The following is a 53,144-nucleotide window of genomic DNA, read 5'->3' on the forward strand; positions in this document are numbered from 1 at the left end:
CTAGTCCCTTCTTGAGTGCCTTAACATTATATCAGCCTTCCGCCTTTCAGTCAATGTGTTTTTCAATATTTTTCGCTATATATTAAAAATTTTCATTGTTTTAGAAAACATAATTTATATATTTTTTTATTTTATAAAACAAAGAAATCCTAATTTTAATTAGGATTTCTTCTTTATATATCTTCTTTATATATATTATTAGTTTTATAGGATTGAATTTCCAGTTATATTTTTTCCTACCCATGACCTTAAAACATCGATACTAGGGAACATAACTTGACTTGCATATGCATCTCTCATTAGTCTTTCAATATTTCCTTTTTTATTATATGCTTGCCCTCCTCCAATTCTCATTGCTATATTAGCATTTTCGATTGAGTTTTCAGAAGCAATAATTCTTGCAGACATTATTTTTCTAAAGCCGTCTTCTTCTAGTTTTCCAAAAGAATTTACTGCAGATTCTAAAACACCTTTAGCAGAAATTACATTAGTATATAGTTTTGATAAGTGAATTTGAATTGCTTCGATGTCAGCAAGTGAATTTTCTCTATATTTCCTATTTTTAGCATGATTTAATGCTGATTCATAAAGAGAATAACAAACTCCTGAATATACTCCTGCAAGACCAGTCATAAAGTAAATTACATCTAAATTAACTTCATACGGTTGAGGATTAGTTTTTCTACAAATCTTTATTCCGTATTTATTATCTAATTTAATATTTTCCATAATCATAGGACATGAATTATTACCTTTCATTCCTATTCCTTTCCAGTCACTTTCTTTAAAAGATAGTCCTTCTGTTGTTCTTGGAACAAGCCAGTTTTTCATTTCTCCCTTGCTATTTTTTGGAACTGAAATTAAATAGTAATCAGCATAATTAGCTGAAGTAATCATACTTTTAACTCCATTAACAATAGAGTAATCTTCAAATTCTTCTAATTTTATATCTGATTTAAAAACATGTACTCCACTTTCAAACTCACTTCTTGCAAGTGATAACATCTTATTATTTTCTACAACTTCAGAAATGATGAATTTTTTTAATTCTTCATTTGCAAATGTAAGAACAAATTTAAGAGCAACATTATGCATAGTATATCCAAGTCCAACTGTCGCCGTTCCCTCTGCAAATGCTTGAGTAATATAAGCTTGAGCTTCAGGTCCGGCCCCTTCTCCACCGAATTCAACTGGAACTAAAACTTTAAAAAATCCTTCTTCTTTAATTTTATCAAATATTTCTTTTGGAAATTTTCCTTTTTCATCAATTTCTTCAGCTACAGGTTTTATATACTTATCTGAAAATTCTTTTGCCCATTTGTAATAATCTCTCATTTTTACCTCCTAAAATATGATTATTCAGAATATACCCCTAGAAATAAATAATAACATTAAAATTTTTTATGGTGATTTTTAATCATTAATAAAATTTATGGAACTTATTATCAAAAAAGAGCTTAGTTTTTTCTAAGCTCTTTTTTGATATATTATTCTTCATCTTTATCCCAATCAAAAGTTCTCTTTACAGCCTTTTTCCAACCTTTAAGTTTTTTATTTCTGTTTTCTTCACTTAAAACAGGATAAAATGTCTTGTCTTTTTTCCAAATATTCTTTATTTCATCAGTACTTTTCCAAAATCCAACTGCAAGCCCTGCAAGAAATGCACAACCCATAGCTGTTGTTTCTAAGACTTCAGGTCTTGTAACCTCCGCATTTAACATATCAGATTGGAATTGCAACAAAAATCCGTTTGCACTTGCTCCACCATCAACTTTTAAATTTTGTATTTTTATATTTGTATCTTCTTCAATACAATTAAATACATCTACACATTGATAAGCTATAGATTCAAGCATTGCGCGAATTATATGTTCTCTTTTAGTTCCTCTAGTAAGTCCGAATATAGCTCCTTTTGCATTCATATCCCAATAAGGTGCTCCAAGTCCAGTAAATGCTGGAACAATATAAACACCATCAGTATCATCTACCAAATTTGCATATTGTTCAGATAAACTTGCTTCATAAAGTAGTCTTAACTCATCTCTTAGCCATTGTATTCCAGCACCTGCAATAAAGATACTTCCCTCTAAGGCATATGTAACTTCACCATTTAATCCCCAAGCTATTGTAGTAAGGAGTCCGTTTTTAGATTTTAAAACTTCTTTTCCTATATTCATCAAAAGAAAAGCTCCTGTTCCATAAGTTATTTTAGCCTCAGCTTTTTCAAAGCAATTTTGTCCAAAAAGAGCAGATTGTTGATCTCCAATTACAGAAGCTATAGGAATTTTAGCTCCTCCAAAAGTGTATTCATCAGTATATCCATATATTTCGCTTGAGTCTCTAACTTGGGGCAAAATAGATTTTGGAATATTTAAAATTTTTAAAATATCTTCATCCCATTGTAAAGTATTTATATTAAATAACATCGTCCTTGAAGCATTTGAATAGTCAGTTATATGCACTTTACCTCTTGTCAAATTCCAAACTATCCAAGTATCTACAGTTCCGAATAGTAATTCTCCTTTTTCTGCCTTTTCTCTTGCTCCCTCAACATTATCTAATATCCATTTTATTTTTGTGGCGGAAAAATAAGCATCAAGTTTTAGTCCAGTTTTTTCAAAAATCAAACTTTCATAACCATCTTTTCTTATTTGTTCACAAATTTCTGCAGTTCTTCTACATTGCCAAACAATTGCATTATATATTGGCTTTCCTGTAGATTTTTCCCAGATAATTGTAGTTTCCCTTTGGTTTGTAATTCCAATGGCTTTAACTTCATTAGGTCTTACAAAATTCTTTTCTAAAACTTCTCTGCAAACTCCAGATTGAGTCGCCCAAATATCCATTGCATCATGTTCAACCCATCCTGCTTTTGGAAAAATTTGTCTAAATTCCTTTTGTGATATACCCTTTATATTTCCACTATGATCAAATAAAATAGCTCTTGAGCTCGTCGTTCCTTGGTCTAACGCCAAAATATATCCGTCCATAAAAACCTCCTAAGCTCTTATATCCATACTTAATATCCATTTTTTATTCATATTTGAAAGTATTAATTTCAATATGACAAGCAATAATAGTATAGTAATCAATACAATATTTGTGCAATAATCATAAATTACAGGATAAATCAATCTATATATATAAGTTATGAGTATAAGAACTATTGAGTATGCATATTTATAGAAAGCTTTATTGATACCTTTTCCTTTTTTCATAGAGATTTTTTTGTAAATCAAATCTAAAAATGTAGCAAATTCTACAACAAAAGTAATTGCTAAATAAACAACAAGTAGATATAGAATTGTATCTAAGTATATGCTGTCAGTTAACAAACCTGCATAAAAAATCTCATATACAACAAATAGTATAAAAAACACAAGTCCATAAACTATACAACTCATTGTTTTAATCTTAGCTATTTTTTTTCTACTAAATCCATTTATAAAAAGTTGATTGAATATATTTTTTTTCGAGAAAACAAAAGTCAAAAAGCTTGCCGTTAATATTGACATAAACACTTCAGCATTTAAATATATATCAATACTTAAAATTTTTGCAAAAGCTAAAAATACGAGTTCACATATAACAGAAAATACTATTCCAATTAAAAAAGTATCGAATAATAATTTTAAGGTAAATAATAGTCCCTTTCTCAATTTAATGACCTCCTTCAGATGCAGTAATTGCTTCATAAAGTTCCTTCAAAGATACAGTTCTACTCCCATGTTCTTTAATTTCGTCTTCATCTTTTGCTAAAATATAGACATTTTTTAACTTAGAAAAGTTTTTTACATCTCTAACCGCCAAAATATTTTTCTCCTTAGCAATATCATCTATAAATTCAATAGAAACAGAAATAGAATAAACCATTTTTTCAAGATTTTCTCTACTTTCAAAAAGCACTACTTTTTTATCTTTAATAATAATTATATAGTCAAGATAATCAAAAAAATAATTTACATTTTTACTGTGGATAATCGGTGTATAACCCATTCTTTTATAATTGCCCATTAAAATATCACTTAATTTTCTAATATCTAAACTTGAAAGTCCAATTTCCGGCTTATTAAAAAGAAGATACTTTTTTTTCATACATATTGTAACAATAGTCTTAAAGATTGTACAGTTTTGAACATTCTCTTCAACTTTAAACTTCTTATCAAGATCGAGTTTAAAAGATTCACAAAGTTCTAGTGCATAAGCTACGTCAAAATCCGAATTAAAATCTGAAATAGTCTTTAGAATTTGTCTTAGAGTATATCCACTATAAAATTCCATTTTTGGACACATATAAATCAAATCTCTCGCATTTTCAGGTTCTTTTTCGTCAATTAAAACAGTACCATCATCCTTAAAAGTATAGTTGCATAGTATATTAAAAATTGTAGTTCCACCAGAATTGATTCTTCCCAAAATGCCGTACGTTTTTCCCTCTTCAATTTCTAAATTAAAATCATCAATTGCTACAAATTTTCCATAATTTTTCTTTAAATTCTTAATTTCAATCATTTATATTTCCTCTATAATATCTAAAATAATACTCTTAACAACTTTTGCTGACTCTAAAACAAAGGTTTCAAAATCACAATCCGCCTCTTCATTTGCATTGTCGGATATTGAACGTAGAGCCAAATACCTAACATTATTCAAATGACAAGTATGCACAATGGAGCAACTTTCCATTTCACAACAAAGAGAGTTAAAATTTGCTTTTATTCTGTCTTTAATTTCTTTTTTAGCTACAAAAACATCTCCTGTCGCTATAATTCCTTTAAAAATTCTATCTTCAGGTAAAACTTTTTTCGCATTTTCATAAGAAATATCCACTAATTTTTTATCAGCAATAAATTTAACATCACGAAGTGCAGGAATTTGTCCCATCACATAGCCTGCTTCTGTACAGTCAAAATCGTGATAAAAATATTCTGTACCTATAACCAAGTCGCCTATTTTTACATCGTTGTCAGTTGAACCAGCGACTCCTATATTTATAATAATCTCAGGAGAAAAGTTGTCTATCATACTTTGAGTATAAATTGCAGAATTTACTTTTCCAACTCCACAAATCCCAAGTACAACTTCCTTATTAGAAATATTTGCTAGATAAAAGGTAAAACAGCCTCTACTTACTTTTTTTGTTTCAATTTTATCTATAATTTCCATTAGCTCTTCATCAAGAGCACTTATAATCCCTATCATACAACCACCCCTTATATTTTTATATTATAATTATCTTTTTATTTTATATATATTAATTGTATCATACTTTTAGGGATTTAAAAAATTTTTTTGAAACTTTTTATTTTTTTAAATTTTATTTAAGGTTTCTATGGCAAAATATATATATCCTATCCAAAAGAAATAAATATTTTTTAAGATTAGATTTACTTTTAAGCAAATCTAATTCATCATAATCTCCTAATAATCCCCAAAAACAAAATGGAGAATATGAACTTAGGCTAAAAGCCTATTTAGCCATAGCCCTTTTTGATAATTTTTTTAGGCTAAGGCATTTAAATAACAAGTAATATATTTGATTAAAATTAAGTTTACAATTTTAAGTAAATTTAATTTTAATCAAACTTTACTTTTTAAAATGAAAATAGCATAATTTTCTTTTTAATAAATTTTCCTTAAGAATTATGATGTATCAAATTTATCTTTTTTTAATTTAAAGATATTCATTTGAATTGCATCATAATTCTTTTTTTATGGAAATTTAATGATATTTTTATTTAAATTTTTTAAAAAACTTAAGACTTTCTTCTACGGCGATTTACATCGGACATAATTTCAAGAGCCTTATTGTTTCACAATAAAAAAGAAACCACAAAAGTGGTCTCTTTATTTTTCTTTTAATTCCTATTTAATAGGTTCTTTTGCTGTTACTTCAATATCAGAATTGCTAAAGTCTGTACCAGGAGTTATATCATATTTCTTAACTCTGTTATTTACAGCAGTTATGTTCTTTCTAAATAGTGTAGGAATAACTGGTGCATTTTCAAACATATAGTTTGCAAATTCTTTGTATGCTTTAGCTCTGTAATCTTTATCGACAGCTTCATAAGAGTTAATCTTATTTAAAATTGCATCTAATTCAGGAGTTGCATATCTACAGAAGTTGAATTTTGCATTTCTTGCATAGAATCCTGATGGGTTAGGATTTGATCCAGTTCCCCAACCACCCATGTAAACATCAATTTCAGGGTCATCAGCATCTAATTTATCATAGAATGAGTTAAATTCTATAAGTCTTCCGTTAGTAAGTTCAACATCTAATCCAATTTGTTTCCATTGTTGGATATAGTAGTTAGCTATAGGTTCAGCTGTAGCACCACCAGACATTGATGCGAATTTAATCTTTAATGGTTTACCTTCTTTATCTTCTCTTATTCCGTCACCATTAGTATCTTTGTAACCTGCTTCATCAAGAAGTTTCTTAGCTTTTTCTAAATCGTAAGTATAACCTTTTAATGAATCATCATAGTATTCTTTGAATGCTGGAATCATAAGTTGAGTAGCATTTCTTCTTAGACCTTGGTAGAATTTTTCACCAACGGCATTGTTATCAAGGGCATAACCCATTGCTTGACGTAATTTTACATCTGCCATCTTAGCATTAGGATCAGTTACAACTTCTCCTTTTTCTTTATCCCATTTACCAAGTTTAAATCCTAAATAAGTATATCCTAAATCGTCTTGAACACCAATCTTTACATTCTTTAATTCTTTAACTTTTGAATAAAGGTCTGAGTTTAATCCAACTGTTAAGTCATATTCACCAGATTGTAAAGCTGCAACGATTTGTGCTGATGGAACAATTTTCCATATAACTTTTTTAATCTTTGGTTGACCCTTATAGTAATAAGGGTTAGCTTCGAAAACAACTTGTTGTCCTGGAACTATTTCTTTAATATAGTATGGTCCAGGTGATAATGGATTCTTTCTAGTAATGTCATGAGATTCTTGATCCTTAATAGGAATATCTTTTAACTTATGACTTGGAACTGGTTCAAAAGGAATTCCACCACCCCAAAGGATACTTGGAGTAAATTTCTTAAATGTTACTTCAAATTTCTTATCACTAATAGTTTTGAAACCAGAGATTTCTTTACTTTCACCCTTATTGTATTCTTCTATACCTTCTACGTTTCTCATATCTGCATCAAAACGAACGCCTGTATAGTCTTTATTAGCTATAATTTTATAATATTCTAAGAAGTCTGCAGAAGTAACTGGTGTTCCGTCATTCCATGTATATTTTTCATTTATTGTTATAATTGCTTTTCTTTCTTCAGGTTTGAATTCAACGTCAGCACCGCCACCGTTTTTTAATCTGTAGTTTTCATCAATTTTGAATGTACCGCCTGCACAGTAGTTCAAAATTTCCAAATCTGGGTTACCACTTGCAAAAGCTTGGTGGAAAATACCAGTAAATGGTGAGTCACTAATATGTGCAACCTTAAGAGTTGCATCTTCTACTGGAGTTCCTTCATTTTCGATAACCATATTGTCTTGAACCCCTACTTGCTTGTCTTCGTTTTTCTTTTCACCCTTACCGCCACACGCGGAGAATAAAAAAGATGTTGCTAAACATAGAGCAACGATTTTTGATAATTTTTTCATATCCAAATCCCCCTTTATGTATTTACACGACCTATCCATCGTGTAGTAAACGATTAATTACTTTACTAATCGCACACTTCGTTGTGTTAGATAAAAATACAATTTTAAGAAGGGCTTTGCCCTTCTTTTCTTTGTTTTTCTACTTAACTTTATCATATTATACTATATAAAAAAACTTTTTGCAATAGTTTTTTAGCATAAATTGTAGTTTTTTTAAATTTTTAGTTTAATTATTGAACAAATTAGAGTAAATATCTAATAAAAATAGATTTTTTATAAATTTTATTTTTAAATTTTTTGTTGTAAAAACGTATTCTTCGACTTTAAAATTTTATCCCGTTAACATCACAAATAATTTTGCTCATATCAATTTGTTCAAAAAATAAAACATAATTTTTTATAGAATTTTTCGTATAAATTTTATATTATTAAACTGATCTTTCACAAAAAAAAGTGCCAATGATTTCTCATTGACACTTTATACAAGTATTTAAATATTATTTTATAGGTTCAGGTGCTGTTAATTCAACATCAGAAATACTAAAAGTAGTCCCTGGAGTTGTATCCCATTTTTTAACTCTGTTATTTACAGCAACTATTCCTTTTCTAAATAGAGTAGGAACAACTGGTATATTTTCAAACATATAGTTTGCAAATTCTTTGTATGCTTTTGCTCTATATTCTTTATCAACTGCTTCATAAGAGTTAATCTTATCAAATATTGCATCTAATTCAGGTGTTGCAAATCTTGAGAAGTTATATTGAGCTTTTCTTCCGTAAAGACCTGTAGGGTTAGGATTTGATCCAGTTCCCCAAGCAGCTTGATAAATATCAATTTCAGGATCATCAGCTTGAACTTTTTCATAGAATGAGTTAAATTCTATAAGTCTTCCATTAGTAAGTTCAACATCTAAGCCAATTTGTTTCCATTGTTGGATATAGTAGTTAGCAATAGGTTCAGCTGTAGCTCCACCTGACATTGAAGCAAATTTAATCTTAAATGGTTTACCATTTTTATCTTCTCTAATTCCGTCATTGTTTGTATCTTTGTAACCAGCTTCATCAAGAAGTTTTTTAGCTTTTTCTAAATCGTAAGTATAACCTTTTAATGAATCATCATAATATTCTTTAAATGCAGGAATCATAAGTTGAGTTGCATTTCTTCTTAGACCTTGATAGAATTTTTCACCAACTGCATCATTGTCAATTGCATAAGCCATAGCTTGACGTAATTTTACATCTGCCATCTTAGCATTAGGATCAGTTACAACTTCTTTCTTTTCATTGTCCCATTTACCAAGTTTAAATCCAATGTAAGTATAAGATAAGTCATCTTGTACACCAATTTGAACATTCTTTAATGCACTTACTTTACTATAAAGGTCAGCATTTAAACTAACAGTTAAATCATATTCACCTGATTGTAGCGCAGCAACGATTTGAGCTGATGGAACAATTTTCCATATAACTTTTTTAACCTTTGGTTGACCCTTGTAGTAATATGGGTTAGCTTCAAAAACAACTTGTTGTCCTGGAACTATTTCTTTGATATAGTAAGGTCCAGGAGACAATGGGTTCTTTCTAGTGATGTCATGCGCTTCTTGTTCCTTAACAGGAATGTCTTTTAACTTATGACTTGGAACTGGTTCAAAAGGAATTCCACCACCCCAAAGTATACCAGGATTGAATTTTTTAAAGTGAATTTCGAATTTCTTATCACTCAAAGTTTTAAAACCTGAAATTTCCTTACTTTCACCTTTACTATATTCTTCTATACCAACTACATTTCTCATATCATCATCAAAACGAACACCTGTATAGTCTTTATGAGCTATGATTTTATAGTATTCTAAGAAGTCTGCGGAAGTAACAGGAGTACCATCATTCCAAGTATATTTTTCATGTATTGTTATAATAGCTTTCTTTTCTTCTGGTTTAAATTCAATATCTGCACCGCCACCATTTACTAATCTGTAGTTTTCATCAGATTTAAATGTACCATTAGTGGAGTAGGCCATAATTTCTTGATCTGGATTACCACTTGCAAAAGCTTGATGGAAAATTCCAGTAAATGGAGAATCACTTACATAAGCAATTTTAAGTGTTGCATTCTCAACTGGTGTTCCTTCATTTTCAATAACTAACTTATCTTGAACACCAACATCTTTTGTTTTGTCTTTATTGCCAGTCTTACCGCCACATGCAGATAATAAAAATGTGGTTGCTAAACATAGAGCAACAATTTTGGATAATTTTTTCATACTAAAATCCCCCTTTATGTATTTTTTAGACGTACATGTCTCAAATTTAGCGAATATTTTGTTAATGATTCTTCGCTAATCTTGTTATACAAAAGATTATAATTAAGATTACTATCTTAAAATCTTTTCCCTATCTCTATATAACTTTATCATATTATACTATATTTAAAATATTTTTACAATACTTTTTTAAAAAAGTTTGTATATTTTTGTTATTTTTATTTTATTAACTAAACATAATGTAGCAAAACTGTTGTGAAGTTCGCTTACGAAGTCTATTAAAAAATGCAGATTAAGTTAATAATCTGCATTTTTTGTGAAACTACAATGTTACAAGATACCTACCGTTGCGAATCATCATTGAAGGATGGAGTTCTTTTCTATTTAATTTCTTTTAAGTCTGATATTTTATCTAATTTACCTTTAATTAGAGAGTTATCCAGTGAAGTTCTAAATATTTTATCACTTTCAATATTTATTACTTTTCTTGTAGTTTTTTCATTTGGCTTCGATTCATTTATTATAAAACTTTTTTCTTCTCCATTAATCTTGTATTTAACTACAATTTCTCCAGATCTTGGCATTCCTTCAAGAATAACTTTTTTTGCACCAGTAATATTTAAATCTGTCGTCATTGAATTTATATTCACTTCTACAAAGTCTTTAACATTTTTTGCATCAACATTTACCACAGTTTGATTATCATCACCGTTACTAGAAGCAGTTGGCCTTCCTGAAATCAACAACTTTTCAATTTTATCAGTTGTGTAATTTAAAGTTTTTAAAAAAGTATTTGGAATTTCAATTATTTCGTCATTTACGTCTTTAATAGTGAATTCATTAAATTGATTAAGCATGTTCTTAATAGGACTTCCAGAAAATAAATTTTTATCATAGGCACTGTAAGTTAACTCTTTTTTTAATAATTCATTATTTTCACTTCCATTTACTGTTCCCATAATTTCAATAGGATTTTTGACCTCAATAACTATTTTTGTTTTATCTTCTTTCTTAGAAGGGCTTATGAGAGAATATGAAAGTTTATTATAAATTACAGAGTTATTAATCATTTTTGTTAAATAGTTAAAGCTTGAACTTTTTTCGTCATCTATTCTTTTCGTTATGACATCAATTTTATTATTATTTTTTTCATCAAAGTTTGCTTCATTATCAAAATATTTATCTTTATAGGTTGCTGTTATACGATTGTATTCATCTTGACTTTTCTTTATTTCAACATTGTAACCCTCATATTTGCTTAAATCTATATATTTTATTTCTTTTTCAGTTTTTAAGATTTCCTTTGAGCTGTAGGTTAATTTTTTCTCAATTTCTTCATCCACTTTTCTTTGAATTTCACAAAGCATTTTGTAAGAGCCTGTAAAACCAACGGCAATTAAACAAAAAGAAACTATAGCCAATACTTTTATTTTAAAATATTTACCTTTCATATTCGTCCTCCTTTGTTTTTTGTCCATAAACTCTTGAGTACATAAATTTTATTTTAATCCAGTCATTATATTTTAATACTAATCTATATATAGCTAGAGAATAATATTTTATCAAGATACTCATAGCTATGAAAAGTCCTATCGCAAGCATTATCGGAAATATTATCCAAAAGATGTTGAGTGAAAGTGTTGATAATGCAGAAAGAGTGTATGGAGTTAAGAAAATTGCAAGTCCTACTCCAAACAAAGTTATCCCTACAAAGAAAAACCATATTCCACCTAGAATTATTAGGACTATTGCAAAAAGTAGTGAAATGATTATAAGGAAAAACATTCCTTTTGATAAGATGAAAATCAAAACAAGGTTTAGAATAGCCATAATTAAAGCTAAACTAAATCCCATATCCAAAATGTTACTACTTCCTGCAAAGCCTAAAGCAAAGTAGAATAGCATAATTAACATATTTACTAATGTTAGAAACTTCCCTGCCTTCGTTTGAATACCTTTATTTGTTCTAACCAAGAATGACATTGAGATGATGAATATTCCTAGCATTTCTGTAAGAGCAACTAAAAATCTAAATCCTAGAACTAGCTCTATTACTGAAAAAATAGCTAGGAACATAAATGCAAAAATTCCATATTTTTCTACTAATTTATCACATTTATTCTCCATTATTTCGATTTCTCCTCTTGAGCTCTTTTCTGAAAGCCCTTTTTCAAACCAATTATCGAATTTTCTGGTTAAGTTTGTAAAAACTCCTTCTTTTTTTGAAATATTTCTATCTTCAGCTCTAAGTTCTTGAACTATTATTTTAGGAGAACCAAGCTCTAAAATTATCTCTTGCTCAGTTTTTCCATCTAATTTAGCATTTAAAAAATACTCTTCATAGTCTCTTAAAATATCTAAACTTTCCTCTTCTGAGTAATATTGTAAAAGATAATCCTTTAATACATCTAAGTAATCAGCCTTATTCATCTTTTTCACCTCTTTTCAAAATACTGTCCATACCAGTTTTTAGTTTTTCCCATGATTCTACTTGATTTTTATAATGTTCCATTCCAGAAACAGTAATTCTATAGTATTTTCGCGCAGGGCCTTCGTTTGACTCAACTATATAAGTTTCAAAAAAACCCTCTTTACTTAGTCGCCTGAGAATTGGATATATGGTGCCCTCGCTTACTTCAATGGATTTTGAAATGTTTTGAACAATTTCATATCCATACATATCTTTATCCATTAGAAAGCTTAAAACGCAGAGATCCAACAGACCCTTTTTAAATTGAGTATCCATTTTTACCTCCTTTATTGGTTGTTTATTCTATATCGAAATTTATTCGTTTTACTATTTTTATATTATCTTATATATATCATACCACACTACTATATATTACACAATACCTTTTAATACCTTTTTACTAATTTTTTTTAGTTTTTTCTTTATTTACTTTAACTCTTTGTTGATTTTATTTAAAATAAATGTTAGAATTAAATCGTTGCTAAATTATTCTATAAAAGGATATAGTTTAACGTTTTTTCTTAAACAACATTTTTTATATTTTATAATTATTTCTTTTTAACTTAATTTAAGGTTATTGTAATAAAATGGGTATGTTGTTATAAGATGTAAAGTTTATAAATATGTATAAGTCTGTCAAAATGGACAATTTACATTTTAATAAATCTTTGGTTAATATATAATAATCAAGTATAATGGGAGGTGTTATAGTGAAACTTTTTTTCGAATATCCAAATTGCACAACTTGTAAAAGAGCAAAAAAATTCTTAAAGGAAAATGGAATTGATTTTAAGGAAATAAGCCTTAAAGAAGAAACTCCTACTAAGGCTCAAATAAAGGCTGTTCAAGGTAGTATGGGATTAAAGAGACTTTTCAATACGAGTGGTAAAACTTATAGAGATTTAAAATTAAAAGAAAATTTTGATGATCTTTCAGTTGATGAAGCCATTAAATTATTGGTAAAAGATGGTTCTCTTATTAAAAGACCTGTTTTAATTGATGAAGAAAATAAAATTTTCCTTATCGGTTTTAAAGAAAACGACTGGAATGTTTTACTTAAAAAATAATATATAAAGGAGAAAATTATGGATCAACAATATTCTTTAGTTGAAATTTATCCTTCTTATGAAAGTGCTGAATTTCAAAACGATTTCAAAAAAATTGACACTTTGCTTACTGATTTAGGGAAACTTAATTTAGAAGACAATTTAGAAAGTGTTAAGGCAGTTATTAAAATACTTGAAGAAGTTAATACTACAATTTACAGGGTTTTTTCATTTATCGAGCTTAACCAAGCTATAAACACAACTGATGAAAAGACAACTTACTACAGCAATAATTTGAATGCAAAACTTTCAAATTATGCAAAAACTTTTACAAAAGCTGATAAATTCTTAGGTTCTATCACTGTTGATATTACTAAAGATGAATATTTAAAGAACTATGAATTCTTCTTTAAGAATAAAAAAGATGCTTTAAAACATGTTTTGCCTGAAGATATTGAAGAAGTTATCGCAAAAATGAAACTTTCAAGCTCAAATGCTTGGGAATTTATGTTTAATTTCTTGACTTCAAAGGCATCTATAGAGTTTAGAGGCGAGGAAAAGACTTTAAGTGAAATTAGAAACTTAGCTTATTCTCCAGATGCAAATACAAGAAAAGAAGCTTTTTACAGTGAATTGAAACTTTACGACAGCATAAAAGATTCAATCGCATTTTCTTTAAATAATATTAAACAAGAAGTTAATACAACTTCAAAGATGAGAGGTTTTGAAACTGCTCTTGATGAATCTTTAGAAAATGCAAGATTAAAGAGAGAAACTTTGACCGCTCTTTGGTCAAGTATTGACGACTACCTACCACATTTTAGAAGATATTTTAAGCATAAAGCTAAACTTCTAGGATATGAAGGTGGTTTAAAATTCTACGACTTATTTGCAAGTATTGGAGAGAGTGATAGAACTTTCACAGTTGAAGAAGCTCAAGAATTTTTATTGAAACATTTTGCAACATTTTCAGACGATATGGTAAAAATGGTTAAAGAGGCATTTGATAAAAATTATATTGACTACTTCCCTAAAAAAGGAAAAGTTGGTGGAGCTTTCTGTAGCAATCTTCCATTTATTAAACAATCAAGAGTTATGATGAACTTTGACGGAAGCCTTTCTTCTGTTTTAACTCTTGCGCATGAATTAGGACATGCATATCATGGACTTCATGTTGAAAATCATCTACCTTTAAATTGGGATTATCCAATGCCAGTTGCTGAAACAGCTTCAATTTTCAATGAAAATTTAATTATGTCCGCAGCATTAAATGAAGCATCAGAAAAAGATAAAATTACTTTGATGGAATCTCAAATCTCTGACTGTGCTCAAATTACTGTTGATATCTATTCAAGGTTTTTATTTGAAAAAGAAGTTTTTGAAAGAAAACTTGACCACTTTATGATGACTGAAGAATTAGAAGAAATTATGAGAAATGCTCAAAAAGATACTTATGGAGATGGACTTGATCCTGAAACTTACCATCCATTTATGTGGGCTTGTAAACCACATTACTATTCAGCAGGTTTCTCATTCTATAACTACCCTTACTCATTTGGCGGACTTTTCTCAAGAGGCCTTTATGCAATTTACAAAGAAAATCCTAATGGCTTTGTAGAAAAATATCAAGAACTTTTAGAAGCAACTACAACCAATACTTGTGAAGATGTTGCAAAAGTTATGAATATTGATTTAACTAAAAAAGATTTCTGGTTAAAATCCCTTGAAAGCATAAAAGAAGAAATTGACGAATTTATAGAATTGACAAGTAAATAATTAAAATATTAATGGCGATTTTTTAATCGCCATTTTTTGTTTTAAATTTTGTTATATTCAATCATAATATCCTTTTTTAAATAAAGTATTGACTTCATTGTTTTATTGTGATAAGCTATAAATGATAGAAGAGTTTAGTTAAAAAAAGTTTTAAATGAATAAAGGAGTTGCTTTATGAAATTTAGAAAATTATTTGTTTGTTTATTTTCTTTTTCCCTTTTTCTAACTTCCTGCTCACCTACACCAAAGGATAAATCCAATGTTGAAAATAAGGAAGAAGTTAAAAACAAAGAAGATGCTGAAAAGGAAACTGTAGATAAAATATCTTTTGAAAAAGAGATAAAAAAAGTAGAACTTCCACAAAAAATTTCTCATTTGCGTTTTTTAAATTATAATCCGGAAAATAATAAATTATATTTTAATTATACAATTGAAAATAAGTTAGTTTATGCATCTAAAAATTTAAAAGATGGAACTATTGATATAATTTATGAAATTAAAGGTAAAGAAAAGGAAAATATGTTCGACATTGCAATAGATGGTATTATTGATGAAAAATTATTCATAGTAAAGGTCAATCACAAAAATATTGAAAATAAAGAGAAAGATAATGAAGAGACTCTTTTTGAATACAATTTTATCGTTGTAGACAAAAACAAAAATATTCAAAAATATTTTAATGAAGATGAAGATTCAATGTCAGGTGATAATCAAACATATGCAATAATCCCATCAGTTAGTGTTGATGGTCATAATTTAATTTTAACTTGTGAAAATATGATTAATAAAGATATACTAAAAAGCTATCTACTAAAATTCAATATTGACGATGGACAATTAACTTTACTTAAAGAAGAAGAATTAAGTATCAAAAATGATAAGTATAATGGTAAGTATATTATGTTTGCTGGTAGTTTTGAAAACAATCTGTATTACCAAGTGGTAACTTATAATAACGAAGATAGCCTTGCAGAAGGATCTTCAGATATTTTCAAATATATATCTACAGAAGAATCTAAAAAAATTTTAGAATTAAATAAGATAAATGCTCCAACAGAAGTAAAAAACAGAAAAGCTGCTTTCGTTTCAGGAGATAATAAGTTATTATTTATAAGTGAATTTTTAATGGTTGAATCTACTTACAATACCGGTAAAGTTTTCAATTTAGAAACTATGTCAAGTACAGAAATTCCAAATATCGAAAGTCCATATGATATTACTGATATCTATAGAATAAAAGATTTATATATATTAAACAACAATAGGAGTATATATGCTTATAATAGCGATGTAAAATTGTTACTTCAAATAAATTATCAATACAAAGAAAAAATTATATCTAAAATGGCAGTTACGAACGATATTATTTCTTATTTATTTAGTGATAATTTAGAATCAAAAGAAGCAGAACTTCATATTATTAAACTCAAAGAAAAATAAAATTAAAAAGCAAATAATCATTGATAAATGGCGATTAAAAATCGCCATTTTTTTGTCTAAAATTAGTTGGATTTGTTTAAACTACTCTCAATTTAAAGCATTGACTTTAGATTATTGCTATGTTATGATATTCATAGTTACCAAAACGCGTAATTACTGATGTTTTGGTAAATTTTCTAAACTATATGAACGGCGGTGCTTTATGAAATTTAAGAAATTATTTATTTGTATATTAGCATTTTCTTTACTTTTGACTTCTTGTACAAGTAAATCAAAGAATAATTCAAATTCCAAAAACACTAAAGAAACGAAAAAAGAGAGTATTGAGAATGCAAGTTTCGATGAAGAGATAAAAAAGGTTGAAATTCCAAAGAATGCAACTGAATTTAAATTTTTAAATTATAATGCAGAGAATAATAAACTCTATTTTAGATATACGAGTAATGGTAATATAGTCTACGCTTCTAAAAATATAAAAGATGATATTACAGATATAATTTATGAAATTAAAGGAAATGAAAAGACAAATATGTATGCCATTGCAAGAGATGGTGTTATTGATGAAACACTATTTATAGTTAAGGTCAATGACAAAAATGTTGCAAAAGGTGAAAATAAATTTTCTAATGTATATGAGTATAATTATATTGTTATTGATAAAAATAAAAATGTGCAAAAATACTTTAATGAAGATAAAGCTGAGATATCTGGCGATTATCAAGTATATAACAAAATGCCAACAGTTACGATTGATGGACGTAATTTGATTTTAACTTGCGAAAATACCATTGATAATAATATTATAAAGTCATATATTCTTCAATTTAATATTGACGGTGCAAGTTTGAGATTACTTGAAGAAAAAGAGTTAAAGACAGAAAATAAGAAACTAAATGGAAGTTATATTAAGTTTGCTGGTGGTCTTGGAAATGAAATATATTACCAAGTGTTGAATTATCAAAATGATGATAAGATGGAAGAAGGTTCTTCAGATATTTATAAGCGTACTTCCCCTAGTGAGTTTAAAAAAGTTTTAGAATTAGATAGAATAAAGAGTCCTCAAAACGCTAAAAATGGAAAAGCTTTATTCGTTTCAGGAGATGACAAGCTATTATTTACAAGTGGCTATGTGCTTGATGATTCAAAATACAATACAGGCAAAGTATTCAATCTATCAAATATGCAAAGTACAGATATTCCTGATGTAACAAATGGAATGGATATTGTAGATGCTTATAAAATCAACGATTTGTATTTGCTAGATAATACTTATACTGCTTACGTTTACAATAGTGACGGGAAATTATTACTTAAAAAGACATATAGAGATAAAGAAAAGTCTATTTCAAAAATAGAAGTTACAAATAACTCTATTTCCTACATAGTTAGGGAAAATGAGGATTCAAAGGAAGCAGAACTTCATATTCTTAAACTTAAAGGAAAATAGAATTTACAAGAAAATATTATTGATAAACGGCGATTTTTTTAATCGCCTTTTTTATGTCTAAAAACATTATAAATATATTTTTTCTTTTTTTATCTAAAGCGTTGACTTTATCGATTTATTATGTTAGTATAATTATAGAGTGATATTAGTAGGAGGGCTTATGAACAGAAAAACAATAAAGGGACTTCTTTTAATTTGGTTATTATTAATACTGTATATAACAAATATTTTGGTGTATATCCCATTTTGTGGACATTATTTAGATTTTGAATATACATTTCTAATATATCTTTCAATGTTAATTACGATATTAATTTTATACTATGAGGTATCTAAGAAAAAATAAAAATAAAGGACATTCGTTTGAATGTCCTTTTAAATTTAAATATTAGTTTTTCTTTGCAATTCCTGGTGTAGTCATTGAGAATACATCTAAGATATTGTCAATTTCTTCTTCAGTCATAATTTTTTCTGAAATTAAAACTGCTTTTACAGGTAAATTTTGTTCAATAGCCTTATGAATTACTTCAACTGATTTTTCGTATCCAATATGTGGAGCAAAAGCAGTTACGATTCCATAACTATTATGAACCATATTTTTAGTTCTTTCTGCATTTGCAGTAATTCCTAAGATACAGTTATGAACAAATGTACTTGCTGCTCTACCAATTGTTTCAACTGATTCAAATAAGTTATAGAAAATAACTGGTTCAAAAGCATTAAGTTCAAGTTGTCCTGCTTCTGCAGCCATTGTAACTGCAAAGTCATTTCCTGCACAGTTGAAAGCAACTTGAGAAACAACTTCAGGAATTACAGGATTTACTTTTCCTGGCATGATTGAACTTCCAGCTTGTCTTGCAGGTAAATTGATTTCTGCAAAACCACAAGTTGGACCTGAAGACATAAGTCTTAAGTCATTAGCGATTTTAGACATACTGATTGCACAACTCTTTACAAGACCTGAAACATGAACAAAAACATCAATGTTTTGTGTTCCGTCAATTAAGTCTTCTGCTTGAACTAATTCCATATCTGTAACTTGAGCAAGATTTTTTACAATCTTATCCATATAACTTACATCAGCATTAAGTCCTGTTCCAATTGCAGTTGCACCCATGTTTACTGTTTTTAAAACTGTACATGCTGTTTTAAATAATTTAATATTTCTAGAAATTCCTGTTGCATAGGCTCTGAATTCTTGTCCAAGTCTAATAGGAATAGCATCTTGCATTTGAGTTCTTCCCATTTTAATAACATCATCAAATTCTTCAGCTTTTACAAGTAAAGCACTTTCTAATTCTTTTAAACTTTCAATTGTTTCGCCTAAAAGTCTGATAAGAGCGATTTTACCACTTGTTGGATAAACGTCATTTGTAGATTGTCCCATATTTACATCATCGTTAGGATGAATTATTGAATAATCTCCAAGTTTTCCACCTAAATGTTCAATAGCGATATTTGCAATTACTTCATTTGCATTCATATTATGGCTTGTTCCTGCGCCCCCTTGAATTGGGTCAACAATAAATTGATCTAAATATCTTCCCCAGATAATTTCATCACAAGCATAAACTATTGCATCCTTTTTCTTTTCGCTTAAAACTCCCGCTTCAAAGTTTGTAATAGCACAAGCTTTCTTAATTTCAGCAACTGATTTAATCATTTCAGGATTTGTTTTTCTTCTTGTAATCTTGAAATTTTCTGTTGCTCTTTGAGTGTGAATTCCATAATAAGCATTTTCTGGAATTAAGCTTTCTCCAATACAATCGTGTTCAACTCTGTATCCTTGTTTTGCTTCCATAGTATCTTCTTACTCTCCTTTATATAAATTATATTTTAAACCATTTTTTTAGGGTCAACAATTTCATCGAATTCTGACTCTGTTAAATAACCGAAATGTAAAACTGCTTTTTTTAATGTTGTATTTTCCTTAAAGGCATATTTTGCACATTGACTCGCCTTATCATATCCAATATATGGATTAAGTGAAGTTACTAGCATTAAAGATTCATTCAAATATTTATTTACAACTTCTTTATTTACTTTTATTCCTCTTACACAGTTCTTAACAAAAGATTCCATTGCATCTGAAAGTAAATTTACAGATTCAACAAAACTGTGAATAATAATAGGCATATACACATTAAGCTCAAAATTTCCTTGAGATGCACAAAAACTTATTGTAGTATCATTTCCTAAAACTCTTGCACAAACCATTGTCAAAGCTTCTATTTGAGTAGGATTTACCTTACCAGGCATAATTGAACTTCCAGGTTCATTTGCAGGAATTTCAATTTCTGAAAAGCCGCAACGTGGTCCACAAGCTAAAAATCTTATATCATTTCCAATCTTAATTAAATCCATTGCAAGTGCCTTGATGGCTCCGTGAGAAACTACAACAGCATCTTTCATTGTCAATGAATGGAAGAAATTTTCAGCAGGTTTGAAGTCCTTGCCTGTAATTTTTGAAACATATTTTGCAACAATATTCTTAAAGTTTTCTTTGGTATTAATTCCTGTACCAACTGCAGTTGCTCCAAGTGAAATTTCTAAAAGACCTTTTCTAGTAAATTCAATATATTCCAGACATTTTTCAATAGAATTTCTATAACCACTAAACTCTTGAGAAATCTTAATAGGTACAGCATCTTGTAGATGAGTTCTACCAATTTTGATAATATTGCTATTTGCATCTTCAAAAGCTTTGAAAGCTGAAATCAAAGTTTTCATTGACGGAATAAGCTTTCTGTCAATAACATCCAAACAAGCAATATGTAAAGCTGTTGGAAAAGTATCGTTTGAACTTTGAGATTTGTTCACATCATCATTTGGGTGAATTAAAGTTTTACCCACCTTTTGATTTGCATAATTTGCAATTACTTCGTTCAAATTCATATTAGTTTGAGTACCGCTTCCTGTTTGAAAAACTACAAGTGGAAAATGTTCATCAAGATTTCCACTATAAATTTCCTGAACAGCATTTTCTATTGCAGAAAATTTTTCCTTGTTTAAATCCCCAAGCTCATAATTAGCCATAGCACAAGCATACTTAACAGTAGCCATAGCTCTTATAACTTCAGTTGGCATTTTGTAATTTCCAATTTTGAAATTTTCAAAACTTCTCTGTGTAGTAGCTCCCCAAAGCTTATCACTTTCTACCTTTATTTCTCCAATAGAGTCTTTATAAACCTTATAACTCATTAGAACCCTCCTATATTTAATCATTTTTTATCTTTTGAAAATAAAGTTAATTTATTTTTATTAAATATTTATTAAAAATGGACAAAAAAAATTAATCCTTTTAATTAAAATTAGTTTTTTAAAAATATATAATTTTAAAACCTATTTCATCATACTTTTCCTTAAACTTTCTATCCTAAATGGAAAGTATGATATATCATAATCTTCTTTTTGATTATTTTTTTGAAGATTATGATGCAATAAATATGTCTTTACACCTTGTGGTAAAGACAATTATACCATAATTCCTTTTTGATTATTTTTTATGGTAATTATGGTGAAATTAATAGTCTTTACAAAAAGTTTTCTTCACTATTAATTAAAATTAGGTTCTCAATAAACTTATCTAAATTGGAACCCTAATTTCATCATACTTTTCCCTAAACTTTCTATCCTAACTGAAAAGTATGATATATCATAATCTTCTTTTTAATTATTTTTTAATTATTTTTTAATTAAGATTATGATGCAATAAATATGTCTTTACACCTTGTGGTAAAGACAATTATACCATAATTCCTTTTTGATTATTTTTTATGGTAATTATGGTGAAATTAATAGTCTTTACAAAAAGTTTTCTTCACTATTCTATTAATTATAATTAGGTTCACAATAAACTTATCTAAATTGGAAACCTAATTTCATCATACTTCTCCCTAAACTTTTTATCCTAAATGGAAAGTATGATATATCATAATCTTCTTTTTAATTATTTTTTAATGAAGATTATGATGAAATTAATATAGTTTTACCATTATGCGTAAAACTATATTAATTATAACACAAAAATAACAAAATGTTTAACATTTTGTTCATTTTTTGTTAGTTATTTATTAAATAACAATTTATTGTTATAGTTTACAACTGCTTCATATTCATATACTCAAATTAATTTACAATTATTAAAACTTATTTCCTTCAGAAATACTATTGCTTGTAGAAAAGTAAAAACATTAGATTTCTCCACTACACTCCGCTCTGCTACGTTTCGGTCGAAATGACGCATAAGGAGAAATCTTCGTTTAGTAAAAAGACGTTAGAAGTAAATAAACTTCAACATTTATTTTCAATTTAAAATAAAAAAATCTAAAATTTTATAATGCTTTTATCTTTTATTAAGTAAAAAAGTAATAACCCTATTATTTCATAGTTAATAATTCACGTCATAACACTTTGCAAAGAAATGCCCCAAACACGTCATCTCGACTGAAATGAGTGAAACGAATGGAGTGAATCTAGCCCTAACTTAGATTATTTACTTGTAAATAATCTATAGTAGGTCTGACGCAAAGATTGTTCAAATCTTTGATTTGAGTACAATCGACTGCAGAGATCTCATACTTTTGCTTTAGCAAAAGTAAATGTATCGTAGATACATCATTAAATTTATTTTATTTCTTTCAGAAATATTATTGCTTGTAAACAAGCAAAGTTAGGGCTAGATTCATTTCGCTTCGCTACAGTCGAAATGACGCATAAGAGAAATTCCTTAGTTTAAGGGCTAGACGTTAATAGTAAATTAACTTCAAAAATTATTTATGATTTATAAATATTCTATATTTTAAAAAACTTTTATTATAATTAATAAGCAGTCTTATAACCAAAATTGAATACAAGACAAAAGCAATTATAAAACGAATTTATAATTGCTTTTAATATTCTAAAATTTCCATTGCCTTTAAATATTTATTTCTTCTATTAATATCTTTTTCTGTTATAGTTTTTAATCTTTTTAAGTTTGAATTATGCCTTAAATCTGACAATTTTACAGCCAAAGCTATTTTATTGGTCTTTACTCTATTTATATAGTCAAAATACTCCTCGTCAGCATTATGTGTTAAAAGTAAAATGGCTTCCATTTGCTCTTTATCTAAAAATTTAAAATCCTCTATACTATACAATTCACTATCTTCAAGTACATCATGTAATAAAGCTACAGTTTTTGCTCTAACTCCATTAACTCCCAATGCAACATTTATCGGATGAAAAATATAACATCTACCCGCTTTATCTTTCTGTCTGATATGTGCTCTTAACATAATAACAAATGCTTTAAATAATTTAAACATAATTCCTCCTTTATAAAAAACAATACAATATTTCTATACCCTTTTTAAAGTCATAAGCATAAATATTAAATCTTATTTATTTAAGAAATACTATTAATAATAAATAAAAGAATTAGTCAATCTTTATGACATACCTGCTTTTGACTGTTTAGTTTATTCTATGGTATAATGAATTTATAATTTTTTAGGAGGAAATAATGAAAAAAAATATAACAATTTTATTAGTTGGTTTATCTTTAGTGGTTGTTTTTGGAATCTACTATTATTCAAGTAAAAAAGATTCTTCATCAAAAAAACAAGATACAAAGGTAACAACCGAACAAAATACTCAAGAAAAGAAAGAAACAGAAAAACAGATAGATAATTATAAAAAAGAGAAGGATGAAAAAAGAGAAAAGCAAAAAATAGAAGATGAAAGAATTGAGAAAGAAAATAGAGAGGCTGTAAAAAAAGCAACTGCAAATGGAAATATTCCTCAAGAGTACAAAGAAGCTCTAAAAAAAGCTCAACATTACTCTCATTATATGTATAGATCTAAAAAATGGATATATTATCAACTTAGTTCTACAAATAAAGACGAATTAGTCAATGGAGATGGCTTTAGCAAAGAAGCAGCACAATATGCGGTTGATAATTTAAATGTTGATTTTAAAGAACAAGCTGTAAAAAAAATTGATGGATATAAGAATTTTGATTTGAAGCAGATTAGAGATTTTATGATTGATGTTGAACTATTTAGTGAGGAAGAAACGGAGTACGCAATTAAACATTTAAAAAAATAATTTAGATAAAAAAAAGCAATAGAACTATTACCTTGATAGAGTGAATTATCACTCTATTTTTTATTATAATTTTGTATGCTACTTGTATGCTACTAGTAAGTTTTTATACATTTTTTAGCTTTTTAAAATAATTTAAGCAATAAAAAAGTGTTGGAAAATACGTATTTTCCAACACTCCAAATTTCTTTGTCTTATCTCTTTGAGAATTGTGGGCTTCTTCTTGCCTTTTTAAGACCATATTTCTTTCTTTCTTTCTTACGAGGGTCTCTTGTTAAGAAACCAGCTCTTTTTAATACAGGTCTTAATTCAGCAGAAACTTCCAATAATGCTCTTGCAATACCATGTCTGATTGCTCCAGCTTGTCCTGTAAATCCGCCACCTTTAACATTTACATAAACGTCGAATTTACCAAGACTTTCTGTTATTTCTAAAGGTGCTTTTGCAGTAACCTTTAAAGTATCATAATCAAAATATTCATCTATATCTTTTTTATTAATAACAAATTTTCCATTTCCAGGTGTTAAGAAAACTCTAGCTACTGAAGTTTTTCTTCTTCCTGTTCCTATATATTGAGTTGCCATATATGTTAATCTCCTTTCTATTCCTATTCACTTAATGTTAAAACTTCAGGTTGTTGTGCTTCGTGATTGTGTTCAGGACCTGCATAAACCTTTAATTTCTTGAACATTTGTCTTCCTAAAGTATTCTTTGGAAGCATTCCCTTAACAGCTAATTCAATAACTTTTTCAGGTTTAGTTTGTAACATTTTTTCATAAGAAATAGCTTTTAAACCATTTGAATATCCAGTATAGTATCTATGTTCTTTTTGTTGTAATTTCTTACCAGTTAATTTAACTTTTTCAGCATTAACAACAATAACATAATCTCCCATATCGAATGATGGTTGGAATCTAACATTTTTCTTTCCTCTTAAGATTGAAGCAACTTCAGTTGCAAGTCTACCTAAAACAACGTCTTTTGCATCAACTACATACCATTTACGATTTACATCGCAAGGTTTTGCTACGTAACTTTTCATTTCATTCCTCCTTAATTCTTTTTACAATATTGGGTTATTTAGACATCGCTACCCAGCGATTTTGTAGGCGAGGACTTATTAATCGCAACCTCGACTGCTATGCGATCGATATTGTAAAAAGACAAGGCTTTTTAAATATCATATATCCAAAAGTGATACCTGAGTATTATATCATAAATATATACTAATTGCAATACTTTTAAAGATTTTTTTATAATTCTTTTAAAACTTTTGATGTTAAATCTGGATAATTTCCAATTAGAGCATCTACTCCCATTTCAACTAGATACTTCATTGCTTTTTCATCATTTACTGTCCAAGTATTTATTTCAAGACCCATCTTTTTAAATTCTTCTACCCAAGATGGCTTTTGTAAAAGCATATAATATCCCGGATGAACAGCTTCGTGCTTAATACCTCTCATATATTCAACTGTATTCATCATTGGACTTTCAAAGAGAAGTCCTGTCTTAAAAGTAGGATCAATTTGTTTGCAAAGTTCCATTGACTCATGATTAAATGAGGATAAAATTACATTATCCTTAAGTCCAAACTCTTTTACCATTTTAATAACAGCTTCTTCAAGTCCATAGTAAAAAACATAGTTATTTTTAAGCTCTAAATTTACAAAAAGTTTATTATCCTTTACAATTTGTAAAAGCTCATCTAAAAATATAATTTTTTCTCCTAAAAACTCGCTTCCTTTATGTGAGCCAAATTCCATTTGCAAAAGCTCTTTTGAAGTCAAGTCCTTTATAAAACCACTTCCATTTGAACAAGTTCTGTCAACAGTATCATCGTGAATTATTACAAGTTTTTTATCCTTTGTCATATGGACATCAGTTTCAAAACCGTCACAATCAGAATGTTCAATAGCCTTTAAAAAGGCAATTTTTGTATTTTCAGGATATTTTCCGGAAAATCCCCTATGGGCTAAATTTAATATTTTTTTCATAATATCTCCTTAATTTCTACTTAAAATATATTTAAGTATATCACTTTTAAAAAATTTACTCAATAAGATTTTATGTTTAATGGATTACCAAAGGGGTAAAAAATTAAAGTATATAAATACAAAATATTTTTATTCGCTAGGGGTGCTACTAAGCTGAGAAATACCCTTTGTACCTGATTCAGTTAATACTGACGTAGGGAAGTTGAATAGTCTTTTTTTGTGGACTTTCTAGTGAATATCTTAGGAGGTTTTTTTTATGGAAAATTTTGGAAAATTTTTCTCAAGTACTGCTGGAAAAACAACTATTATATTGTTGATTTCCTTTGCTTTTTTATTTTTTGTCTTTTATTTTAGGAGAGATGAAAAAATATTTTCTACAAAAGCACTAACTTACTCTGCTATTTTATTAGCTCTTGGAATTAGTGCAAATCAAATAAAGTTTTTAAGCCTACCACAAGGTGGAAGTATTACTTTATTTTCAATGATTTTTATTGTTTTCATTGGTTATATGTTCGGACTTCGAGTAGGACTTATAGCAGGTATAACTTTTGGACTTTTAAATTTATTGATTAAGCCTGAAGTTTATACCCCATTTCAAGCAATTATCGACTATATCCTAGCATTTGGTTCTCTTGGACTTAGCGGATTGTTTGCAAATAAAAAAGATAAATTAATCCCTGCTTACCTTATTTCAATTACAGGAAGATTTATCTTTGCAACATTATCAGGTTATGTATTTTTCGGAGCCTATGCACCAGAAGGTTGGAACCCACTATTTTATTCAATCTGGTATAATATTTCATATATCGGAACTGAAGGTGCTTTAACAGTCGCATTACTTTTTATACCAATAGTAAGAAATACTTTAGAAAAATTAAAATCAAGCAATTTTAAAACAAATTAATTTTTCGTAATAAGAACCCCACCCTTCCACGATGCTTTGCATCGGGTGGGTGCCCGGGAACCTTGTTGTTTCACAATAAAAAAGGCTAGTTGATTCTAGCCTTTTTCATTTTATTAATATTTTTTCTTATAACAACTATTTTAATAATAAAATAATTATTTTTTAAAAATTATCTAATCCAAGCTCCAGAATTATCAAAAGTATAATCTACATTTCTTATTCTAAGCGTTTTGCCTTGAGCGATATATCCTCCTTTTTGAGCATAATACCACTTACCACCAACAAAAATCCATTCATTTTCTACAATATATCCGTTAGATTTAGCATAGAACCAGTTTCCGCCTTCATATACCCATTGATTTTCAGCAATGTATCCACCTGACTTAGCGTAGAACCAATTTCCACCTACGTATACCCATTCTTTTTCTGCTATGCTTCCATTAGATTTAGCATAAAACCAGCTTCCGTCTTTATATACCCATTCACTTTTTGACATTGAACCAGTTGCTTCTAGATAGTACCATTTTTCATTGTCTTTAACCCAGCTATTAGCAATCATATAACCATCTTTGTCAAATAAATACCATTCATTATTTATGAATTTCCAGCTGTCTTTAACTTTATACTTTCCATCAGCTGATTGATAACTCCATTTTCCATTATCATTTTGAACCCATTTATAAGCTTGTGGATTTGGTTGTTCTTGATTGTCTTCTACAAATTTCCATTCACCTTGTAGTATCAAATCATCATTTTCAACTATTGCTTCATTTTCTATTGGTTCAACTTGATTATTTTTTGGAACCTTCCAAGTTATGAATTTCCAAGTTCCACCTTCAACTTTTACATCATCAAATTTTGGAAGAGTTATTTTTGTACCGTTTGGAACGTTGGATTTATTTGCGGGTTTTTTATTTTTAACTGCTTCTGGTAAATCTCTATCATCAGGGACTGCAATAAATCTATATATTACATTAAATTTATTTGTTTGACCATCTTTTTCAAACTCCCAAACTCCTTGTAATTTGATATCTTCGTTTACAATTTGAACTTCATTATTTACTACTGTTTTAGTTCCGTCTGAATTAACTTTTTCCCATCTTTTGAACTTCCAAATTCCACCATCAGCCTTTACTTCTTTAAAATCAGTTTTAAGTTTATATTTAAAACCTTTTGGTGCGTCAATAGCTGATTGTGGAATTTGGTTTTCTACTCCATCTGGTAATTTTTTACCTGCTGTTCCTGATACAAATGTAGGTATTACATCATATTTTTTCTCAGTCTCTCTCCGATTAATAGAATTTGTACCAACATTATGAGTTTTTTCACTTTTTTCTTGCTCTGCAAAACTTACGTTCGGCAATACTGCAACTAACATTGTAAGAATAAGAATTTTTGAACTTATCTTCTTCATTTTTCCCCCTTTTTGTTAAAATATTTTGCTATTAGAACTTAATTACATTATTTTAGACAAATAAAATTAATCTAATATAAGTAATTATGATAATAGCAATTAATATTATAACATAAATCTTCCTTTTTGTGCAATTCTCAATAACAAAAAAAGAGCTAGTAGTTTTACTACTCAGCTCTTTAGTAATTTTCTATTTAAAATCTCTCTAAATCATCGTCATATACAATATCTTGCAATGCTCTGACAATCTTATTAATATTAAAATTGATTAATTTTGTTTACTCTTTCCTTTTCTGTTAATAAAATATCCAGTAATAAAAATTACTATACCACCAACAGTCATAATTAAAAATAGAATATCTCCAGTTTTTGGAAGTCCTCTTCTAAACGGTTTATTTTTTATAATTGTTGCCTCATTAGTCTTTGAATTTGCATCTATTTTAAATTCAACACTTTCTGAAAGCAAACTATAACCTTTTGGAGCTTTTGTCTCTACTAAGTAATATGTTCCAAAAGGAAGATTTTCAACTTTGAAACCTCCGTTTTTACCAGAAACAAGTACATAATCTTTACCAGCTCTTTTAAAAGGGATAAATTTATCTCCATCTTTTATCATTACCTTGAAATGAGCACCTTCAAGGAATTTCGGATTTTTACCACTTGAAACTTTAACAAATAACTTATCTCCTGTTTCAGCTTTTTTGTTTACTACTTTAAGAGAGATTTCATTACTGTCAACAATCTTGAAGAATGTATCACTATTATCTACAGTATAGCCTGAAAGTGGTTCAATTTCTCTAAAGAAATATTCTCCTAAAGGTAATTTATCAATAAAAATCTGTCCATTTTTATCTGTATAGAGTGTTCTTGTTGAGCCCTCTTTGTCGTATGAGTTTTCTGTTAGTGGAACTTCGACATCTCCATTAGCAGTTCTCATATATAATTTAAAACCTACATTTTCAAGAGGGTTATTTTCTTCTGATATTTTTAAAAGTCTTACTTTTCCTAAAATATCAGGTATTTTTATAATTGTTTTAGAATAAATTGTATTTCCGTCATCGGGAACTTTAAAAACAAAAGGTGATATTTCATAATCTCTTGAATTATCTGAAACTTCTCTTACATAATAAGTTCCTTTTTCAAGACTTAAAGTAATCCTTCCATCTACATCACTTTTAGATGTTTCGGTAAAATTACCATTTTCTTTACTTATATCTTCATCTTTTAAATCTTTTAGTTCTTCGATAATTTCACTTTTTTCTTTATTAGCATAACTGTCTTTAAGCTTCCAAACTTTTAACTTAGTATCTCTTATAGGTTTTTTCTCTTCTTTTCCCTTTTGCGAAATCAAGAAAATATCTATAGTTTCAGATGCAAATACTGTTTTGCTAATAAAGCCTATATTCAGAAGCAATACAAAAGCCATTACAATAGATATTAAATTTTTCGTAAATTTTTTCAATGCTTCTTCTCCTTCAACTAAAATTATATCAGGAGAAAACTCCTGATATAATTATTTAATTTTTATAGATTATTTTTCTTCAGCATTTCTTCTCTTCATTGCATAAACAGCAACTCCCATAAGAGTAATACCAATAACAGTGAAGATAACTGTACCTACTCCACCTGTTTGAGGAATAGTAACTTTTTTATTTATAACTTTTGTTGCATCTGTCTTACCAGCTTGATCTTGAGAATAATTAATATCTCCAGCACTTGAATAAGAATTTGCATTCACTTCAAAATCAATTTTTCCGCTTAATAATGCATAACCTTCAGGAGCTCTAACTTCTTTTAGTTTGTAGTTTCCTGCTAAAAGACCTGCAACTTCAAATTGACCATCTTTGTTGGAAGTGAATTTAACTGCCTTTTCTTCAGTAGTCCATTCATAGTCAGTTCTTACTTTTAAGAATGCTTTATCACGGATAACCTTAGCTTTTTCAATTTTTTCTTTAGCTTCTGTTCCTTCTTGACCTTGTTGCTTATTTGTTTCTAAATCATTATAAGCTTTTATTGCTTCGTCATATTTTTTTTGAGCTTCTGCATAGGCATCTCTGTCAGCTTTAACTGTAGCAGAGTCTTTTAATCCTAAGAATTTACCATCTGCATTTTCAACAACAAATTCAGCACCAGCTAATCTATCAGTTCCATTTTCGCCAGTTTTAACAAATTTCTTTCCATAAGTTACTACTTCTGGAGAAGTTGGAATTACAGGTACAGGACTATCAGGAGTTTTTGTATTCTTAACAGTAACCTTTCCTGCTTCAGTTTTATATTCAGGAGTATATCCTGCAACAATTTCTTTTACATAATATGTTTTACTTGCATCTAAACCTGTAAATTTATGATTAAAATTGTCCTTTTTAGTAACACTATCTACAACCTTATCATCTCCAGCAGTTGCACCTTTTTCATATAAGTAATATGTTACAGTAACACCAGCAGGAGCATTTCCTTCAGCCCAACTCTTTGTAACTTCTATAGAATTATCCTTTGGAGTTACTTCATTTTCTCTTGGATCTTTAAATTCTCTTACTTTATTATCATAATCAAATTTAACTTGGTTCTTATCTGGAGTATCAACTACAGCTTCCCCATTTAAAATAGCTTTATATTTTAAAATAAATTCAACTTCACCTTTTTTAGTAGCATCTTCAATTTTCTTAAGTCCATCAGCTTTGAAATTTAAAACAAATCCGCTGCCATTTTCTGTTAATTCATAATCAGTTCCAGAAGTTAATGTTACATCTTCAGCAGGGTCTAATACTTTAACAGTAAGTTCTAAACCTTTTTTGTAAGTAAGTCCCTTAGTCATTGTATCTTCCCATCTTAAAGTCTTATATTTAGCATCTTTAGGAAGTTTAGTTTTTACTTCGTATGGAACTTCATCACCAATCATCTTATTTACATTACCTTTTTGTTGATCAGCTTTATTATAATCTGTTTTTCCTTCAAGATTCTTATCAACTTGAGGCTTTTCTTGAACATTCTTTGGATAAACATGAGCATTTTCGATAACTCCGTCTTCTTTAACCAAAGGTAAAGTTATAAGAACTGGTACAGCTTTTTGAGAAGTTAATGTTTCTCCACCTTTACCAACATAAGTTGATTTTTCTCTAATTTCAACTATTTGGTATTCACCAGCAGGAAGCTTTGTAACATCAAAGTCTTTACCAGTAGCTGTTGTAAGACCACCTAAAATGTTAGGATCATCTAATCCAGTAGCATCTGAACCATCACTTTTAATGTATTTCCATTCACCAGCATCATTTTTCTTTTGCCATGCAAAATAAACACCAGGAATTTCTTTTACAGAATCAGGATGTCCACCACCAATTTTTGATAAAATTTGATTTAGTTGGTTAAGGTCTTGAGTTCCATTGTAACCACCTTTTTTAACTTTTTCACTATCCCATTTATCCAATTCATCTTTTGTCTTTAAAAGTAATTTATGCAAAGTTACTTTTTTTGTTCCATTTCCTTCAGCACTTACTTTTGCAGGTGAAAACATGGATGAAAACATTCCGATAACCATTGCAAATGCTAATACACTTGAAACAATCATCTTAGTTATTTTTTTCATAACTAATCTCTCCTCCTATAAATAAATTCTTATAATTTTTGAGCTTACATAAGTAAAATTTGACTTATTAATGTCAAATTTTTGCAAATTATACTCTTATAAATTTAAATTTTATGAATATCTATGCTAAATATTCTATAATTTCACGATAAGTATATCATTAATTCAGAAAAAAAACAATAGAAAATCCAAAGATTTTTATAAATTTGTAAGTTTAATAATTTTTTACTCTTAGGGATTGATTTTATTTTAAATATGTTGTAAACTGATAATGGTTAATTTTGTAGAAAAAAATTTCGAAGTGAATATTTATGCACAATAGTAAAAAACAATGGTATTTTATTTTTTGTTCATATTATATTTACGATTAACATATATTTATTTTCGGGGAAGGTAATGAAATGAAATCGAAAAAAGTCTTAATTAGTTGCTTTTTAGTTTTAGTTTTTTTATTTCAATTTACATCATCAGCTTTTGTTAATGCCGAAATAGGCTATACAACAAATCAAGAAGGAACTTTTCCAACTGATTATGATGAAATAGATGGTCTTATTAGAAATGCTAAAAATCAACCAATAGATTATGAAGATGCTAAGCTGTCCAAAACTGTTAGCAAAGGCGAAAAGGATGGAGAGTTTTATGTAGATTTAAAAATTGAAGGAAAATATAAAGAAGAAGATATTACTAAAGATATTGTAATTGTTTTGGATAACTCCAACTCAATGCAAAGAAATAATCGTGTTGGTATTGCACATAAAGTACTAAGTGAATTTACTAAGAATGTTCTTAAAGATGGAAAAGGAAAAGTAAGACTTGCCTTAGTAACTTATGGTACTGATGTATTCGATGGAAGATATGTAAGTCATGCTGCGCGTCCTGGATATTCATCTGATCTTTGTGTTAAACATTTTACAACAAATCCAAATGAAATTATTAATAAAGTCCCTAGTAATATTCCTACAACTCGAGGTCAAACATATCTTGGAGGAACATTTACACAAGCGGCACTTAAAGAAGCTCGTCAGATTTTAAGTACAAGTAATGCAAAGCAAAAAATAATAGTACATTTGACTGATGGTATGCCTACAAATTCTTATGAAATGACTTCGATAGACAGAAACGGAGCACAATTTTCTAATACCATAAAGGGAACTGGGCTAACTTACTTTTTAGGACAAAATTTTGCATATGAACATAATGCATATAATGTTTGGAATCCATTAACTAATAGTTATCTATATATCAATAACCATGGTATTCCAACATCTTATGAAGCTAAAAAGTTTACTAAAGATATTGCAACTTATACAATCGGTATTGAACTTGCACAAGAGAAATATAATGGTGGAAAATATTATCCAAGTGGAACACTTGAAAAACCTGATATTGTTAAGTTGATGAAGAGCATTTCAACTTCACCAAATCATTATTACGATTCTGCTAATGTAAATCAACTAAGCTCTATACTTAGCAAAATAGAAAAGGACATTCATAATACAGTTGTTAATGGAACTGTAACAGATCCTATGGGACAAATGGTAGATTTAAACTTGTCTAATCCTGAAAGTTTTAAACTTACTGCATCTAACGATTCTATTTTAGAAGCTGTAGAGATTAATTATAGTAGACCTACAAGACAACTTACTTTAACAGGTTTGCATCTAGGAAAGGATCAATGGGTTAACTTAAGATATAAGGTTAATTTAAGAACAGAAGATAAAGATTTTAAGATAGGAAAATTCTATCAGGTAAATGGTCCAACAAAATTGGTTCCTAAGAATAGTGACCCTAATAAATCTATCGATTTTCCAATTCCTTCTGTAAAAGCTGAGTATTTAGATATAAATGTAGAAAAGATTTGGAAATATAAGAGTGGTAATGAATTACCTGAAGAGATGCGAAAAGATGTTAAGATAAAGCTTATAAGGAAGTCGACTAATCCGAGAGTTCCAAATTCTAAAAAAGAAACAGTAATTGCTGAAAGAACTCTAAATAAAGCTAGTGATTGGAAGACTAAATTCGAAAAATTAATACCTTTTGACAATCTTGGATACTCTTTTGAATATTATGTTAAAGAAGAAGCTTTATCAAAAGACTTTGAAACTAAGATAGAATATTCAAATAATAAAAATTTCATTCAATCAACATCTGGAGATGTTAAGATAACGAATATAAAAGATATTGAAATTGAATTTTTAAAGTACAAAAAAGAAGGAAATAATAAAATTCCTATTGAAAATGTTGAGTTTGAATTATATAAAAAATCTCAAAACGGAGAATATGAAGTTGTAACTAAAGATAACAAGAAAGTTATTTCAAAGTCTGGTAATGACGGAAAATTCAAATTTAATGGACTTGAAGTTGGAGAATATGCAATTAAGGAATTAAAGGCTCCTGAAGGATACCGTACTCCTAAGGATTTTGTAAGATATTTTAAAGTAAATAAAAAAGGTGAAATTGAATATGATAATTCAATCTATTCATCTAAAGAAGCTTTTTATAATATCGAAAACAAGAAACTTACCCCAATGTACTTTATGTTAAATAAAGTGAATCTTTTAGGCGAGTTGATTAAAGAAGGAAACTTGGAATTAGAGCTAAAAGGAAGTTCAGGAAAGACTGAAATTTACGATTTAACTAAGAGTACAGCAGATGGCTTTAAGTTTGAAATTCCACTTGACTTTGAAAGTGGTACTTACATTCTTACTGAAAAGAATGCTCCTATGGGATATAAAAAATCAAATATTGAATATCACATAAAAATTGATAATGAAGAAAGAAAAATAATTTTAGAAAAAGAAGTTCAAAACGGAGTTTCTACAGTTAAAAATATTGTCTTATACCAAGAAAATGGAGAAGATATAGAAACTAAAAATCTCAATATTACAAATGAAAAAACAGTATATCCACATACAGGTGGAAGTGGAACAGCTTTGTTTATCATAACAGGAGTATTATTTATGGTATGTTCAGCTGGAGCATATTATATAGTTCAAAAGAAAAAATCAGTTTAGTAAATTAAAAAATTTATAAAAAAAGACCTTAAGTTTTAAAACTCAAGGTCTTTTCTATTGCGAAGCAACAAGGTTCCCGGGTTCCCACCCGATGCAAAGCATCGTGGAAGGGTGGGGTTCTTCTTGCTATTTTCTTTTTATTAAAAATCTTATAAATTTATATCCAGTAAAGAAAAATACAATCCACAATCCACCAGTAATAGAATATACCAAAATAGACATATTTTTTACATCTTTATTTGTTTCTTCTTTGGTTTCAACTTGTTCCCCAGTATTTTCTACTAATCTTTCACAATTTACAAGCAATCGATAAGGGCTTGGTGGAATTGCAGGGTCACATGTAAGCAATGTCAAAATATCCTTATCTTTTTCTGGTTCTAATTTTTCCCACTCATAAGGTTTTATAATTTCCGTATTTGAAACTAAATAAGTTAAAGTTTTTCCAGCTCTTTCAATATAAACTTTATCGCCTTTTTTCAGTTTGGAAATATTTAAAAACATTACATCTTTATACCAGCCTCTATGTCCTGCGATTACACTTCTATTTCCATTTCCTCCAGTTGGTAGAGCTGTTCCGTCGATATGCGCAACACCATTATCTAGATGTTTATAGGAGGCATCAAGTCTTATAGGTTTGTATAAATCTATGGCAGGAATTCTTATATATGCAAAAATTCCGTCAGGATCTCCTTTTTTAAATTCATAAACAGTGTTATATTCTTCATTGCTAAAAGGATCTACTATACTTGAACTTTTTACATTGTTATTATACTCTTTTATTGAACTTTCCAATTGAGTTTTTTCTTCTTCGCTCATTTTTTCTTGAAGTAACTTAAACTCTTCATACATGGACTTTTGCCTATAATTATTAAACACCAAATTAGTAAAAGTGTATAAAGGAAGTGAAATTCCTATAATCATAATCAAATATCCAACAATTCTTACTTTTTTACTTTTCATTTAATTTAACCCATTCTTTACAATTTAAGCTCTTTAATTCTCTTTCTAACATCCATATATTTCTTAAAATTATATAAGAAAATAATTAGTGCTATTATAAAAATCATAAGTAACCAATAAAAATATTTTCTGAAAAAACTTCTTCTCTTGCTAACATTTTTTGCCTTATCAAGTGGAGTGTATTCAATCCTATGCCCTCTAACTAAAAGTCTATGTGAATTAACCATATAAGGTGTACAAGTCAAAAGGGTTACATAATCCTTTCCGCTTTCAACCAAAATCGGAGAAAAATCTGATGGCTCAACAACCAAAATCTGATCAACTTCATAAGCTAAAACAGTTTGAATATTGTGAATGAAAAACACATCCCCTTTTTGTAATTTATCCAGCTTTGTAAAAAGTGCAGCAGTTGGAAGTCCTCTATGAGCAGTGATTACTGAATGTGTACCTTCTCCACCAACTGGAAGAGAAGAACCCTCCAAGTGTCCTGCTCCTTTTTGTAAAATATCTTCTGAAGTTCCTGCATAAATCGGAAGATTTTCATCAATCTTAGGTATTTCAACATGACCTATCAACTCTCCAACTTGTAACATTCTCGCATACTCCGCTACTCCCCTATTTTTTTCTTCTTTAGAATAAGGGTCAGAAAGTTTGGAAGGATCAAGTGTTGAATTATATGCCTTAGCAAGTTTTATTCTCTCTTCTATTTCTTCTTTAGAGAGTTTTCCCGCTTCCTTTTCAAAGTTTTCAATACGCTTTCCACTATCAACTCTATAATACCATTGAGATACAAAAGGATAAATCATAATGCAAAATCCGATTAAAAAGACGAAGATAAAAGGAAGTTTTGTCTTTTTACAGCTTTTGCCTTTAGCTTTATTATCTTTAATTTTCATAAAAACCTCTATTTAATATTATCTACATCTATTTTTTCTAGTTTTTTACTAATTTTTTTCCTCTTTCTAACATAATACAAAGTGGAAATGATTAAAATTACAAGTAAAAATAAAATAAAGTAGAATAAATACATATACCAGATATTCTTTTTGCCCTCCAATAACTCCTTATTAACAAGGTCTTTGTCATATTCAACCCTATGTCCCCTGACTAATAATCTATGAGTATTAATCATATAAGGTGTGCAAGTTAAAAGAGTAGCATAGTCTTTTCCTTCGGAAATAAGTAAATCATCAAAAGTTGAAGGTTCAACAACTTTGATTTGATCAACCTGATAAGCCAAAGTTTCAGCAAAATTATGAATATAAAATTTATCTCCAATTTGAAGTTTTGAAAGATTTGTAAATAAAGTTGCAGTAGGAAGTCCACTATGTGCAGTTATAACAGTATGTGTGTTAATTCCACCAATAGGAAGAGATGTCCCTTCCAAATGACCTGCACCTTTTTGAAGGACTTCTTCATCAGTTCCCGCATAAATTGGCACATCAACATCAATGGCAGGTATCTGAACATGGCCAATATACTCGTGAATTTCTATCATTCTCGCATACTCAGCCTTACCAGCTTTCTTTTTTTCATCAGAATAAGGGTCCTTAGTAACTTCATTATGCAAAGTGCTATTATATGCCTTTGCTAATTCCATTCTTCTTTTAACTTCTTCTTTTGACAATTTTTCTTTCTCGCTATCAAAAGTAGAAATAACATTATTTGATTCAACTCTATAATACCATCTTGTGATTATAGGATACATAAGTATCCCAAACCCAAGTAAAAAAACTAAAATAAAAGGCCAATTACTTTTCTTTTTGGACTTTTTCTTAGAAATTTTTATATCTATATCACTCATAAAAACTCCTTAAAAATATTAATCATTTATTATCAAAATATTAACAATTTATTAAATAATTCAAAAACGCTTAACTATTATTATATTATTTTTTGCATAAAAATACAAGAGATAAAAGCATAAAAAAACCGTCATAGTTGACGGTATTTTATAACAGTGAAAAATCTTCCATATTCCAAATTTCTGTCGCTATTTCTGTATAAAAGTCTTTTTCGTGAGAGATTAAAAAGATTCCACCCTTATATTCCTTTAAAGCTCTTTTTAATTCTTCCTTTGACTCTGGGTCAAGATGGTTTGTAGGTTCATCAAGCATTAGAATATTTGTCTTTTCATTTAAAATCTTACAAAGTCTTACCTTTGCCTGTTCTCCCCCGCTTAAAACTTTCATCTGTGATTCGATATGCACAGTTGTAAGAGAACATTTTGCTAGGGCAGCACGAATTTTAAATTGTTCCCAACTCGGAAATTTCTCCCACATCTCATCAATTGGTGTATTGTTATTTTCGTAATGCTCTTCTTGTTTAAAATATCCTATTGCTAAGTTTTGACCAAAAGAAACAGAACCTGAAATAGCTTTAATATTTCCAAGAATTGTATTTACAAGAGTTGTCTTACCAAGTCCGTTTGCTCCTACAATGGCAATCCTATCTCCTCTTTCCATACGAAGATTTAAAGGCTTACTTATAGGCTTGTCATAACCTATTACCAAATCTTCTGTTTCAAAAATTAATCTGCTTGTGGAAGGAGCTGTTTCAAAATAGAATTCAGGCTTTGGCTTTTCTCTTACAAGCTCAATCTTTTCCATTTTATCAAGTTTTTTCTGTCTTGACATCGCCATATTTCTAGTAGCAACTCTAGCCTTATTTCTTTGCACGAAGTCCTCAAGTTCTTGAATTTCCTGTTGTTGTTTTTTGTAAGCAGCTTCAATCTGTCTTTGTTTCAACTCTTTCAGTCTTAAAAACTCGTCATAATCTCCAACATATCTATTTACTTCACAATTTTCAACATGGTAAATCAAATTTATTACAGAATTTAAAAATGAAATATCATGAGAAATTAAAATAAAGGCATTTTCATAATTTTGTAAATATCTTCTAAGCCAATTTATATGCTCCTCATCTAAATAGTTAGTAGGCTCATCAAGAAGCAAAATATCAGGCTTTTCTAAAAGCAATTTTGCAAGTAAAATCTTTGAACGTTGTCCACCTGAAAGGTCAAAAGCAGGTCTATCAAGCCAATCTTTAATTCCCATATTATGTGCAATTTCATCAATCTTGGAATCAATCATATAAAAATCATTCGTTTCAAGTAATTCTTGAAGCTCCGCCGCATCAAGCATTATATCATCAAGTTCTTGATCTGATAATTCACCCATCTTCATATAAATATCATTTAATTCACTTTCAACTTCAAAAAGATATGAAAAGGCTGATTTTAAAACATCACGAACAGTCATATTCGCACCAATTACAGAATGTTGGTCAAGATAGCCAATTCTTACTCTCTTTGCCCATTCGATACTTCCTTCTTCAGCTTCAAGTTTTCCCGTAACCAAATTTAGAAAGGTACTTTTGCCCTCTCCATTTGGTCCAACAAGTCCTATATGTTCACCTTTTAAAAGTCTAAAATTTACATCTTTAAGTATTTGACGACCACCAAAGCTGTGGCTCAAATTTTTTACAGTTAAAATACTCATTTCTTCTCCTTTTAGTATAGCTCTACATATTTTACCATATTTTTCAATTTAAGTAAAAATTTAAACAACTAATTAAAAGGACATATATCTCAACACAAAAAAAGCCGTCATTTCTGACGGCAATGTTCAATATTAAAGTTTTTTAAGCATCTGATCTTGAAAATCCGTTTTTCATTTCACAACTTGCTGTGAAAAGTGTTTTGTCAAGCAAATCATTTGTTTGGTCTTTTACAAAATCTGTTATCTCATCATTTGCTTTTTCTAAAAATTCGTGAACATTCTTTATCTTTGATTTGTTTTTCAAAAATTCTTTATCATATTTATTCAAGAATGTACGACATTTTGATTGAACTGCATTTTGATATCTTTCAACATGAGAAGCAGTTGATGGAAAATGCGCATCGCAAAGTGCTCCGATAATACGATTTATCCAATAGAAATTATCTGTTGAAGGAGTAAGAGTTGTATTTTCTAAATATTCAGGTGTTTTAGTAATATTTGCATAATATGGAACAATTGCATTAAATACATTTGAACCGAAGGATAACCACTCAATACTTCTAATTTCTTCAGGCATATAAGGTCTTATTTGAACCAAAGCCAAAACATCATTACGATTTATACCTATAGGTCTGAATTTTCCCTTTTGTGATAAATCTCCATTCCTTAGATATGGGTCATAAGGAGTTCCTTGATAGTGATTAGACATAATATACTTAACATCTTCTATTGTAATCTTCTTTTCAGGAATCATGCACCAAGGAAGATTATCACTATGTGGTTTAAATTCAGCATTTTCACCATCCCAATCGAAAGTATTTGGATTGAAATATCTTAGCATTACCCAAGCACGAGGTGTATTGTAAGTATGATCTGCATCGGAATGACTTCCAAAAGCAACTCTCGGATTGAAAGGTTCTTTATAGTCTTCATCTTCATCATAGTCAAAACCTTCTTCAAAATCATCAAGAAGTTTTTCAAGAGACATATCAGTAGATAAGTCAAGGAAATTTTCTTCAACAAATTCTTTTAAATCTGATGAACACATAAATTCTTCTTTTGCTCCATAAGCATCTTCAAAATCAAAATGATCAAGTCCGAATTGATTTGGCATTACAACATAAACCTCATCAGGAACTCTTCTTGCTATCCAATGATGACCTCCGATTGTTTCAAACCACCAAATAGAATCAACATCTTGAAAAGCAATTCCGTTACTTTCATAAGTTCCGTATTTTTCTATTAATGCACCAAGTCTTTCAACACCTTCTTTAGCACTATTTATATAAGGAAGGGTAATTACAACAAAATCTTCCTCTCCTATTCCACCTTTTTTTATAATGTCAGGTTCAAATTCTATTAAAGGATCCGCTCCCAAAACTCTTTCATTTGTAGTAATTGTTTCTGTTGCAGTCATTGAAATATTTTTTTCATTAACGCCACATGCTCCCCAAACTCCACGCCATTTTTTTACATTTGGAAGACAAGTATAACGCATTGGATTTTTAGGCAATTCAATTTCACAATCTGTACGAACAGATTTATAATGAATTGGTTGATCCTTAGGCTCAACAACGATAAATTTTTTTGATTTAAACATTCCCGCTGAAGAATCTTCAATACGAGCAACCAAAGTTGAACCGTCATAACTTGCTTTTTTACCTATAAGAATTGTAGTACACATAACAAACCTCTCTTTCTAAATAATAATTATTATTAACTACAATTATATTATAACTCAAATTAACAAAAAAGTAAAAATATTTTTTGTTGTTTCACAAAAAACTTAACCATTTCTCCTATTTTAAATTATGAATACAATGAAAAACAAAATGCTTCACATCATAGTGCTTTGCAAATAAATGCACCTAACACGTCATCTCAACTATTTGTTTGTTTGCAATCAATAGTATTCCCGAAAGAAATCTAAACAAGGTTTATTATGTATCTACGATACATTTACTTTTGCTTGTTTACAAGCAAAAGTATGAGATCTTTCGACTTCGTTACACTTCGCTCAAGATGACGTATAAAGAGAATATCTTTGTCCAGTAGCCAGACGTTAATAGTAAATAAACTTCAATAAAATTTAAAAATTGTATATTATAAAGAAATAACTCACGTCATAGAACTTTGAAATTAAATACCTCTAATACGTCATCTCGACCGAAACGAAGCGTAGCTGAGTGCAGTGAATCTAGCTCTAACTTTGTTTACTTGTAAACAAAAATAGGTCTGACGAGGTTATTGTATCATTTGATATAATAACTCTGGAAAACTCATAAAGTTCTATTATCATAAATAAATTTCATATATTATTAAAAATTATATACAAAACTAAATACTTCACGTCAAAATCTTTTGCAATGAAATGCCCCTAACACGTCATCTCGACCGGAGTGAATCTAGCCCTAACTTTGTTTATTTGTAAACAAAAGTAGGTCTGACGGGGTTATTGTATCATTTGATACAATAACTCTGGAGATCTCACACTATTATTTGCTTGCAAATAATAGTAAGTCCTGCAAAGGACTTAAAAAAATAAAAATGTTAAATATAACTACTATGTAAATTTTCTAAAGCTCCATTTAATATGAAAATTTCATACCGATGTATCTGCGATACATTTACTTTTGCTTGTTTACAAGCAAAAGTATGAGATCTCTCCACTTTGTTTCGCTTTGCTCAACTCCGGTCGAGATGACGTATAAGGATTAATACTTAGTTTAGTGGCTAGACGTTAACAGTAAATAAACTTAAAAATTTATTACAAAAAACAATTAATGATAACCCTCCATTAATTGTCTTTTATAATATAAAACTATTTACTTTTTAATAATCTGTTGACTTCCTTTTGTACTTCTTCATAATTGTATCCTGCATTTTCAAGCCTTGCACGTCTTAATTCGCCATTGCCCCAGTTTCCTTGAATGACTTCTTTGGCGACATCTCTTATAGCTTTTTCATTTATAAAAGCTCTGTAATCAACCCAGCCCTTTAATTCCTTTACATAGTAGTAACTTCCCCATTTTCGGGTTAAAGTTACTTCTTCTGCTTGATGATTTTGTGTCGTTCCAATCATACTCTTATCCTCACAAAACCAAGGCAAACTGTCGATTGAATAGTAGCCTTTAATTTTACTCTTTATATCCAAAAGCTCCATATATTCTCCTTCATCTTGAAATTCTTTTAATCTATATACAAAATAATGTGGTCTACCTGCATAAACCCAGAGTTTATCGTGATTATCCACAGAAATTCCATTTGCAGAATAATTACAATGAATAATTCTGTTTTCATCAATGAAAATTCCAGTATGTCCAAAACTTGCGCTATTATTTTCCTTTTTTCCCCAGATAAAAATATCTCCTCTTTTGGCATTCCAAGGAAGATTATCTGTTATCTTTTCAAAACCATTCTCTGTAAGCCACGAATGTTCGTGTTTGGTGTCAATAGTCCAACCATTACTTTTTGCCCCTGCACTCCTAAGTGCATAATATACAGAAGATGAACAATCATAACTGGAGGATCCATTCCTATTTTGCATAGAATAAGAAACCTTGCCTTTTCTGTTTTCAAACCACTTTATAGCCTTTTCAATATCTATCATAAAAACTCCTATTTAAGTTTAACAACTAATTCATTTATAGCCTTTGTAAGTTCGTCAATCTTCTTTTCAAACCTAAGCAATAAGAATACAGAAAGAGCAACAGGAAAGCCTACATTTGAAATACTTGCAATTATATTTTCCATTTTTCCCTCCTATCTTAAGTAAAAAAAGACCCAAAGGTCTTTTTTTACTAGATTACTGTTACTTCATCATAGCTTGTTGAAATAATATTAGCCTTTTTAATTCCAGTAACTTTTAAATTATCCTTAGCCAAAACTGACTTATAATCAAAAGTTTTTATAATATCAGAAGCTTCATCTGCTGATATATTTTTTATATTAGAAATTGTAAATGCCATATTTTTTCCATCCTCTAATATTAGAGTCATACTTAATGTTTTCTTCATACTTTACCTCCTATTCTAAAGTTGTTTCTACGACTTTAATTGTTTCTTTTCTTGTACCGTCAATAAATTTTTCAACGAATTCTCCTAATTTCTTTAAATTTTCATCAGAAGATTCACTTTGAATATTCTTAACAGTTACACTTCTCTTTTTAGAATTAGCAAGGTTAAAACTAACCTTTAAATACTTTTTAGCCATATCTTTTCTCCTTTTTTAGTTATTTTGTAAGCCTTACACTTATATAATAAAAATTTTTAAAAAAAAGGGGGGGATAAGGTATATTTATTATTCCTTTAACTTGTTTATAGCGACTTTTTATGTTAAAATAATTAATACTAAGAAATTTGGAGGCAATATGAACAACGGGATATTTAAAATTATTTCGTACCTGATTTTATTAATTTATACATTATTTACCTTTGGTAATTTATATATGATATTACAAAAAAAGAATACGGAAAGAAATTTTTTCAATGTATTATTAATGCCATTATTGGCATTATTCTATTTTTTTAGATTTAAAAACCATGATATTTTAATATATCTAGCTATTTTATTCTTCTGGTTTGGAGATGTTTTATTCACTAGAAGAAATAAGAAAAACATAATTATGGGTCTTCCTTTATTTATAATCGGAATGACTTTTTATATAATAAAACTCGTAAATTTCATAAAAATAACGAATTTAAACTATTTACTTACAATATTGCTAATGGTATTATATTTTGGATTTGTAGCTTTTGAAATTATTGTTTCATTTGAATATGCGAGTGAATACTTTAGAAAAGATATTATATATCTTTATGCATTTGCATTTTTTAATGCAACTCTTTGTATTTTGACTATTTTAACTGGAATTTTCAATTACAGAAGTGGTGTATTATTTTTGATTTTCGGAAGTAATCTATTCCTTATATCAAACTCATTATTTTTGTTTGTTGCATTTATTAAAAACAATAGATTTTTTAACATTTGTACAACATTTACCTATTCAATTGCAAAATTTCTTTTAATAATGGGTTTCGGACTATTGTTAGTATAAACGACTGTATTCAGTCGTTTTTTTATTGTGAAAACACATACATTTTTACCTTAAAAAAATTTAACTTTTCAATGCTTTAAAAATAAAAAATATTTTATTAAAAACCTTTATAAAAACTACTTTTTCCATTGTGTTTTTATACTTTTTATGGTAAAATAATTTCAGTATTTATTTATCGGAGGTATATTGAATTGGAAGAAAAGAATATTGGAAGATTCAAAAAAGATATTGGACTCGAAAACTTTCTTTGCCTTGGTTTATTCCTAACTTTTTTTATCTTAATTGGTAGAAAAATGGGTGGAATAAATATGATCAAAACTATGATGAATACAGGTTTTGACTTGCTTATGAACGTATGTCTTTACTTGATGGCGATTGCCGTATTGGCTGGAGCAATTTCAGGTCTATTCTCTGAATTTGGAGTAATAGCTCTTGTAAATAAACTTCTGTCAAAAATTATGAAACCTATTTATGACTTACCAGGAGCTTCATCTCTAGGTATGTTAAATTGTTATCTTTCAGACAACCCTGCTATCTTAACATTAGCACATGATGATAACTTTAGACGTTATTTCAAAAAATATCAAATGCCAGCTCTTACAAATCTTGGAACTGCTTTTGGTATGGGTCTTATCACTACAACTACAATGATGGGACTTAATGTTGAAGGAGCTGTTACAAGTGCTTTAATCGGTAACTTGGGAGCAGTTATAGGTAGTGTAGTATCTGTTAGACTTATGATGCTTGCTACTAAAAAAATGTATGGAACGACTGAATATGTTGAAGTAAAGTCAAGTGTTGAAATTCCGGAAAACTCAAGAGTTGTACGAGAAGGTAGTGCAGGTTCAAGATTCATCCAAGCTATCCTTGATGGTGGAAAAGTTGGAGTTGATATGGGACTTTCAATTATTCCTGGCGTTGTAATCATTTGTACATTAGTTATTATTCTTACAAATGGACCTGGAGCTGAAGGAGTCTATACTGGGGCAGCTAACGAAGGTGTTGGCATTCTTCCATGGATAGGATCAAAATTATCTTTCATACTTAATCCATTATTCGGTTTCAGCTCTCCAGAAGCAATAGCAGTTCCAATAACTGCATTAGGCTCAACAGGAGCAGCAATAGGAACAGTTGCAAAAATGGCAGCAGTAGGAAAAGTTTCAGGAAACGACATAGCAGTATTTACAGCAATCTGTATGTGCTGGAGTGGATATATCTCAACTCACATTGCAATGATGGATGCACTTGGAACAAAAGAAGCAACAGGAAAAGCATTAATCAGCCATACAATTGGTGGATTAGTTGCCGGAGCTGCAGCACATATTTTATATATGTTGTTCCATTTATTCTAAAAATTACAAAAAATAAAGGAGTGAATTTCACTCCTTTTTTATTGTTTTAATTACTTTATTAATTTATTCTTTTTAGCTATTTTTTTGATTTTGTCTAAGTCGCTTTTGTCGTATTCTTGTCTTAAGTCTCTGAAGATTTTAAAGTTTACCATTATGGTCTTTCCGCTGTTTTCAATTGAAAAACTTCTTATTCTATCCCATCTGTAGAGCTTTGCAACTAATTGCCATGGGTGAATAATCCCTCTTTCACTTATTCCTGCACTAATCATGCTTGTAAAGAATGCCAGCCACCAAGATAAAACAATTATGTAGCCCACTAAGTCGTTTTTTAATTTATATCCTGCAAATAGCATAAGAGCTAATGCAATTATTAGAGTCATTAATGTGAATTTTGTAAACTTTACTTTTATGATACAAGTTAGTCTCCGATAGATGTTAAAAAGACATAAAAGTAAAGGAATTAAAATTAACGGTAACATAGTTTCTCCTTAAAATTCCATTTTTAAACTTCTTTTAAAAAGATTATCCAAAATTTCTTTTGGGTCTTTTTTATTATATATTATTTCATAAACTGCATTTGTTATAGGCAATTCAACATCGTATTTTTCGGATAAATCCATTAATGCCTTTGTTGTGAAATATCCCTCTGCAAGTTTTTCAAAACTTTCTCCTTTTACAAATTTTTCACCAAATTTTCTGTTATTACTAAATTCGGAAAAAACAGTAGCTTCATAATCTCCAAGATGACAAAGTCCATATGCACAGCTTTTATCTCCACCCATTTTTTCAATAAGTCTTGCAATTTCTCTTGTTCCTCTTGACATCAAAGCTCCCTTTAATGAGCTTAAATTAAATCCGTCAAGCATTCCCGCAGCAATTCCTATAACATTTTTTGAAGCTGCTCCGATTTCATTTCCCAAAAGATTAGTCCCATAGTAAAATCTGATTAAATTACTTGAAAAAGAATCAACTAATTTTTTAACCAATTCCCTATCGTCTGAGTCTATTACCATACAATTTGGAATTCCATTTGTAAAGTCTTGAACATGTCCCGGTCCAATCCAAGCACCACAAGAGTAATTTTCTCCTAGAATGTCTTTTACAATTTTTGTAGGAGTAAAACCTGTTTTTATTTCAATTCCCTTCATACAGAGAATAATTGGAATATTTTTCTCTTTAAAAAGGGATTTGTTCTCATTTAATAAATCCCTTAAACCCTGTGTTCCAACAGAAATGATAATTAAATCTTTATCGAAAACATCATTTATATTTGTTGTTAAAGAAATGGACTTTGGAAGTTCAAGAAAATTATTTTTCCTATTCTCTAAAAAGTTTTTCATCTTTTCTGAAGTTTCTCTTCCGTATAAAGTAACTTCATTTCCTATTTTATCTAAATACCAAGCTATGAAACTTCCCCATCTTCCACAGCCTATAACAGCAATTTTCATAAAATCTCCTATTTTTCTTCTAACATGTCTATTCTTTTTTGATGACGACCACCCTCGAAGTCCTCTTCAATAAAAGTTTTTACAATGTCTTTTGCTAGTTCAATTCCAGTAACTCTTGCCCCCAAGCAAAGAACATTTGCATTATTATGTTTTCTTGTCATTCTAGCTGAAAAACTTTCACTGCAAAGACCTGCACGAATTCCTTTAACCTTGTTACAAGCTATTGAAATTCCGATACCTGTTCCACAGATTGCAATTCCTAAAGAATTTTTATTTTCTAAAACTTTTTTACAAACAGCTTGTCCAAAAAGTGGATAATCCACGCTTTTAGTTTCATCTGTTCCTACATTTATAACTTCATGTCCCAATTCTTCTAAAAATTTTACTAATTCATTTTTCATTTCAACTGCTGAATGATCATTACCAATTATTATCTTCATACAACTCTCCTTAATTGCTATTTAATATAACTAATAATAATATATTTCTTAAGTATAGTCAAGTATTTAAGTGACTTATAAAGATACTATATAGTAAACAATATAAATTTTAGTAACTTTATAATTGACCTAAGGTTAAAAAAGTGATATAATAATACCAAGAATTAGCAAACTTAACCCAACAACTTAAAATACCGTCATGTCTTAAAATCAGGAGGAAAGATGTACGACAGAGAGAAAATTATAGAAGATTTTAGTCCTTTGATTAAAGCGAGTATAAAAAAGTATTTTGCAAATTACATAAGTTATGAAGATGCATATCAAGACGGAGTTATAAAAATTTTGGAGCTTTTGGAGAGCTATAAAGGTGGTGGAAAAGTTTCACTTGAATGCTATTTAAAATATCAATTAAAATTTTTTTATATGCAAAAATTTTTTAAAAGAAAAAAAGAAACTGAAAAGACATATTCTAAAATATATCAGACAAAAGATGATGAGACAATCGAAGTTTTGGAGCTTATTGTTGATGAAAATGCAGATACACAAAGAGAGATTGAAACAAATGAATTGAATAAAAAGATAAGAGAAATTGTGTCCACTCTCCCCCAAAAGCAAAGAGAGGTTATAGAATACAAATTTTATGAGAATTTAAAAAATAAAGAAATTGCAGAGAAAATGAAAATAAAGGAAGACACAGTTAAGGAGTATTATAAAATAGCAAAGAAAAAACTTAAAGTTAAGTTTGTAGAAAATGAAATAGATATTAGAGAGTTGTAGTGTTTAGATACCAATGGGATGTATCTACGATACATTTACTTTTGCTAAAGCAAAAGTATGAGATCTCTCCGTTCCACTCAGCTTCGCTTCGTTACAGTCGAGATGACGTGTAAGGAGAATACTTCGTTTTATAGCTAGACGTTAAAAGTAAATAGAATTTAAAGAATATTTAAAATTTTATATAAAATTAAAATTTTTCACGTCATAGTACTATGTAAAGGAATTTTTCTAACACGTCATCTCGACCGTAGTTGAGCAAAGCGAAACGAAGCGAATCTAGCCCTAACTTTGTTTACTTGTAAACAAAAGTAGGTCTGACGCAAAGATTGTTCAAATCTTTGATTTGAGTACAATCGACTGTGAAGATCTCAACTATTGCTTGTTTATATTTCTGAAAGAAATCTAAACATATTAATGTATCGTAGATACATCAATAATTAAATCTTCTCCCCCATATTCCGAAAAGGACTCTTTTGAGTTCTTTTTTTGTATATTTTTATGAAATTTTTACAATTTTGTGGTAAAATATAGTATGTATATTTATGTAGATTTTTAATAAGGAGAAAAAATGACAAATTTTATAGACGAAAAATATGATGTTGTTGTAATCGGAGCAGGTCATGCCGGTTGTGAAGCAGGTCTTGCAAGCGCTAGACTTGGACTTAAAACTGCAATTCTTACAATAAGCATGGATTCAGTTGCCGATATGCCCTGCAATCCAAATATAGGTGGTACAGGAAAAGGCCATTTAGTTCGTGAAATTGATGCTCTAGGCGGAGAAATGGCGATAAATATAGATAAGACTTTTATTCAATCCAGAATGTTAAATACTTCTAAAGGTCCAGCTGTTCACAGTTTACGTGTTCAAGCAGATAAAAAAATGTATCATACTGAAATGAAAAAAGTTTTAGAAAACGAAAAAAATATAGATTTAATTCAAGCAGAAGTTAAGAAAATTTTAACTGAAAATAATGAAATAACAGGAGTTTTAACGACTTCAAATGAAATCTTCCCTGCAAAGGCAGTTATCATCTGTACGGGAACTTATCTTAAATCTATGATTTTAATTGGAGAAAACTGTTATGAAAGTGGTCCAAACAACTGGAAATGCTCTACTTATTTAAGTGATAGTTTGAGAAATTTAGGTATTCCACTTAGACGTTTCAAGACAGGTACTCCTGCAAGAGTTCATAGAGACTCCATTGACTATTCAAAAATGGATATCCAAAAAGGAGATGACAATATAATTCCATTTTCCTTTATGAATGAAGGAAAAGATATAGGAAATCATAAGGAAGATTGTTTTTTAACTTATACAACTTTGGAAACTAAACAAATAATCGAAAAAAATCTTCATAGAAGTCCTATGTATGCAGGAATTGTAAAGGGCGTAGGTCCAAGATATTGTCCTTCTATTGAGGATAAAATCGTACGTTTTAATGAAAAAGACGAACATCAAGTTTTTATTGAGCCTGAGGGTTTAGATACTTCTGAAATGTATGTTCAAGGTGTCAGCAGCACTCTTCCCCTTGAAGTTCAAAAGCAGATGTATAAAAGTATTTTAGGACTTGAAAATGTTAAGATAATGCGTCCTGCTTATGGAATTGAATATGATTGTATTGATCCAACTATTTTAAGAGCTACTTTAGAACATAAGGATATTAAAAATCTTTTCTTTGCAGGTCAAATCAACGGAAGCTCTGGTTATGAAGAAGCTGCAAGTCAAGGTATTATCGCAGGGATAAATTCGGCAATGAATATTTTAGGAAAAGAACCTTTTGTTCTTACCAGAAGTGATGCCTATATCGGAGTTTTAATCGACGATTTGATTACAAAAGGAACTGACGAGCCTTATAGAATGATGACTTCAAGAACTGAATACAGACTTTCTTTAAGACAAGATAATGCAGATTTAAGACTTACGGAAATGAGTTATAATATAGGTTTGGCAACAAAAGAACGTTACGAAAAATGCCTAAACAAAAAGACTTTAATTGAAAATGAAATAAATAGACTAAAATCTTCTATATTAACTCCAAAGGAAAATACAAATAAGGCTTTGGAAGACTTAGGAAGTATGAAACTTAAAACTGCAGTAAGCCTTTATGATTTAATAAAAAGACCTGAGCTTGACTATGAGATGATTAAGGATTTAGACACAACTCGTGAACCTTTGGATAGAGAAATAAAAATGCAAGTTCAAACTATGATTAAATATGAGGGTTATATTGAAAAACAAAGTCAACAAATAGAGGCATTTAAAAAACTTGAAAACAAAAAACTTGAAAATATCGACTATAATTCCCTATCTGGACTTAGAATTGAAGCAGTTCAAAAACTTGCAAAATTCAGACCTGAAACAGTAGGACAAGCTAGTAGAATTTCAGGAGTAAGTCCAGCAGATATAAATGTTTTGCTTATTCATCTTGAAACTCAAAGGAGAAAAAATGGATAATTTAAGAAGTTTAACTCAAAAAGAAAATATTATTTTAAGCGATATAGCTTTGGAAAAGTTTGAAATTTACAAAAAATTAATTCTGGAATGGAATGAAAAAATAAATTTAACAGCTATTACAGATGAAGAAGCTATGAATACAAAACATTTTTTAGATTGTCTATTGCTTACAAAAACTGGACTTTTTGATGACGATAAAACTGTTTTAGATGTAGGAACTGGTGCAGGTTTCCCTGCAATTCCACTTAAACTATATAATGAAAATTTAAAAATAACAATGTTAGATAGCTTAAATAAAAGAATTAAGTTTTTAAATATCGTAATTGAGGATTTGAATTTAAAAAACATAGAGGCTATTCATGGTCGCGCCGAAGAAGTTGGAAGAAAAGACGGATTTAGAGAAAGTTTTGATATAGTGAGTTCAAGAGCAGTCGCTTCCCTATCTTTACTTTTGGAATTTACAATTCCATTTTTAAAAGTAAATGGACTATTTCTTGCAATGAAAGGGCCTTCATATCTTGAAGAAGTCGAAACTTCAAAAAATGCACTTAAAAAATTAAATTGCAAATTGGAGAATGTATTGAATTTTAAAATCGAGCAAAATGGAGAAATTTCAGAAAGAAATATTTTGATTATTAAAAAGGTAGGAAAAACTCCGAATAATTTTCCAAGAAATATGGGACAGATAAAGAAAAAACCATTATAAAAGAGTAAAAGAAGGTTGAAATACCTTCTTTTTTTGTGTTTATAATATTTTATAGAAAAGGAGACTTCTAGTACAACTACCCAACAGACCCGCTTTTGTTTACAAGTAAAAATAAAATTACACCTAAATAATATTAACGTATTTATTCTAAGTATATCGACTATGAAAATCTAAATCATAAGCATAGGGCTTTATGAGATCTTTCGACTTCGTTTCACTTCGCTCAAGATGACGTGTTGAGGTGTGTTTTCTCTGCAAAATAATTCGACGTGAAACATTTTATTTTATATAAAATTTTTAATACCATTTGAAATTTATTTACTGTTAACGTCTAGCTATTGGACAAAGTATATTCCCTTATACGTCATTTCGACTGTAGCGTAAGCGAAAAGAATCTAGCCCTAACTTTGGTCGAGATGACGTGTTGGGAGCTTCTCTTTGCAAAGTTCCATAACGTGAATTATTTCTGTTTAAATACAAAAAAATGAAGGTCGTTACTGACCTTCATTTTTTATCATTTAATCTTTCGATTATTTTGATCTTTTTCTACGTTTAGAATCTAATAATGCAACTAAAGCTCCTGATCCAAGTAACATATTTACATATGCTGTTAAGTTTGAACCTATATTTGTCTTAGGTAATCTAGGTTTCTTCAATAAGATAGTTTGATCTGCATCATTAATATCTCTATGAGAAGCTATTTCTCTTCCTTTTTCATACATTGTTTCAAATGCTACTAGTTTACCTTGTGTTAAATATTTAGCTTCAACAACTGTACTTAACTCAATTGTACCATTACTCTTTTCAGTAACAAAAGTTTTTTCAACAGTTAATGGCTTACCATTTACTAATAATTCTTTTCCTGTAGCTTTATCCATCCAAACAAGTTTAACTGTATATTCTTTACCAACAACTAAATTAGTATAATGAACATAGTCTGTTAATGTCAATGATTGTTCAAGAACTGCTTCTTTCTTACCATTAACCTTAGCTTCTGTCTTTAATTTAGATTTTGGTTGATTTACTCTTACAGTTTGATTTTCATCATTTATATCTTTATGTGCTGCTACTAGAACATTGTCCTTGTACACTTCTTCAAAAGCTACTAATTGTGTATCTTTTTCGAAATGTTTAGCATCAACAGTTACGCTTAATTCGATTTCGCCGTTTTCTTGTTCAGCTACAAATTCTTTTTCTACTGTAACTTCTTTTCCATCTACTAAGAATGGCTTTCCTGTTTCCTTATCCATCCATACTAACTTAGCTTTATAAGTTTTTCCTACTATTAAGTTCTTATATTTAACTACGTCTGTTAAAACTACTTTATCAGTTGGTGCATCTTCTTTTTCGCCATTTACTTTTGCTTCTGTTTCTACTGTTG

At 29.1% G+C, this 53,144-nt stretch carries 45 protein-coding genes and 1 riboswitch; of the genes, 13 read left to right on the forward strand and 32 right to left on the reverse strand.

Features of this window, described 5'->3' with window-relative positions; genetic code table 11:
- Positions 1-204 precede the first annotated feature (204 nt).
- The 10 genes from RWJ08_RS06515 to RWJ08_RS06560 all read right to left on the reverse strand — a co-directional run bounded on the left by RWJ08_RS06515 (position 205) and on the right by RWJ08_RS06560 (position 12,636).
- Positions 205-1,335: an acyl-CoA dehydrogenase family protein gene (locus RWJ08_RS06515; protein WP_313961496.1), complete on the reverse strand. Its 1,131-nt coding sequence runs from the start codon at positions 1,333-1,335 to the stop codon at positions 205-207.
- Between the two features lie 152 nt (positions 1,336-1,487).
- Positions 1,488-2,990, reverse strand: a complete 1,503-nt coding sequence (gene glpK, locus RWJ08_RS06520) for a glycerol kinase GlpK (RefSeq protein WP_313961497.1) — start codon at positions 2,988-2,990, stop codon at positions 1,488-1,490.
- A 9-nt stretch (positions 2,991-2,999) separates the two neighbouring features.
- Complete coding sequence (locus RWJ08_RS06525) at positions 3,000-3,659, reverse strand: hypothetical protein (RefSeq protein ID WP_313961498.1); 660 nt, start codon at positions 3,657-3,659, stop codon at positions 3,000-3,002.
- A 1-nt stretch (position 3,660) separates the two neighbouring features.
- Positions 3,661-4,512, reverse strand: coding sequence for an ATP-binding cassette domain-containing protein (locus RWJ08_RS06530; RefSeq protein WP_009354977.1), 852 nt, complete (start codon positions 4,510-4,512; stop codon positions 3,661-3,663).
- Positions 4,513-5,202 (reverse strand): 5'-methylthioadenosine/adenosylhomocysteine nucleosidase, encoded by a 690-nt coding sequence (locus tag RWJ08_RS06535; RefSeq protein WP_313961499.1) that lies wholly within the window; start codon positions 5,200-5,202, stop codon positions 4,513-4,515.
- Between the two features lie 663 nt (positions 5,203-5,865).
- Positions 5,866-7,629 carry an oligopeptide ABC transporter substrate-binding protein gene (locus RWJ08_RS06540; protein ID WP_313961500.1) on the reverse strand — a complete coding sequence of 588 codons (1,764 nt, stop codon included), beginning with the start codon at positions 7,627-7,629 and terminating at the stop codon, positions 5,866-5,868.
- 497 nt (positions 7,630-8,126) lie between these two features.
- Entirely contained in the window at positions 8,127-9,890 is a 1,764-nt protein-coding gene (locus RWJ08_RS06545; RefSeq protein ID WP_313961501.1) for an oligopeptide ABC transporter substrate-binding protein, read from the reverse strand.
- 380 nt (positions 9,891-10,270) lie between these two features.
- Positions 10,271-11,341, reverse strand: a complete 1,071-nt coding sequence (locus RWJ08_RS06550) for a hypothetical protein (RefSeq protein ID WP_313961502.1) — start codon at positions 11,339-11,341, stop codon at positions 10,271-10,273.
- Positions 11,331-12,320, reverse strand: coding sequence for an HAAS signaling domain-containing protein (locus RWJ08_RS06555; protein WP_313961503.1), 990 nt, complete (start codon positions 12,318-12,320; stop codon positions 11,331-11,333). The genes RWJ08_RS06550 and RWJ08_RS06555 overlap by 11 nt, the downstream gene beginning before the upstream one ends.
- Positions 12,313-12,636, reverse strand: coding sequence for a PadR family transcriptional regulator (locus tag RWJ08_RS06560; RefSeq protein ID WP_293439880.1), 324 nt, complete (start codon positions 12,634-12,636; stop codon positions 12,313-12,315). The genes RWJ08_RS06555 and RWJ08_RS06560 overlap by 8 nt, the downstream gene beginning before the upstream one ends.
- Positions 12,637-13,070: 434 nt before the next feature.
- On the opposite strand from RWJ08_RS06560, the gene RWJ08_RS06565 reads away from it, so the two are divergent.
- The 5 genes from RWJ08_RS06565 to RWJ08_RS06585 all read left to right on the forward strand — a co-directional run bounded on the left by RWJ08_RS06565 (position 13,071) and on the right by RWJ08_RS06585 (position 18,415).
- The gene (locus RWJ08_RS06565; RefSeq protein ID WP_009354935.1) at positions 13,071-13,427 is read left to right on the forward strand and encodes a Spx/MgsR family RNA polymerase-binding regulatory protein; all 357 of its coding nucleotides are present in this window, start codon (positions 13,071-13,073) and stop codon (positions 13,425-13,427) included.
- Between the two features lie 18 nt (positions 13,428-13,445).
- Positions 13,446-15,182 (forward strand): M3 family oligoendopeptidase, encoded by a 1,737-nt coding sequence (locus RWJ08_RS06570; protein ID WP_313961504.1) that lies wholly within the window; start codon positions 13,446-13,448, stop codon positions 15,180-15,182.
- A gap of 174 nt (positions 15,183-15,356) precedes the next feature.
- On the forward strand, positions 15,357-16,622 hold the full coding sequence (locus RWJ08_RS06575) for a hypothetical protein (protein WP_313961505.1): 1,266 nt from the start codon (positions 15,357-15,359) through the stop codon (positions 16,620-16,622).
- A gap of 202 nt (positions 16,623-16,824) precedes the next feature.
- Positions 16,825-18,069, forward strand: a complete 1,245-nt coding sequence (locus RWJ08_RS06580; RefSeq protein ID WP_313961506.1) for a hypothetical protein — start codon at positions 16,825-16,827, stop codon at positions 18,067-18,069.
- 160 nt (positions 18,070-18,229) lie between these two features.
- Entirely contained in the window at positions 18,230-18,415 is a 186-nt protein-coding gene (locus RWJ08_RS06585; protein WP_313961507.1) for a hypothetical protein, read from the forward strand.
- A gap of 42 nt (positions 18,416-18,457) precedes the next feature.
- Here RWJ08_RS06585 and RWJ08_RS06590 read toward each other — a convergent pair whose 3' ends face one another.
- The 3 genes from RWJ08_RS06590 to RWJ08_RS06600 all read right to left on the reverse strand — a co-directional run bounded on the left by RWJ08_RS06590 (position 18,458) and on the right by RWJ08_RS06600 (position 23,378).
- The gene (locus tag RWJ08_RS06590; protein WP_009354392.1) at positions 18,458-19,870 is read right to left on the reverse strand and encodes an aspartate ammonia-lyase; all 1,413 of its coding nucleotides are present in this window, start codon (positions 19,868-19,870) and stop codon (positions 18,458-18,460) included.
- 35 nt (positions 19,871-19,905) lie between these two features.
- Complete coding sequence (gene fumC, locus RWJ08_RS06595; protein ID WP_009354721.1) at positions 19,906-21,270, reverse strand: class II fumarate hydratase; 1,365 nt, start codon at positions 21,268-21,270, stop codon at positions 19,906-19,908.
- A 1,691-nt stretch (positions 21,271-22,961) separates the two neighbouring features.
- A complete protein-coding gene (locus RWJ08_RS06600; RefSeq protein ID WP_009354952.1) occupies positions 22,962-23,378 on the reverse strand; it encodes a hypothetical protein in 417 nt (138 codons plus the stop codon).
- A gap of 197 nt (positions 23,379-23,575) precedes the next feature.
- Here RWJ08_RS06600 and RWJ08_RS06605 point away from each other — a divergent pair, with 197 nt between their 5' ends.
- On the forward strand, positions 23,576-24,160 hold the full coding sequence (locus RWJ08_RS06605; RefSeq protein WP_313961508.1) for an Ltp family lipoprotein: 585 nt from the start codon (positions 23,576-23,578) through the stop codon (positions 24,158-24,160).
- A 191-nt stretch (positions 24,161-24,351) separates the two neighbouring features.
- Here RWJ08_RS06605 and rpsI read toward each other — a convergent pair whose 3' ends face one another.
- The 3 genes from rpsI to RWJ08_RS06620 form a co-directional block, all read right to left on the reverse strand.
- A complete protein-coding gene (gene rpsI / locus RWJ08_RS06610) occupies positions 24,352-24,741 on the reverse strand; it encodes a 30S ribosomal protein S9 (protein ID WP_313961509.1) in 390 nt (129 codons plus the stop codon).
- Positions 24,742-24,764: 23 nt separating this feature from the next.
- Positions 24,765-25,199 (reverse strand): 50S ribosomal protein L13, encoded by a 435-nt coding sequence (gene rplM, locus RWJ08_RS06615; RefSeq protein ID WP_009354317.1) that lies wholly within the window; start codon positions 25,197-25,199, stop codon positions 24,765-24,767.
- Between the two features lie 211 nt (positions 25,200-25,410).
- Positions 25,411-26,154 carry a glycerophosphodiester phosphodiesterase gene (locus tag RWJ08_RS06620; RefSeq protein ID WP_313961510.1) on the reverse strand — a complete coding sequence of 248 codons (744 nt, stop codon included), beginning with the start codon at positions 26,152-26,154 and terminating at the stop codon, positions 25,411-25,413.
- Between the two features lie 128 nt (positions 26,155-26,282).
- Positions 26,283-26,371: riboswitch (TPP riboswitch) on the forward strand.
- A gap of 39 nt (positions 26,372-26,410) precedes the next feature.
- On the opposite strand from RWJ08_RS06620, the gene RWJ08_RS06625 reads away from it, so the two are divergent.
- Entirely contained in the window at positions 26,411-27,058 is a 648-nt protein-coding gene (locus RWJ08_RS06625; protein ID WP_313961511.1) for an energy-coupled thiamine transporter ThiT, read from the forward strand.
- A 169-nt stretch (positions 27,059-27,227) separates the two neighbouring features.
- On the opposite strand, the gene RWJ08_RS06630 is transcribed toward RWJ08_RS06625, so the two are convergent.
- The 3 genes from RWJ08_RS06630 to RWJ08_RS06640 form a co-directional block, all read right to left on the reverse strand.
- Positions 27,228-28,472, reverse strand: coding sequence for an SHIRT domain-containing protein (locus RWJ08_RS06630; protein ID WP_313961512.1), 1,245 nt, complete (start codon positions 28,470-28,472; stop codon positions 27,228-27,230).
- A 268-nt stretch (positions 28,473-28,740) separates the two neighbouring features.
- Positions 28,741-29,934, reverse strand: coding sequence for a SpaA isopeptide-forming pilin-related protein (locus RWJ08_RS06635; protein ID WP_313961513.1), 1,194 nt, complete (start codon positions 29,932-29,934; stop codon positions 28,741-28,743).
- 69 nt (positions 29,935-30,003) lie between these two features.
- On the reverse strand, positions 30,004-32,055 hold the full coding sequence (locus RWJ08_RS06640) for a pilin N-terminal domain-containing protein (RefSeq protein ID WP_313961514.1): 2,052 nt from the start codon (positions 32,053-32,055) through the stop codon (positions 30,004-30,006).
- 401 nt (positions 32,056-32,456) lie between these two features.
- Here RWJ08_RS06640 and RWJ08_RS06645 point away from each other — a divergent pair, with 401 nt between their 5' ends.
- A complete protein-coding gene (locus RWJ08_RS06645) occupies positions 32,457-35,069 on the forward strand; it encodes a SpaA isopeptide-forming pilin-related protein (RefSeq protein WP_313961515.1) in 2,613 nt (870 codons plus the stop codon).
- A gap of 126 nt (positions 35,070-35,195) precedes the next feature.
- Here RWJ08_RS06645 and RWJ08_RS06650 read toward each other — a convergent pair whose 3' ends face one another.
- The 9 genes from RWJ08_RS06650 to RWJ08_RS06690 form a co-directional block, all read right to left on the reverse strand.
- Complete coding sequence (locus RWJ08_RS06650; RefSeq protein WP_313961516.1) at positions 35,196-36,029, reverse strand: class C sortase; 834 nt, start codon at positions 36,027-36,029, stop codon at positions 35,196-35,198.
- A gap of 17 nt (positions 36,030-36,046) precedes the next feature.
- On the reverse strand, positions 36,047-36,925 hold the full coding sequence (locus tag RWJ08_RS06655) for a class C sortase (RefSeq protein ID WP_313961517.1): 879 nt from the start codon (positions 36,923-36,925) through the stop codon (positions 36,047-36,049).
- Positions 36,926-36,933: 8 nt separating this feature from the next.
- Positions 36,934-37,833, reverse strand: coding sequence for a class C sortase (locus tag RWJ08_RS06660; RefSeq protein WP_313961518.1), 900 nt, complete (start codon positions 37,831-37,833; stop codon positions 36,934-36,936).
- A gap of 148 nt (positions 37,834-37,981) precedes the next feature.
- Positions 37,982-39,529, reverse strand: coding sequence for an ABC-F family ATP-binding cassette domain-containing protein (locus RWJ08_RS06665; protein ID WP_313961519.1), 1,548 nt, complete (start codon positions 39,527-39,529; stop codon positions 37,982-37,984).
- 142 nt (positions 39,530-39,671) lie between these two features.
- Positions 39,672-41,213 carry a C69 family dipeptidase gene (locus RWJ08_RS06670; RefSeq protein WP_313961520.1) on the reverse strand — a complete coding sequence of 514 codons (1,542 nt, stop codon included), beginning with the start codon at positions 41,211-41,213 and terminating at the stop codon, positions 39,672-39,674.
- A 1,137-nt stretch (positions 41,214-42,350) separates the two neighbouring features.
- Entirely contained in the window at positions 42,351-43,139 is a 789-nt protein-coding gene (locus tag RWJ08_RS06675; RefSeq protein ID WP_313961521.1) for a peptidoglycan amidohydrolase family protein, read from the reverse strand.
- Between the two features lie 8 nt (positions 43,140-43,147).
- Positions 43,148-43,282, reverse strand: a complete 135-nt coding sequence (locus tag RWJ08_RS06680; RefSeq protein WP_009354656.1) for a YvrJ family protein — start codon at positions 43,280-43,282, stop codon at positions 43,148-43,150.
- A gap of 47 nt (positions 43,283-43,329) precedes the next feature.
- Positions 43,330-43,545 carry a DUF2922 family protein gene (locus RWJ08_RS06685; RefSeq protein WP_009354829.1) on the reverse strand — a complete coding sequence of 72 codons (216 nt, stop codon included), beginning with the start codon at positions 43,543-43,545 and terminating at the stop codon, positions 43,330-43,332.
- Positions 43,546-43,555: 10 nt separating this feature from the next.
- Positions 43,556-43,741, reverse strand: a complete 186-nt coding sequence (locus RWJ08_RS06690; RefSeq protein WP_009354849.1) for a hypothetical protein — start codon at positions 43,739-43,741, stop codon at positions 43,556-43,558.
- A gap of 157 nt (positions 43,742-43,898) precedes the next feature.
- On the opposite strand from RWJ08_RS06690, the gene RWJ08_RS06695 reads away from it, so the two are divergent.
- Together RWJ08_RS06695 and RWJ08_RS06700 are read left to right on the forward strand one after the other, a co-directional pair.
- The gene (locus tag RWJ08_RS06695) at positions 43,899-44,585 is read left to right on the forward strand and encodes a lysoplasmalogenase family protein (protein ID WP_313961522.1); all 687 of its coding nucleotides are present in this window, start codon (positions 43,899-43,901) and stop codon (positions 44,583-44,585) included.
- A gap of 191 nt (positions 44,586-44,776) precedes the next feature.
- On the forward strand, positions 44,777-45,937 hold the full coding sequence (locus tag RWJ08_RS06700; RefSeq protein WP_293439898.1) for a hypothetical protein: 1,161 nt from the start codon (positions 44,777-44,779) through the stop codon (positions 45,935-45,937).
- A 50-nt stretch (positions 45,938-45,987) separates the two neighbouring features.
- Here the strand turns inward: RWJ08_RS06700 and RWJ08_RS06705 are convergent, their stop codons facing one another.
- Genes RWJ08_RS06705 through rpiB form a run of 3 tightly spaced genes read right to left on the reverse strand, consistent with a single transcriptional unit; the run spans position 45,988 to position 47,825 of the window.
- Positions 45,988-46,416 (reverse strand): hypothetical protein, encoded by a 429-nt coding sequence (locus RWJ08_RS06705; protein ID WP_313961523.1) that lies wholly within the window; start codon positions 46,414-46,416, stop codon positions 45,988-45,990.
- Between the two features lie 9 nt (positions 46,417-46,425).
- On the reverse strand, positions 46,426-47,385 hold the full coding sequence (locus tag RWJ08_RS06710) for an NAD(P)H-dependent glycerol-3-phosphate dehydrogenase (RefSeq protein ID WP_293439901.1): 960 nt from the start codon (positions 47,383-47,385) through the stop codon (positions 46,426-46,428).
- A gap of 8 nt (positions 47,386-47,393) precedes the next feature.
- A complete protein-coding gene (gene rpiB, locus RWJ08_RS06715) occupies positions 47,394-47,825 on the reverse strand; it encodes a ribose 5-phosphate isomerase B (RefSeq protein ID WP_313961524.1) in 432 nt (143 codons plus the stop codon).
- A 222-nt stretch (positions 47,826-48,047) separates the two neighbouring features.
- Between rpiB and RWJ08_RS06720 the strand changes: the two genes are divergently transcribed.
- From RWJ08_RS06720 to rsmG, 3 genes are all read left to right on the forward strand, one after another.
- Entirely contained in the window at positions 48,048-48,602 is a 555-nt protein-coding gene (locus RWJ08_RS06720; RefSeq protein ID WP_313961525.1) for a sigma-70 family RNA polymerase sigma factor, read from the forward strand.
- Positions 48,603-49,170: 568 nt separating this feature from the next.
- Entirely contained in the window at positions 49,171-51,057 is a 1,887-nt protein-coding gene (mnmG, locus tag RWJ08_RS06725) for a tRNA uridine-5-carboxymethylaminomethyl(34) synthesis enzyme MnmG (protein WP_313961526.1), read from the forward strand.
- A complete protein-coding gene (gene rsmG / locus RWJ08_RS06730; protein ID WP_313961527.1) occupies positions 51,050-51,763 on the forward strand; it encodes a 16S rRNA (guanine(527)-N(7))-methyltransferase RsmG in 714 nt (237 codons plus the stop codon). The genes mnmG and rsmG overlap by 8 nt, the downstream gene beginning before the upstream one ends.
- A 530-nt stretch (positions 51,764-52,293) precedes the next feature.
- Here rsmG and RWJ08_RS06735 read toward each other — a convergent pair.
- Positions 52,294-53,144 (reverse strand): VaFE repeat-containing surface-anchored protein (locus RWJ08_RS06735; protein WP_313961528.1); only part of this gene is annotated, 851 nt, incomplete at its 5' end.

The organism is uncultured Parvimonas sp. (genome assembly GCF_963524015.1).
GTDB lineage: Bacteria > Bacillota > Clostridia > Tissierellales > Peptoniphilaceae > Parvimonas.

Coding starts and splice junctions, on each gene's coding strand:
- RWJ08_RS06665 (WP_313961519.1), bottom strand. CDS start 39,529: ATGAGTATTTTAACTGTAAAAAATTTGAGCCACAGCTTTGGTGGTCGT.
- RWJ08_RS06590 (WP_009354392.1), bottom strand. CDS start 19,870: ATGGAAGCAAAACAAGGATACAGAGTTGAACACGATTGTATTGGAGAA.
- RWJ08_RS06555 (WP_313961503.1), bottom strand. CDS start 12,320: ATGAATAAGGCTGATTACTTAGATGTATTAAAGGATTATCTTTTACAA.
- RWJ08_RS06625 (WP_313961511.1), top strand. CDS start 26,411: ATGGAAAATTTTGGAAAATTTTTCTCAAGTACTGCTGGAAAAACAACT.
- RWJ08_RS06515 (WP_313961496.1), bottom strand. CDS start 1,335: ATGAGAGATTATTACAAATGGGCAAAAGAATTTTCAGATAAGTATATA.
- RWJ08_RS06710 (WP_293439901.1), bottom strand. CDS start 47,385: ATGAAAATTGCTGTTATAGGCTGTGGAAGATGGGGAAGTTTCATAGCT.
- RWJ08_RS06530 (WP_009354977.1), bottom strand. CDS start 4,512: ATGATTGAAATTAAGAATTTAAAGAAAAATTATGGAAAATTTGTAGCA.
- RWJ08_RS06720 (WP_313961525.1), top strand. CDS start 48,048: ATGTACGACAGAGAGAAAATTATAGAAGATTTTAGTCCTTTGATTAAA.
- RWJ08_RS06675 (WP_313961521.1), bottom strand. CDS start 43,139: ATGATAGATATTGAAAAGGCTATAAAGTGGTTTGAAAACAGAAAAGGC.
- RWJ08_RS06580 (WP_313961506.1), top strand. CDS start 16,825: ATGAAATTTAAGAAATTATTTATTTGTATATTAGCATTTTCTTTACTT.
- RWJ08_RS06670 (WP_313961520.1), bottom strand. CDS start 41,213: ATGTGTACTACAATTCTTATAGGTAAAAAAGCAAGTTATGACGGTTCA.
- RWJ08_RS06685 (WP_009354829.1), bottom strand. CDS start 43,545: ATGAAGAAAACATTAAGTATGACTCTAATATTAGAGGATGGAAAAAAT.
- RWJ08_RS06560 (WP_293439880.1), bottom strand. CDS start 12,636: ATGGATACTCAATTTAAAAAGGGTCTGTTGGATCTCTGCGTTTTAAGC.
- RWJ08_RS06630 (WP_313961512.1), bottom strand. CDS start 28,472: ATGAAGAAGATAAGTTCAAAAATTCTTATTCTTACAATGTTAGTTGCA.
- RWJ08_RS06620 (WP_313961510.1), bottom strand. CDS start 26,154: ATGAAAAAAATATTAAATTTAGCCCATAGGGGATTTTCCGGAAAATAT.
- RWJ08_RS06600 (WP_009354952.1), bottom strand. CDS start 23,378: ATGTTTAAATTATTTAAAGCATTTGTTATTATGTTAAGAGCACATATC.
- rpiB (WP_313961524.1), bottom strand. CDS start 47,825: ATGAAGATAATAATTGGTAATGATCATTCAGCAGTTGAAATGAAAAAT.
- RWJ08_RS06705 (WP_313961523.1), bottom strand. CDS start 46,416: ATGTTACCGTTAATTTTAATTCCTTTACTTTTATGTCTTTTTAACATC.
- rplM (WP_009354317.1), bottom strand. CDS start 25,199: ATGAAAAGTTACGTAGCAAAACCTTGCGATGTAAATCGTAAATGGTAT.
- rsmG (WP_313961527.1), top strand. CDS start 51,050: ATGGATAATTTAAGAAGTTTAACTCAAAAAGAAAATATTATTTTAAGC.
- RWJ08_RS06605 (WP_313961508.1), top strand. CDS start 23,576: ATGAAAAAAAATATAACAATTTTATTAGTTGGTTTATCTTTAGTGGTT.
- RWJ08_RS06680 (WP_009354656.1), bottom strand. CDS start 43,282: ATGGAAAATATAATTGCAAGTATTTCAAATGTAGGCTTTCCTGTTGCT.
- RWJ08_RS06545 (WP_313961501.1), bottom strand. CDS start 9,890: ATGAAAAAATTATCCAAAATTGTTGCTCTATGTTTAGCAACCACATTT.
- RWJ08_RS06650 (WP_313961516.1), bottom strand. CDS start 36,029: ATGAAAAGTAAAAAAGTAAGAATTGTTGGATATTTGATTATGATTATA.
- RWJ08_RS06645 (WP_313961515.1), top strand. CDS start 32,457: ATGAAATCGAAAAAAGTCTTAATTAGTTGCTTTTTAGTTTTAGTTTTT.
- fumC (WP_009354721.1), bottom strand. CDS start 21,270: ATGAGTTATAAGGTTTATAAAGACTCTATTGGAGAAATAAAGGTAGAA.
- RWJ08_RS06575 (WP_313961505.1), top strand. CDS start 15,357: ATGAAATTTAGAAAATTATTTGTTTGTTTATTTTCTTTTTCCCTTTTT.
- mnmG (WP_313961526.1), top strand. CDS start 49,171: ATGACAAATTTTATAGACGAAAAATATGATGTTGTTGTAATCGGAGCA.
- rpsI (WP_313961509.1), bottom strand. CDS start 24,741: ATGGCAACTCAATATATAGGAACAGGAAGAAGAAAAACTTCAGTAGCT.
- RWJ08_RS06570 (WP_313961504.1), top strand. CDS start 13,446: ATGGATCAACAATATTCTTTAGTTGAAATTTATCCTTCTTATGAAAGT.
- RWJ08_RS06655 (WP_313961517.1), bottom strand. CDS start 36,925: ATGAAAATTAAAGATAATAAAGCTAAAGGCAAAAGCTGTAAAAAGACA.
- RWJ08_RS06640 (WP_313961514.1), bottom strand. CDS start 32,055: ATGAAAAAAATAACTAAGATGATTGTTTCAAGTGTATTAGCATTTGCA.
- RWJ08_RS06535 (WP_313961499.1), bottom strand. CDS start 5,202: ATGATAGGGATTATAAGTGCTCTTGATGAAGAGCTAATGGAAATTATA.
- RWJ08_RS06690 (WP_009354849.1), bottom strand. CDS start 43,741: ATGGCTAAAAAGTATTTAAAGGTTAGTTTTAACCTTGCTAATTCTAAA.
- RWJ08_RS06540 (WP_313961500.1), bottom strand. CDS start 7,629: ATGAAAAAATTATCAAAAATCGTTGCTCTATGTTTAGCAACATCTTTT.
- RWJ08_RS06695 (WP_313961522.1), top strand. CDS start 43,899: ATGAACAACGGGATATTTAAAATTATTTCGTACCTGATTTTATTAATT.
- RWJ08_RS06585 (WP_313961507.1), top strand. CDS start 18,230: ATGAACAGAAAAACAATAAAGGGACTTCTTTTAATTTGGTTATTATTA.
- RWJ08_RS06550 (WP_313961502.1), bottom strand. CDS start 11,341: ATGAAAGGTAAATATTTTAAAATAAAAGTATTGGCTATAGTTTCTTTT.
- glpK (WP_313961497.1), bottom strand. CDS start 2,990: ATGGACGGATATATTTTGGCGTTAGACCAAGGAACGACGAGCTCAAGA.
- RWJ08_RS06660 (WP_313961518.1), bottom strand. CDS start 37,833: ATGAGTGATATAGATATAAAAATTTCTAAGAAAAAGTCCAAAAAGAAA.